This window comes from Kitasatospora sp. Root107, from assembly GCF_001424875.1.
In the GTDB taxonomy this organism is placed as follows: Bacteria; Actinomycetota; Actinomycetes; order Streptomycetales; family Streptomycetaceae; genus Kitasatospora.
In genome coordinates this window covers 1-51,705 of the sequence record NZ_LMCT01000019.1, presented here as the reverse complement: position 1 = coordinate 51,705, position 51,705 = coordinate 1, and the positions used below count along the sequence as shown (strand labels likewise).

Sequence of the window (51,705 nt, the reverse complement as noted above, 5' to 3'; positions counted from 1 at the left end):
AGGGCCCCGCAACACTGCGGGGCCCTTCTACGTACCTGCTGTCAGTCCTCCACCCGGCGCCTGCGGTCCCGCAGCACCACCGAGCCGCCGGCCAGGCCGCCGACCAGCAGGCCGCCGACGCCGAGCGCGTAGGTGGCGGTGCGGGCGTCCCGGTCCTGCTGGGTCTCGGCCAGGCCGAGCGGCTGGGCCTGCAGCCTGACCTGCCCGGCCAGGTTCACCGGCGGGTCGTCGACCGGCGCCTCGGCGTCGACGGGCGGGGCCGGGGCGTTGCTGGTGACCGCCTGCACCGGGTCGACCACACCCCAGCCGATGAAGCGGTTCCGTGTGCGCTCCACCCGCTGCGCGGTCTGCATGATCCGGATCCGGATCTGCTTCGCCGTCCACTTCGGGTACTTCTGCTTGAGCAGTGCGGCCACACCCGCCACGTACGGGGTGGAGAAGCTGGTGCCGTTGTCCACGCAGTGGCCGGCGGTGGGCACGGTGGAGAGCATCTCCACACCGGGCGCGACCACGTCGACGAACTCGCCGTACTGGGAGAACGAGGCCCGCTCGTTGTTCCGGTCCGAGGCGCCGACCGCCAGCACGGTCGGCAACGAGGCCGGGTAGGTTTCGGCCTCCAGGCCGTCATTGCCCGCCGAGGCGACCACCACGACGTTGGCCGCCTCGGCCTCCTTGAGGACGGCCTCCAGGTCGGCCCGGCCCGGGAAGTCGCCGTCCTTGCCGGTGGCCCGGACGTCCTGCGAGATGTTGATGACATTGGCTTTGCGGGCCAGCGCACCCCTGATGGCGGTCACCAGGGTGGTCACGTCGCCGTTGCCCTGGCTGTCGTTCTGCCGGAACGCAATGATGGTCGCGTCGGGCGCGAGCCCGGAGAAGCCGATGCCGGGGAGCTTCCTGGCCGCGATGATGCCGGCCACCTTGGTGCCGTGGCCGACCTGGTCGGTCACGCCGGTGCCGGGGACCGTCTCGTTGTTCTTGGACTTGTCCTGCAGCGAGGAGCCGGCGTCCTCGACCTTGCCGATCAACTGCGGGTTGACCGCGTCCACACCGGTGTCGATCACCGCGACCCTGACGTCCTTGCCGGTGATCGCATCCTGCTTCGGTGCTGGAGCGGCCCAGAGCTGCTCCAGCATCACCTTCTGCAGCGACCAGGGCATGCTGGGCACGGGGTTGGAGGGAAACTTGCACTCCGCCGAGGCGGAGATCCCCACCGGTGGATAGGCCACACCGGCCGAGGGCGACGGTGTCGGCGCGGCCAGCGCGGGTCCGGCGGTCATCCCGCCGATCACCCCCAGCGCGACGGACACGGCGGCGACCCTGCGGTACGTACCGAACGACACCTGACTTCCCCTCATGCTCCCACCCTGCACCGTGCCCCCGTGGAACGGCCTTGCCGGACGGTCGAGTTGGACCGGCCGGTGGTACACACCTGGGGCGGGCGCCCGGTCGGACGCCCGCCCCATGAGATTCCTACCATCCTGCGCCGTACGGGACGGCGGCCGGATCAGTTAGCCCAGATACCCGCGTTCTTGTGCTCGGTCGCCTGGTAGCTCTGGGCCGCGTTGTCCAGCGACTGCGAGATCTGCTGGAGCGCCTGCTGCAGGTCCGCCGCGCTGGCGTCCCACTGCTGCTGACGGGCCTGGTAGCCCTCACGGGCCTGGCCCTGCCAGCTGTTGGCGATCCGGGCGACGCCCGCCTTCAGATCGTCCAGCTGCGTCTGGATGCGCTGGGCACCCTGCTTCACCTCGGAGCTCGCGCTCGAGATGGTAGAGAAATTAACGAGAATCGAGTCGCCCATGGTGTCCCCTTTTCCAATGGAGTCGAATCGGTCCTATTGCCGGACCGGTACTTGCCTGTCTGCTGACGAGCCGAGGGCTCAGAAACCGCCGCCGGTACCCATCGCCGACCGCTGCTCTTCCTCGGTCTGGGCGTACTGCTTCGTGGTCGCCTCGATGGCCTGACGGATCTCGTCGAGAACCTGGTTCAGCTTCGTGGCGTCCTCGTTGAAGCGGGTCTGCAGCTGCTGGTACGCAGCAGCAGCCTGACCCTGCCAGCCCTGCTTGATCTCGTCAACGAGCGTGTTGAGCCGCTGGATCTCGCCCTGCACCGATGAGTTCACCTCACCGATGCGGTTCGCGAAAGCAATCATTTCGTCAGCGGTCGTCGTGAACTGACCAGACATGATCTACCGTCCCCCATGAGACAGACATCCCCACGGACCGTCCCGACACGGACGGCCGTCGAACACCACGGTGTGGTGCACTCCAGAACTGTAGCCGCCGACCGCAAGTCACCCAACACCGGGAGCCAGGTAGTTACCAAGCCATGACACTGGGGCGCGGTCGGCCAACTGACAGCGCGTCAGGCGAGTTGGGGCTGAAGTGCGTCGCTCTTGCTGAGGATCGGCCCGGCCGGCACCAGCTTGGCCCACACCAGCGGCACCGGCACCGGCACCACCTTGTCGAAGCCGAGCCTGGCCTGGTTCTCGTTCACCTGCTCCTGGCCGGGCTGCTGCTCCTGCCCCGGTTCCTTCGGGGCAGCCGAGGCACCGGTCTTGCCGCTGCCGTCGTTGTTGGTCGGCACGGGGTAGCGCAGGCCGGTCTCGGTGATCAGGTAGTTGCGGCCGGAGCTGGCCGGGCCGGAGGCGTCCTCGGCCCGGAACAGCAGACCGTGGCCGGGCGAGACCCGGGCACTGGAGGCCCCGGCGACGATCGGGGCCGGGTAGTCGGCATCGGCCCAGACCGACCGCTTGATCTTGACGCCGTCCATCCCCTCGAAGGTGCTGCACACCTTGGTCCGACCCAGGTGGTTAACCGCCTTCTCGGCCGGCTTCTCGTCGGGGATGTTCGCCGCGTCGTTCATGGCCTTGGGGTCCATCACGCCCTTGAGCGCCGCGTACTCGGCGGCTGAGAGCGTGTAGGTCTTCGCCGGGCCGTTGTCGTAGACCTTGCCCAACTTCGGGTTGCTGAGCGCCAGTTCGGCCTGGAACGGCGAGAGTTCGTAGAGCTTGTCGAAGCCAACCATGAAGTAGCTCTTGTCGTAGTTGAGCAGCCGGCCCACCCGCCGCTCGGCCTGCTTCTCGAGCTGGGTCAGCTTGGACGGGACCACCTGGCCGTCCTTGAACTCGGTCGGCAGCTTGTACTCGATCGCGTCCCCCTTCTCCAGGGTGGCCAGCCACTCCGCGGTCACCCGCTGCGGCTTGTCCGCCAGGTCGCTGCCGAACAGGCTGCTCGCGATCAGCCCGCGCTCGGCCTTGTCGGAGGTCGGGGCACCGATCACGTGCATGGTGCCGGTCCGGTCCACCATGAACTGACCGGCCAGGCCCGCCGAGTCCACCGGGGCCTGGACGTAGAGCGACTCCCCGGCGCCGAGCACCAGCTTGGGGTCGGCCAGCCGCGTGGCGTCCTTGTCGGCGGCCACGAAGACGGCCTGGTTCGGCGGCGTCTTCTCGTCGGCGCCCGGGCTGTTGCAGACCGACCACTTCTTGTTGGTCTGGCCCGCCACGTCCGCCTTCGGCAGCTTGTCCGGGGCGTACGGGATGCCGATGGTGGCGCCGTGGTTCGGGTAGGCGTCCAGCACCTTGTCCTCCACGATCACCACCTTGGCGTTGGCCTGCAGCACCAGCCGGGCCGAGGACATGTTGAGCACCTGGTGCAGGACCTTGGTGTTCTTCTCACCCGGCAGGATCACGTACCGGGTGGTCGACTGCTTGCCCTGGATGATGTTCGAGCCACTGTCCCAACCCTTGGGCGCAGCAGGCTTGATGACGCCCCACATGGCGAAACCCGCCACGATCACGACCCCGATCACCACACTCGGCAGTACGGCCTTCACCGGCCGGGGCGCGTCCTCGTCGTTGCCGCCGCCGGAAGGCAGCAGAAAGGCACCTACCGTGCGCTTTCGCGCCGCGGTGTACGCGTTCAGCTCGTCGCGGCGTGATGCCATGCTCGTCGTCTCCCCTGTTCGACAACTGTGGGTACGTCAGCCCGACCGGCTCGTACGCGAGTCCGGGCGTGAAGGCCGTGCGTGAGTCTGCCACCCGCCGGGTGCACGTCGCAGTCCACCCTCTACGATGCGGCAGCAGACGGTGAGTACGGTACGGGTACGGTTTGCCGACCGGTCAACCGGGCCGTGATATCTGATCAGAGAGGGCCACTCGGGGGATGCCAAGCCAGACCGCTCCAGGGCGACGCAGCACATCGCACGGCGGGGGGAGCCGCGGTCGCCGGGCGCAGCCCGCGCCGACCCGCTCCACCGCACCGGTACCGGTCAAGGTGCACCCACGGCCCGGCCTGCTCGGCACCCGCCTGCGGCTCCAGCAGATCGTGCTGCTGGAGGTCGCGGTAGCGCTGCTGGCCGTCGGATGGACCATCAACAAGATGATGGCCGGGGTGTTCGCCGTACCGGCCGCGCTGCTGGTGGTGCTCGCCCTGGTGCCGTTGAACGGCCGGACCCTGTCCGAGGGCCTGCAGGTCCGCTCCGCGCTGAACGCCCGCCGCCGGCAGGCCCAGCTCAACGTGCCGCCGCCGGGCACCGACCCGGCGCTGGCGCCCGCGCTCGAGCTCGAGCCCGCGCTGCGCACCTGCACCCACGCCACCGAGGCCGACCTCGGCGGCGGCCGCCCGGTCCGCCGGGAGACCGGCATGGTCGGTGACGGCACCTTCCTCACATCGATCCTGCTGGTGCAGGCCAAGGACCAGCCGCTGCGGCCGCACCGCACCGCGCTGCCGCTGCCGCTGGACGTGATCTGCTCGGCCCTCCAGGTGGACGACATCGCCCTGGAGTCCGTCCAGTTGGTGCAGCACACCCAGCCCGCCCCGGCCCCGCACCTGCCGGACCAGTCGCTGGCCGCCCGCGCCTACCACCAGCTCCCGGACGGCCTGGCCACGCCCGGCCTGCGGCTCACCTGGGTCGCGCTCAAGCTCAGCCCCGAGCTGACCAAAAGCGCGGTCGAGGCCCGCGGCGGCGGCGAGGACGGCGCCCGCAAGGCGCTCCAGCGGGTCACCGACCAGCTGGCCGGACGGCTCAACAGCGCCGGGTTCACCGCGAGCGTGCTGGACGAGCGCGAGCTGATCGCGGCGCTGGCCATCTCGATCTGCGCCAACCCGATCGCGGTGGCGGGCCGTCAGGGCACCGGCGGCGGTGGCGGCAACGGCCGCCGGACCCAGGAGAGCCGGAAGTTCTGGCGGATCGACGACCGCTGGCACGCCACCTACTGGATCTCCAAGTGGCCTCAGCTCAGCCGCCCCGGCGGCACCCCGGGCCGGATCGCCGCGCCCGATCTGGTCAACCTGGTCACCAGTACGCCCGCGCTGGCCAGCACCTTCAGCCTGACCGCGAGCCGCGGCACCGGTGACTCGGTGGCGATCAGCGGACACGTCCGGATCACCGGCCGCAGCGAGAGCGAGATCGCCCAGGTCGGGCGCCTGGTGGAGTCCCGCGCGCAGAGCACCGGGATCGGCCTGACCCGGCTCGACCTGGAGCAGGCCCCCGGCCTGCTCGCCACGCTGCCCCTGGGAGGGACTTCCTGATGGCCTATCAGACCTACCCGAACCAGGCACCGGCCGAGCCCGCCGCCCGTCCCACCCGGCTGCGCCCCGGCTACGGCCTGCGCGGCCCGCGCCGCGAGCGCCACGTGCTCTCCCCCGAGGACCTCGGCGCACTGGCCTTCCCGGTCGGCGACGACGGCGTCGTGATCGGCGTCGACCCGCAGCACCAACCCGCCGTGCTCGGCCTCTTCCGGCCCACCTCGTACGAGCTGGTGCTGGTCGGCGGTCTGTGGACCGCACAGGTGATCGCGCTCCGGGCGGCCGCCACCGGGGCCCGGATCGCGGTCGAGACCGGCCGTCCGCAGGCCTGGGCGTCGATGGCCCAGGCGGCCGGCGGCGGTCAGCCGTGTGTGACGGTGCACCAGGTCGGCCGGCTCGGCGCCCAGGGTGCCTCGGTCGCCTCCCCCGTGCTGGTGGTCCGCGACCTCGGCGCCCGGCCGCCGCGCAGCCGGCTCTCCGCCTCGCCCTGGCAGACCACCCTCACCCTGCTCCCGTACCTCGGCCCGAACGCGGCCCGGGTGCTGAACGCGGCTGATCTGGTCGGTATCCAGCGGGTCTCCCCACAGGAGGCCGAGCTGCTGGCCCGGCTGCTCTCGCTCGGCGACCAGGAGGTGGCCGCGCTGCCCACCCTCGGCGACAACATCACGCTGTGGGCGACCCGGATGCGGCGCCAGTTCGTGATGACCAACCCCGGCGAGGCCGAGGGCCAAGTGCTCGGCGGCCCGCGCCGGATGGACTGAGCGATTCGATCCCGGAGGGGTCCGCATACTGGGTGATCCGGTGTGCGGGCCTCTCCTTTCGTCCACGATGGTGTGAGTTCCGGCACCGCCTGTGAGCGGTCGGGAAACACGTCCTAGTCTTGTGCCGACGGCACCGCGAACAGCGGCGGCGAACACGAGGGAGCCCAAGTGAGCAGCGATCGGGACGGCGTCTACGTCGGCGACAACGCGGCGGAGGACGACGACGACTGGTCGGACGTTCCTGACTACTCCCCGCCGTCCTGGTACACCCAGAGCGACGCACCCGCCGCTCCCGTGCCTGCCCCTGCCCCTGCTCCCGTTCAGGCCCAGCCCGCGCCCGCTCCGGGCGCCGGTGCCGGTGCCCCCGCCCGCACCGGCGCCCGCACCGGCGCCCGTGCCCGCGCCGTCACCGTCGCCCGAAATGACCGAGACCGCACTGCTGCCCCCGGTCGCCGACGGCCCCCAACCCGGGCCCGCGCCGGTCGAGTTGCAGTCGGCCCCCACGCCCGGCCCGGTCCCGGTGACCCCGCCCGCACCGGCACCGCCCGCACCGGCACCGCCGGTGGCCGAGGCTCCGCCGGCGCCCGCGCCGCAGCCGTACCCGGATGTCCCCCAGCCGCAGCCCCAACAGCAGCCGCAGCAGCAGCCGCCGTACCCGCAGCAGCCCTACCCCCAGCAGGCCCCGCCGCCGGTGGACCCGCGCCAAGGCGGCTGGCCGCAGCCCCAGCAGCAGCCGTACCCGCAGCAGCAGCAGCAGGTGCCACCCCAGCAGCCGCAGCAGCAGCCGTACCCGCAGCAGGCCATGCCGCAGGCGCCGGTCGCCTTCCAGGGCCAGGGCGGGCAGCAGCAGATGTCGCACGGTGCGGCGCTCGGCTACACCGCCGCGGTCGAGCTCTCCTCGGACCGGCTGCTGCGCGGCCAGCCGAAGCAGCAGAAGGAGTCCCGCTTCAAGTTCGGCGGCAAGGCGGCCGAGGCCGACCGGGCCCGCCGGCTCGAGCTGATCCGGACGCCGGTGCTGAGCTGCTACCGGATCGCGGTGATCAGCCTCAAGGGCGGCGTCGGCAAGACCACGACCACCACCTCGCTCGGTGCCACGCTGGCCACCGAGCGGCAGGACAAGGTGATCGCGATCGACGCCAACCCGGACGCGGGCACGCTCGGCCGCCGGGTGAAGCGGCAGACCGGCGCGACCATCCGTGACCTGGTGACGGCCATCCCGCACCTGCGCAGCTACATGGACGTCCGCCAGTTCACCTCGCAGGACCTGCACTCGGGCCTGGAGATCCTGGCCAACGACGTCGACCCGGCGGTCTCGACCACCTTCAACGACTCGGACTACCGCTCGGTGATCCAGGTGCTCGGGCAGCACTACCCGATCATCCTGACCGACTCCGGCACCGGTCTGCTGTACAGCGCGATGCGCGGGGTGCTCGACCTGGCCGACCAGCTGATCGTCGTCTCCACGCCGAGCGTGGACGGCGCCAGTTCGGCCTCCACCACGCTGGACTGGCTCTCCGCGCACGGCTACGCCGACCTGGTGCAGCGTTCCATCACGGTGGTCTCCGGGGTCCGCGAGACCAGCAAGATGATCAGGGTCGAGGACATCGTCGCGCACTTCCAGACCCGCTGCCGCGGCGTCGTGGTGGTGCCGTTCGACGAGAGCCTGGCGGCCGGCGCCGAGGTCAACCTGGCGATGATGCGGCCCAAGGTCAGGGACGCCTACTTCGAACTCGCCACCATGGTCGGCGAGGACATCATGCGGGCCCAGCACGCGGCCGGCGGCTGGGGCCAGCCCCAGCAGGGCGGCTACCCCGGCCAGCCGCCGCAGCAGCAGGGCTACCCCGGGTACCCCCAGCAGGGCGGCTACCCGCAGCAGCAGCAGCAGCCGGGCTATCCGCCGCAGCAGGGCGGCTACCCCCAGCAGGGCGCGCCGTGGGCCCCGCAGCCCGGGTACGGGCAGCAGCAGCCGCCGCCCCCGCCCGGCGCCCAGCCGCTCCCGCAGGAGTGGTCCCAACAGGGGCAGCAGCAGGGGCAGCAGGGCGGGCAGCAGCCCGGCTACGGGTACCCGCCGCCGCAGCCCGACGGCCGGCAGCAGCCGCCCCCGCAGGGGTACGGCTACCCGCCGCCGCAGCAGCAGTAGCAACGACGGAGGAGGGGCGCGGACCACCGCGCCCCTCCTCCGGTGCTTCTCCCCGGCCCGGTCAGGCCGGTGACGACTCGTCGGTCAGCTCCCTGGCCCGCTTGACGTCGTCGGCCATCCGGTCCAGCAGCGCGTCGATCGAGTCGAACTTCTCCATCCCGCGCAGGTACGCCAGGAAGTCGACCGCCACGTGCAGGCCGTACAGGTCGAGACCGACCCGGTCGATGGCGTACGCCTCGACCGTGCGGCTGGTGCCGTCGAAGGTCGGGTTGGTGCCCACCGAGATCGCTGCGGGCATCCGCTCCCCGGCCGCCGTCAGCCACCCCGCGTAGACCCCGTCGGCCGGGATCGCGCTGTGCGGGACGGTGTCGACGTTGGCGGTCGGGAAGCCCAACTCCCGGCCGCGCTGCGCCCCCTGGACCACCACGCCCTCGACCCGGTGCGGCCGGCCGAGCACCTCGGCGGCCGCCGTGAGGTCACCCTCCGAGACCAGTCGCCGGGCCAGCGTGGAGGAGAACGGCACACCCGCCGCCCCGCGCACCTGGAGGTCGAGCACCTCCACCTCGAAGTCGTCGGCCCGGCCCAGCTCGGCGAGCAACTCCACGTTCCCGGCGGCCCGGTGGCCGAACCGGAAGTTCGGGCCCTCGATCACCAGCCGGGCGTGCAGCGCCTCCACCAGCACCTGCTGGACGAAGAACTCCGGCGACTCCTTCGAGAACTCCGCGGTGAACGGCAGCACCAGCACCGCGTCCACCCCCAGCGCCTCGATCAGCTCGGCCCGGCGCGGCTGCGGCGCCAGCAGCGCCGGGTGGCTGCCGGGGCGGACCACCTCGCTCGGGTGCGGGTCGAAGGTGACCACGACGGCCTTCGCCGCCAGCTCACGGGCCCGCTTCACCGCCCGACTGATGATCAGTTGGTGGCCGCGGTGCACACCGTCGAACGATCCGATGGTGACGACGCTGCGCCCCCAGTCCCCGGGGATCTCCTCCAGGCCACGCCAGCGCTGCACCCTGACCGCTCCTCGTTCCGAACCGGCGTACGTCGTCCGCACGCTCTCGCTTCCTACCGAACCCCTATAGCGTGCCATGCGCCCGAAGCTGTGTCGGCACCAGCGTCACCCAACCCGGCCCGCCGGACGCACCGGACGGACCACGGCGCCCCGCTCGGCCTCCGCCGCGGCGTACTGCGGATCGCGGCCGCCCGCCACCAGCAGCCGCATCCGCGCCAGCAGCGGGCCGCCGCGCGGGCCTGGTTCGCCGCTCGGCCAGTGCGCCAGCAGCCGGGCGAAATCAGCCGACCGGCCCGCGCCGCGGACCAGCGCGGCATCCACCTCAGGCCCGCCCGCCTCCGCCATCAGCCGGATCAACTGCCGTACCCCGGGCGCCTGTTCGTCTCGGCAGCAATCGGCCAGCCGCTCCACCACCGGGACCAGCACCACCGGGTCGCGCTCCACCGCGAGCAGCATCTCCAGCAGCCGGGGCGGCCGCTCGGGATCCGTCAGCAGCACCGCGAGCACCCGGCGCAGCCCCGGCGGCCGGGCGGCCGCCTCGGCGAGCAGCAGGTCGAGCTCCGGCTCCGGACGGCCGTCCAGCAGTACGGCCAGGTACTCCGCCACCTGGCCGGACCGCTCGGGCCGCTGGTGCAGCAGTTCGGCCGCCAGCTCGAGCCCGGGACCGAGCAGCTCCGGGGCATCCTGCCCGGCCAGCACCCGGAGCGCCTCGGCCACCGCCCCGCCCGGAGTGGCCAGCCGCCGCCGGAATGCCGCCAGCACCGGCTCCGGATCGGTGGCCAGCGCCGGGGCCAGCGCCTCGGCGGTGACAAAGGGGTCGTCCCGGCGGTAGGCGGCCAGCGCGGCGGGAAGCTGCTGCCCCCTGGTCACCGGATCACGGATCAGCAGGGCCAGCGCCGCACCGTGCAGCGTCGGTTCCTCCTCCCGGGCCAGCAGGGTGCGGGCGGTGTGACGCAGCAGGTCGGCGCCGGTGCCGGTGGCGTACGGAGCCGCCCGCAGCGCGTGCACGGCCGCCGCCACGTGCCACTCGGGGCGGGGATCGTGACTCCAGCGGTCCACCGCGCGGCAGAGCGCGGACGGCTCCGCCACCGCCAGTTCGGCGAGCAAGGCGTCCGCCCTCGGGTGGGCGGCGATTGCCAGTGACTCCGTCAGGTCGTCCACCGCCAGCCGCCGGTGCGCCCACAGCAGGTCGTGCGCGAGATCGGCGGCGGCACTGCCCCGGGTCTCCCCGAACCACCGGCAGAGCAGCGGTACGACCGCGTGCGGGTCGGCCCTGAGCAGCTCGGCCACCGCCACCCTGGCCTCCTGATCGGTCGTCACCAGCAGCCGCAGCAGCTCCAGCCGGTCCGTGAGCGGGAGCGGCAGCCCGACCCAGAACTCCGCGCCCAGACCGCAGCCCCCACGCTCGGCCACGGCCGCCAACAGCGGCCGGTGCAGGGCGAGTTCCGGGCTCCCGGCCAGCCCGTCCAGCAGCAGCCGCCGGGCCCACCAGGCCGGCTCGGGCCCGGGCGCCGTCTCCACCCCGCGCCACAGCCGCCACAGCCACGGGTCGAGGCCGACCGCCCCGTGCCGCTCCCCGACCCCGCGCAGCGCCCACGCCACCACCCCGGCCCGGTGCCTCGGGACACCCCCGGCGGGCAGGACCGCCTCCGCCGGTACGGCGGTGCCCTCCAGCAGCAGCCGGAGCGCGGCGTCCAGGTCCAGCCGGCTGCCCTGCAGCCAGTCCGCGAGGTCCTCGTGGGCGAACCGGTACCCCTGCCCCGCCGGGACGAACAGCCGCTCGGCCAGCACCGCCCCAGCCCACCCGCCCTCGGCCGGGAACAGGGCGGCGAAGGCGGCCGCGTCCAGCGTGCCGTGGCCGGTGCCGAGCATCCGACGGGCCGCCTCCCTGACCCGCTCGCCAAGGGCCGCGGCGAGCCCCCGCAGCGGCTCCGGGCCCTCCGTTACGGGCGGGGCCACCGCGGTGCCCCGGCGGTGCGCCCCGGCCCGCCTGGGACCGTTCTCGGCCCGCAGCCGCTGCGCGGCCCGGGTGCAGCACAGCTCCAGGTACGCCGCGTACAGCCGCCCGCGCTCCGCCGTCTCCCCGAGCTCCCCGAGCTCCCCGGCCAGCCGTAGGGCCAACGGGTGCTCCCCCGGCTCCGGCGCCCCGTACCGCCGGGCCACCCGCACCCCCGCCTCGGCGGGCAGCGGCCCCAGTCCGTGCACCACCGCCCCGGGCAGTCCGTCGCCCCAGCTCTCCGCCCGACAGGCCGTCAGCAGCCGCACCCCCGCTGCCTCCAGCCACCGGGCGCTCGCCGTCAGCCACTCCCCCGGCACCGCGAACGGTGCCTCCTCCGGCGCGTCCAGCACCACCAGCAGCGGGCGGCCGGCCTCGGTACAGCGCCGCACCAGCTCGTCCAGGTCCGGCGCCGGGACATCCAACAGCGCGGCTGCCCAGCCCAGTTGCCGTTCGGCCGCGGCCGCCAGAGTCTGGTCCTCCGGGGCGAGGTCGGCGCCGCGCAGCCAGACCGTGGGCAGTGGCCTCGGCCCGCCCGCGCGCCGGACCGCGAGGGCGGCCAGCTCGGTGCTGCGCCCGCTGCCCGCCGGGCCGACCAGCACGCTGACGGTGGCCCCCGGCTCCGCACCGGTCAGCCCGTCCGGCCGGTCCACCCGGTCGGCGGCCAGATCCGCGATCCGGCCGGGCCCGGCGCTCGCCGAACCGAGCTGCACCGAACAGAGCGCCAGCACCCCGCCGAGATTCAGCGCCCGGCCGTACGCGGGCACCGCCTCGGCGTTCCGGCCACGCAGCTCCGCCAGTGCCGGACCGGTCGGCGGCAGCGCACGGGGACCGTCAGGACCGGCCACCAGAACGCCGAGCACGGCTCCGGTCTCGGCGTCCAGCACGGGCGCCCCGGGGGTCAGCGGATTACGGAGCTGGGGCAGCTCCAGCAACAGTGCGCCGTCCGGGGCGACCTGACTGATGCCGCCCTGAACCTGAGTCAACTCCCATATTCCGGCGACAAGTTGGGAGACGGATACCAGTCCGCTGCCGATCCCGTCGGCGATCGCCTGCGGGGCCAGCGGCAGGCCGCCGACCGACTCCGTCCGCAGCACCGCGAGGCCGGGGCCCGGCAGCAGCTCCACGCAGTCGGCCCCGAGCACCCGGGTCTGGCCGCACGGCAGGTGCAGCACCAGGTGCTCCAGCCCCTCGACGGCCTGCCGGGCCGTGAGCACGGAGCCCTGCCGGTCGGCCACGAAGCCGAGCCCCCTGACCAGCCCGTCCGGCCCACAGATCCGCAGCAGCCCCTCGGCCATCCCGCGCCCGCCCCTCAGCAGCCCGCCACCGCCCGGAGTCTGCCCGGCCGACCACGTACGCCACCCCTCTGGGACCAGTGCTCACCCCTTCGGGTGACATTTCGGCACAGATCGAGTTGCACTACCGAGGGGCTCGGGGAACTGCGAAAGTGCCTGACCACCCACACAGGTGCAACGCTCCAGAGGCTGGCGTCGCAGTTCCCCGAGCCCCTGACCGTAGATGCCTAAGCGGCTGCGAAAAGTCAGCCGACGAAGACCGCGACCGGCTTGGCGTGGCCGGCTTTCTCCTCGATCAGGGCGAGGAAGCGGCCCTCCGGGTCGAAGACCGCGATCGGCCCGTCGACGCCCAGCCCGGGTGCGGCGAGCTTCATGCCGTGCGCCAGCAGCCGCGCCTGCTCGGCGTCCACGTCCCAGCGCGGGAACGCTGCGGCCGCCGCCTCGGCGATCGGCAGCACCTCCAGCTTCTCCTCCAGCTGCGGGAGCGTCCGCGCCGACTCCAGCCCGTACGGCCCGACCTTGGTCCGCCGAAGCGCCGTCAGGTGCCCGCCGACGCCGAGCCCGGCGCCGAGGTCCCGGGCCAGGGCCCGGATGTAGGTGCCCGAGGAGCACTCCACCGTGACGTCCAGGTCGATCACCGGGGTGCCGTCCTCGGCCACCGCCGCGCGCTGCTCGTGCACGGTGAAGGAGTGGATGGTGGTCGGCCGGGCCGCGATCTCGAACTCCTCGCCCTCGCGGACCCGGGCGTACGAGCGCTTGCCGTCGATCTTGATGGCGCTGACCTTCGACGGCACCTGCATGATCTCGCCGGTCAGCTCCGCGATCCCGGCGTCGATGGCGGCCCGCTCGATCCCCGAGGCGTCCGCCGAGGAGGTGATGTCACCCTCCCGGTCGTCCGTCACGGTGTCCTGCCCGAGCCGGATGGTGGCCTCGTACGTCTTGGCGGTGAGCATCAGGTGCCCGAGCAGCCGGGTGGCCCGCTCGACGCCGATCACCAGGACGCCCGTCGCCATCGGGTCCAGCGTGCCCGCGTGGCCGACCTTCCTGGTCCCGGCCAGCCAGCGGAGTTTGGCCACCACGCCGTGCGAGGTGAGGCCCTCCGGCTTGTCGACAATGACCAGGCCGTCGGGGCCGGTGCCTTTACGCTTCATCAGCTCTTTCTCTGTACGGAGGAAATCAGGACGCCGGCAGCGCGGCCCGGAACCGGGCGATCGTCGCCTCGACACCCTCGCGGGCGGTGAACCCGGCCGCGAACCGGTGCCCGCCGCCGCCGAGGTCTGCGCAGACCGCGGCCACGTCGACCGCGCCCTTGGCCCGGCAGGAGCCGCGCAGGGTGCCGTCCGGGTCCTGCTTGAGCACCAGCGCCACCTCGGCCTCGGCCGGGCGGCGCAGCACGTCGATCAGGCCCTCGATCTCCTCGACCGTGACGCCGAACAGCGCCAGGTCCTGGTACGGCACCCAGGTCCACACCAGGCCAAGGCCGCCCGCCGCGTCGGGCTCGTAGACCGCCCGGTCGAGCGCGCCGGCCAGCACCTTGAGGTAGCCGAAGGAGGAGGTGTCCCAGAGCTGACGGGAGATCAGGTCGTGCCGGATGCCGGTGGCCAGCAGCCGCCCGGCCAGCTCGTGGGTGTCGGGGGTGGTGCCCGCGTACCTGAACGAGCCGGTGTCGGTGGCCACGCCGGTGTAGAGGCAGGTGGCCAGCTCCTGGTCGAGCGGCACGCCGAGCCGCCGGAGCAGCTCGTCCACCAGCACGGCGGTGGCCGGGGCGGTGGGGTCGATCAGGCGGTGGGTGCCGAAGCCGGGGTTGGAGGCGTGGTGGTCGATGACCACCAGCGCGGGTGCGGCGAACGCCTTGGCGTGCAGCAGGCCGAGGCGACTCTCGGCCGCCACGTCGAAGCAGAGCACCAGCTCGGGGACGTCCGGCACCTCGGCGGCCGGGACGAGCAGCTCCTGGCCCGGCAGGAAGCTCAGCGACTCCGGGACGATCTGCGGGTCGTCACCGAACGAGACCCGCACCCCGTAGCCGAGCGAACGCAGCGCCAGACCGGCCGCCAGGGCCGAGCCGAGCGCGTCGCCGTCCGGGTTGATGTGGCAGATCAGGTCGACCGTGCCGGCCCGCCCGACCAGCTCGACCACCCGTTGCCACTCGGCCGCCAGGGCTGACGCCGCGGAGCCGGCCGGCGACTCGCTGCGAGGCCCGGGAAGCACCGCGAGGGCACCATCCACCGTGTCGGTGGACGATGCCCTCTGGCCGGGTTCGACCGGCTCGGCGGCCATGGTTACTCGTCCTCGTCGTCGCGCTCGGCGGCCGGCACCTTGTAGGGGTCGGCCTCTCCGGCGAAGGTGGCACCGGCGGCGGCGGTACGGACCGCCGCGTCGGAGACCCGCGCCTTGTCGAGCAGCTCGTCGATGTTCTTCGCGTTCTCCGGCAGGGCGTCCGCGATGAAGGTCAGCGACGGGGTGAAGCGCACCCCGGTCTGCTTGCCGACCTCGGAGCGGAGCACGCCCTTGGCGCTCTCCAGAGCGGCCGCGCTGGCCTCGCGCTCGGCCTCGTCACCGTAGACGGTGTAGAAGACGGTGGCCTCCCGCAGATCCCCGGTGACCCGGGCCTCGGTGATGGTCACGTAGCCCAGCCGCGGGTCCTTGATCCGGCGTTGCAGGGTCTCGGCCACCACCACCTGAATGCGGTCGGCGAGCTTGCGCGCCCTTGCGGTGTCGGTCACGTTGCCTCCTCGTGCAGTGAGCGCGGTACCCGGGTCACGGACGCACCCGGTGCGGCCCTGGCCCCAAAGTACCTGCCCGCGCCCAGCCTTGTGGGCGCTCTCGGTCCTCGTGGGTGTGACGGTGCTGACGCAGCACCACCGCGCACACCCTCACTCTCAATCATCGTCGTCGTTGTGAAGGCGCCTCCGTGCGGAGAGCAGCATCACCTCGGGGCGGCCGGCGACGAGCCGCTCACAGCTGTCCAGGATCTCGGTGACGTACCCGGCTTCGCCGGACACCACCGCCAGGCCGATCTCGGCCCTCCGGTGCAGATCCTGGTTCCCGACTTCTGCGGCGCACACGCTGTACTTGCGCGCCAGTTCGGCCACGATGGGCCGCACGATCGAACGCTTCTCCTTGAGCGAATGAACATCGCCGAGCAGGAGGTCGAAAGTGAGTGTTCCCACGAACATATGTGACAGGTCTCGCCGACCTGAAGGCCTCGAAGGAGTTGCCCGAACGGGCGTACCAGGAGGCTAACAGCGAGACCGGGGCCGGTCGACGGGATTTGCACCCCGCCGACCGACCCCGGCAGCCACTGCTAGGACCGCGGCTTCTCGCGCATCTCGTAGGTCTCGATGACGTCGTCGACCTTGATGTCGTTGAACGACCCCAGGGTCACACCGGCCTCGAAGCCCTCGCGCACCTCGGTCGCGTCGTCCTTGAAACGACGCAGACCCTCGATGGTGAGGCTCTCCGTGATGAGCTTGCCGTCGCGGATGAGACGGGCCTTGGCGTTGCGGCGCAGCAGACCCTCGCGGACGATGACACCCGCGATGTTGCCGAACTTGGAGGAACGGAACACCTCGCGGATCTCCGCGGAGCCGAGGCGCACCTCCTCGTACTCGGGCTTGAGCAGGCCCTTGAGCGCGTTCTCGATCTCCTCGATGGCCTGGTAGATGACCGAGTAGTACCGGACATCCACGCCTTCCTTCTCGGCAGCCGTACGGGCGCGGCCTTCGGCGCGCACGTTGAAGCCGATGATGATGGCGTCCGAGCCCATCGCGAGGTCGACGTCCGACTCGGTGATCGCACCGACGCCGCGGTGCAGCACCCGGAGCTCCACCTCCTCGCCCACGTCGAGCTTGACGAGGGCGTCCTCGAGGGCTTCGACGGAACCGGAGACGTCACCCTTGATGATGAGGTTGAGCTGCTCGATGGAGCCCGCTGCGATGGCCTTGTCCAGGTCCTCGAGCGAGATCCGGACCCGACGCTGCGCGAACGCGGCGTTGCGGTCACGGGCCGAGCGCTTCTCCGCGATCTGACGGGCGGTGCGGTCCTCGTCGACGACGATGAAGCTGTCGCCGGCGCGGGGCACCGAGGTCAGACCGAGCAGCAGCACCGGACGGGACGGACCCGCCTCGGCGAGGCTGTTGCCGTTCTCGTCCAGCATCGCGCGGACGCGGCCGTAGGCGTCGCCGACCACGATCGAGTCACCGACGCGGAGGGTACCGCGCTGGACCAGGACGGTCGCCATGGCGCCGCGACCCTTGTCGAGGTGGGCTTCGATCGCAATACCCTGCGCGTCCTGCTCCGGGTTGGCCCGCAGGTCGAGCGAGGCGTCCGCGGTCAGGACCACGGCCTCGAGCAGCTGGTCGATGTTCAGACCCTGGCGCGCGGAGATGTCGACGAACATGGTGTCGCCGCCGTACTCCTCGGCCACCAGACCGAACTCGGTCAGCTGACCACGGACCTTGGTCGGGTCCGCACCCTCGACGTCGATCTTGTTGACCGCGACCACGATCGGCACACCGGCGGCCTTGGCGTGGTTGAGCGCCTCGACCGTCTGCGGCATGACACCGTCGTTGGCCGCGACCACCAGGATCGCGATGTCGGTGGACTTGGCACCACGGGCACGCATGGCGGAGAACGCCTCGTGACCCGGGGTGTCGAGGAAGGTGATCGGGCGCTCTTCGCCGTTCACCACGGTGGCGACCTGGTAGGCACCGATGTGCTGGGTGATGCCACCGGCCTCGCCGGCCACCACGTTGGACTTGCGGATCGCGTCCAGCAGGCGGGTCTTACCGTGGTCGACGTGACCCATGACGGTGACGACCGGCGGGCGCGCCGCGAGCATGTCCTCGTCGCCCTCGTTGACACCGAAGTCGATGTCGAACGACTCGAGCAGCTCGCGGTCCTCGTCGTCCCGGCTGACGATCTCGAGCTGGAAGCCCATCTCGTCGGCCAGCATCTGGAGCGTGTCGTCCGAGACCGACTGGGTCGCGGTGACCATCTCACCGAGGTTGAACATCACCGAGACGAGCGCGGCCGGGTTGGCGTTGATCTTCTCGGCGAAGTCCGTCAGGGACGAGCCACGCGAGAGGCGAACGGCCTGGCCGTTGCCACGCGGCAGCATCACACCGCCGACGGACGGGGCCTGCATGGCCTCGTACTCCTGGCGCTTCGCCCGCTTCGACTTACGGCCACGCGCCGGGCGACCGCCCGGACCACGACCGAAGGCACCCTGCGTGCCACCACGGGCACCCGGGCCACCGGGACGGCCACCGAAGCCACCCGGACGGGGACCGAAGCCACCGCCGCCACCCGGGGCACCGCCACCGGGACGGGGGCCGCCGAAGCCGCCACCGGCCGGACGCGAGCCCGGACCGGCCGCACGGCCCGCGAAGCCGGGACGGGCGCCACCGGCACCTGCACCCGGACCACCCGGACGGCCACCGGGGCCACCCGGACCACGGCCACCGGGGCCGGGACGGGCACCCGGGCCCGGAGCCGGACGCTGCGGCATCATGCCGGGGTTCGGACGCGGCATACCGGACGGGCTGGGCCCACCCGGACGCGGACCGGCCGGACGGGGCATCCCGTCGGGACGCGGTGCACCCGCACCACCCGGACGCGGCGCGCCACCGGGACCGGCGGCGGGACGCGGACGGTCGCCACCCGGACGGGCGGCACCACGGTCGGCACCAGGTGCACCGGCCGGACGCGGACGGTCGCCACCCGGACGGGCCGGACGCTCGCCGCCTGCGGCGGGGGCACCGGCACCCGGACGCGCGGCACCGGGAGCAGCCGGACGGCGCTCGCCGGGGCGGCCCATGCCGGTCGCACTGCCGGAGGTGAACGGGTTGTTGCCCGGACGGGGACCGGCCGGACGCGGGCCCGGACGGGCCGACGGGTTGGCCGCGGCCGGACGGGCAGCCGGGGCAGCAGCAGCAGCAGCAGCCGGAGCAGCGGCGGCCGGACGGGCCGGCGCCTCCGCAGCGGCGTCACCGGCGGGCGCCGGCGAGGAGAACTCGGCTGCCGGAGCAGCCGGGGCCGCAGCGGCCGGGGCGGGACGCGCGGGCTTCGGCGCGGCGGGGGCGGCCGGGGCGGCGGGAGCCGCCGGGGCCGGGGTCGGACGGGGGCCGGGGGTCGCGGCGGGCCGCGGTCCCGGAGTGGGGGCACCCGGCTTGGGTGCTGCCGCACCGGTGGGGGCACCACCGGCGGGCTGGGGCGCCGCGGGCTTCCGCGGGCCAGGCTTGGCGGCGCCGCCCGTGGGCGGCACTCCCAAAGCGTCAGTCAACTTGCGCACGACCGGCGCCTCGATGGTCGAGGACGCCGAACGGACGAACTCACCGAGCTCGGTGAGCTTGGCCATCACGGCCTTGCTCTCCAAGCCAAGCTCCTTGGCGAGTTCATATACCCGGACCTTAGCCACTTCGCTCCTGTCTACGTGTCCGGGGTATTCGTCCGCCGGACCATCGCTACTTCATGGGCGTACTCATCGCGTACTCATCGAGTGCTCATCGCAATCTCGACCTACTTCCAACTCGCGAGGTACCTGACGTGTGCGCGCCGCACGGGGCTCTACCAGCTCTGCGCGGTGCTTGTTGCGGTGGTTCTTCAGCCTGCCGGGGTGTCACCGGCCCGCTGCTCGACGTACTCACGCAGTGCCGTGGTGTCGAGTGTTCCCTGGAGTCGGAAGGCCCTGGGGAACGCTCGGCGTCGGACCGCGAGGTCGAGGCAGGTCGGGTCGGGGTGCAGATGTGCGCCCCGGCCCGGCAGTGCGCCGCGGGGATCGGGGACACAGAAGCCCTCGATCGCCACGACACGCAACAGCTGGTGCTTGGCCGCTCGCTTGCGGCAGCCCACGCAGGTGCGTTCCGGGCGTGCTCGGACATGCGTCCGGCCAGACAACCTCAAGTCTACCCCTCCGGAGGGACCTGGCGCCGCCCTGCCGATTCGGGGCAGGACGGCGACAACCTGACTACGCGTCGCGGGAATCCCCGCGGTCGCTTCCGGACGGGGCTTCGGTGTCCGGCCGGATGTCGATCCGCCAGCCGGTCAGGCGGGCTGCGAGGCGGGCGTTCTGGCCCTCCTTGCCGATCGCCAGCGACAGCTGGTAGTCCGGCACGATCACCCGGGCGGAGCGCGCGTAGAGGTCCACGATCTCCACACTCGTCACCCTCGCGGGGGACAGCGCGGCCGCGACCATGTCCGCCGGGTCCTCCGACCAGTCGACGATGTCGATCTTCTCGCCGTGCAGCTCGGCCATCACGTTGCGCACCCGGGCGCCCATCGGGCCGATGCAGGCGCCCTTCGCGTTCAGGCCCTGACGGCGGGACCAGACGGCGATCTTGGTGCGGTGGCCGGCCTCGCGGGCGATCGCGGCGATCTCGACGCTGCCGTCGGCGATCTCCGGGACCTCCAGCGCGAACAGCTTCTTCACCAGGCTGGGGTGGGTCCGCGAGAGCGTCACCGACGGGCCGCGGACGCCCCGGCGGACGGCCACCACGTAGCACTTCAGCCGGGTGCCGTGCCGGTAGTCCTCGCCCGGCACCTGCTCCTGCGGCGGGAGGATGGCCTCCAGCTTGCCGATGTCGACCAGGACGTTCTTCGGGTCGTTGCCCTGCTGGACGACACCGGTGACGATGTCGCCCTCCTTGCCCGCGTACTCGCCGAAGGTCTGGTCGTCCGCGGCGTCCCGAAGGCGCTGCAGGATGACCTGCTTGGCGGTCGAGGCGGCGATCCGGCCGAAGCCGCCGGGGGTGTCGTCGAACTCCTTCGGCTCGACACCCTCGTCCAGCTCGTCCGCGTCCTCCAGCGCCCAGACCGTCACGTGCCCGGACTGGCGGTTCAGCTCGACCCGCGCCCGACGGCGGGAGCCCTCGGTGCGGTGGTACGCGATGAGGAGGGCCGATTCGATCGATCCGACCAGCAATTCGAACGGGATGTTCTTCTCGGTAACCAGCCCACGCAGGGCGCTCATGTCGATGTCCACGGCTACGCCTCCTCTTCCCTCTTTTTTGCGTTCACGTTCATAGGTGGTGCGGTGCTCACTCGTCGTCTTCGGTGCCGTCGTCGTCGGTGTCCTCGGTGTCCTCGACCTCCGACTCGTCGAGCAGCCCCTCGTCTTCCTTGCGGTTGAACTCGACCTGGACCCGGGCACGGGCGATCTCGGCGAACTCCAGGCGGCGCTCCTTGGGGCGGCCGCGGCCCTTCACCGGCTGCACCTCGACCAGGGCGCCGTCCTCGTCGCTCTCCAGCACCCGGGCGACGAGCTCACCGCCGTCCACCAGGTGGATCTTGGCGAGGCGCCCCTCGGCCCGGCGCCAGTGGCGGGGCTCGTCCAGCGGACGCTCGGCTCCGGGGGACCCGACCTCCAGCACGTACGGGGCGCTGCCCATGACGTCCTCGGCGGCGTCCAACTTCTCGCTGACCATCCGGCTGAAGTCGGCGATCGCGTTCATGTCCACGCCGCCGTCGGCGTCCACGTCGATCTGCACCTGCCGGCGATTGCCGGCCTGGGTCACCTTGACCTCTTCGAGGTCGAGACCTGCCTCGGCGGCCAGCGGCTCGAGCAACGCACGCAACCGGTCGGTGGGGGTGGTGCTCATCCGGGTGACTCCTCGGCCGCGTCTGCTGTTGTCGGTAGGTGCTAGCTGAGCCGCAAGCCTATCGGGTCGGACCCCAAACCACCGATTCCGCGAGGCGTGCGGGGCCCCGGTACGCACCGCTTGGGAGCAAGGTCACAACGGGCCGGATGGTGATTCTGTAATGATGCACGGCAGCGGGGGCTGCGCGGGCTCCCCCACGACCTCTCCGGGAGCACCCCCATGCTGTCCCTCACTCGGCGGAGCCTGCTCCTCCTCGGCGTGCTGAGCGGCGCCCCGCTGCTGCTCTGCGGGTGCACGGACGAGGACGGCCCGGCGGAGGCGGAACGGAAGAAGGCCGACGCCGACCTGCCGCTGCGCGCCCGCGCCGTCGCCGACACCGACCGGTTGCTGGCCGGGTACGACGCGGTGCTGGCCGGCCCCGGGGTGGCCCAGGGCGACCGGCTCCGGGTGCTGCGGGCGGAGGTGGCCGAACACCGGGCCGCGCTGGCCACCGGACTGCCCTCGGGCAGCCCGACGGCCGCTACCGCCACCCCGGCCACCCCGTCAGCTGCCCCGACCCCGGTGGCCTCGGTGGCCGAGCTCGCGGCGGCCGAACGGACCACCGCCGGGGCCCGGCTGACCGACCTGACCGCCGCCTCGCCCGAGCTGGCGAAGCTGTTGGCCGCCGTCTCCGCCTCCGGCGCGCTGCACGCGGTGGTCCTCGGCGACAGCGCTCCGGTCACCGGCCCGGCCGCCGCTCCCGCTCCCTCCCCCTCTCCGTCTCCCTCGGCCACCGCCTCCGCCTCCGCCTCCACCTCCCCCTCGGCCACCCCACGGCCCGCCGCCGAGACCGCCGCGCTGCAGACCACGCTGGCCGCCGAGCACGCCGCCGTGTACGGCTACGGCGTGGTCGGCGCCCGGCAGCCCGCAGGACCGCAGCGGGCCGAGGCGCAGACCTGCTACCTAGCCCACCAGGCCGGCCGGGACGCCTGGCAGCGCCTGCTGCACGCCGACGGTGCCACCCCGGCCGCTGCCGCGCCCGGTTACCAACTGCCGTTCCCGGTCGCCGACGCGGCCACCGCCAAGCAGCTCGCGGCCCACATCGAGGTCCAGCTCACCGGCGTGTACGCCGCCCTGGTGGCCGCCGGCTCCGGTGAGCTCAGGCAGAGTGCCGCCACCGCGCTGCGCGAGGCCGCCCTGCACGCCCGGCAGTGGGGCGCCGAGCAGACCGCGCTGCCCGGCCTGCCCGCCGCGGGAAGCGCCACGACGAGCCCGTCCCCGAGCGCCTGACCAGCGGTTTCCTCCCCATGGCCGACAATGGGCAGGCAGCAGGATCGCGACAGCACGATGGGGCGGCACCAACCGAGAGGCCAGCATGTCGGCAGCAGCAGGGCAGCAGATCACCGTTCCGGCCCGCCTCACGACCACCGTCCGGGCCCGCGCGGACGACGCCGAACTGGCCTGGCTGACCGCCCTGCCGGACACCGTCGCCGCCCAACTCGCCCGCTGGGAGCTGACCTTGGAGCGGGTGGTGGAGCCGGGCGGCCGGCTCAGCCTGGTCTGCACGGTGCTCCGCGCCGACGGCACCAAGGCGGTCCTGAAGACCGGCCTGACCACCCCCGAGACCGCGCAGGAGCCCGCCGCACTTGCCCACTGGGCCGGTCGCGGCGCCGTCCTGCTGCTGGCCGAGGACCCGGCCGGAGCCCTGCTGCTGGAGCGCCTGTACGGGGACATCCCGCTGCGTTCGCTCGCCGAGGGCAAGGCGATGCTGGAGGCCACCAGCCTGCTCCAGCGGCTCTGGATCCCGCCCGCCGACGGCCATCCCTTCCGTACCGTCGCCGACCAGGTCACCGAGCTCTCCGCCGGGCTGCGCCGGCACCGTGAACTCTCCCCCGACGCCCAGCCGTTGGTGGACGAGGCGCTCGAGGTGTCCGCCGCCCTGCTCGCCGACGGCACCGAACACCTGCTGCTGCACGGGGACTTCCACCACGGCAACGTCCTGGCCGCCGACCGCTCCCCCTGGCTGGCCGTCTCCCCCAGGCCGCTGGTCGGCGAACGCGCCTACGACCTGGCCTGGTTGGCCCAGGACCGGCTGGACACCCTGGCCGGCTCCCCCGGCGCGCGCGGCGCCGCCCGCCGCCGCCTGCACCAGCTCGCCGACGCCGTCGAGGTCGACCACGCCCGGCTGCGCGGCTGGGCGCTGTTCCGCACCGTCGAGGCGGGCCTGCGAGAGCTGGCCGAGGGCTCCGCCGACAGCGCCGAGCTCTACCTCGAGTTCGCCGACTGGCTCTGACGCAACGGCAGCTGAGCCCCCATCACCGCGTACGGACGGAACGTGTTGGGGAACCGCACCATCCGGGCCAGGTCCCGGTAGCCCAGCGCCCGGTACAGCCGCCGGGCGGGGGTCTCGGCGTCGATCGCGGACAGGATGCTGCGCGGCTGCCCCGACTGCTCGCAGAGGGTGCGGATCAGCGCGCTGCCCACTCCCTGCCCCTGGTACTCCGGCAGCACGTGCAGCTCGGTCACCGCGAACACGTCGTCCAGCCAGTCGCCGTGCCCCTGCGCCTCCAGGTGCGGCTCGATCACCGTGCTCCACCAGTGCTCGCGCCGGTTCGGCATCCCGTACCCGAACCCGACCAGCCGCCGGTCGGCGAAGGCTCCGAACGCCAGCACCCCGGGCTGCTCCGCATGCCGCGCCACGATCTGCAGCCGGACGGCCACCTCCTCGTCGCTCAGCCCGAACGCGACCGCCTGCACCTCCAGTGCATCGGCCGCCCAGGCCGCCAGGTCCACGGCCTCGATCGTCACCTCGGTGAGCTGCTCCATGCCCCGGACGTTACTACTCCGACGGGTGGTGATCAGTCAGAACAGCACGCTCATGAAGGCGCCGACCTCGCGGAAGCCGACCCGGGTGTAGGCCGCCCTGGCCCGCACGTTGTAGTCGTTGACGTAGAGCGAGACGACCGGGGCGACATCACGCAGCGCGTACCCCAGGACGGCGGCCATGCCGGTCTCGGAGCGGCCCTGGCCACGGTGTTCGGGGGCCACCCAGACGCCCTGGATCTGGCAGGCGCCGACGGTGACGGCGCCGATCTCGGCCTTGAAGACGACCGAGCCGTCCTCGGCGAAGTGCGCGAACGAGCGGCCGCCCGCGACCAGTTCGGCCACCCGGGCCTGGTAGAGCAGGCCGCCGTCACCGGCCAGCGGGGAGATGCCGACCTCCTCGGTGAACATCGCCACGCAGGCGGGCATCAGGGCGTCGATCTCGTTGCGCCGGACCCGGCGGACCCGCGGATCAGGGGTGATGCCGACGGCGGGCTCGGCGGTGGCCATCAGCGGCTGGTGGGCCCGGACCTCACGGGCCGGGCCCCAACTGCGTTCGAGGCTGGCCCAGAGCATCGCGGTGGGACCCGCCGGGCCGACGATGGAGGAGCAGCGGCGCCCCTGTCGACGGGCCCGTTCGGCGAAGGCGCGGACGGCCTCCGGGACGGCGTTCACCAGGACCAGGTTCGCCCCGGCGTAGCAGAGCGAGGTGAGCCGGCCGTCCTGGTCGAACCAGCCCCACAGCTCGCCGCCGAGCCGCCACGGGTCAAGACCGACCGCTTCCACCCGGGTGGCGACGAAGGCGTTGGCGACCGGGTCGAGGTGCAGGATCGCCAGCGCGTCGTCGAGATCCTGGGGGTCGAGTACCCGCGTGGTCGCCAGGGCCCTGGCCACCTGGAACGGGCCGGGGAGCATCACACCTCGATCGAGCACAGGCACCTCACACTAGGAACGCTTGTCGCACCCTACTCCGCCACCCCACCGGAGCAGGGCTGCGGGCCGTCCGTAAGCGGACGGCCCGCAGCGACCCCGAAGATCACTCGGCGGCGGTGACCACCGGAGCGCCGGACTCGACGCCGTCGGCCTGCATCTGCTCGGCCAGCTTGAGGGCCTCCTCGATCAGGGTCTCGACGATCTTCGACTCGGGAACGGTCTTGATCACCTCGCCCTTGACGAAGATCTGGCCCTTGCCGTTGCCGGAGGCGACCCCGAGGTCGGCCTCCCGAGCCTCGCCAGGACCGTTCACGACGCAGCCCATGACCGCGACCCGGAGCGGCACCTCCATGCCCTCCAGACCGGCGGTGACCTCCTCGGCGAGCTTGTAGACGTCGACCTGGGCGCGGCCGCAGGACGGGCAGGAGACGATCTCCAGGCCGCGCTGACGGAGGTTCAGCGACTCCAGGATCTGGTTGCCGACCTTGACCTCCTCGGCGGGCGGCGCCGAGAGCGAGACCCGGATGGTGTCACCGATGCCCTCAGACAGCAGCGCGCCGAAGGCGACCGCCGACTTGATGGTGCCCTGGAAGGACGGACCGGCCTCGGTGACGCCCAGGTGCAGCGGGTAGTCGCAGGCGGCCGCGAGCTGCCGGTAGGCGTTGATCATCACGACCGGGTCGTTGTGCTTGACCGAGATCTTGATGTCGCGGAAGTCGTGCTCCTCGAACAGCGAGCACTCCCAGAGCGCGGACTCGACCAGCGCCTCCGGGGTGGCCCGGCCGTACTTCTCCAGCAGGCGCTTGTCGAGCGAACCGGCGTTGACGCCGATCCGGATCGGCACGCCCGCGTCCTTGGCGGCCTTGGCGATCTCGCCGACCTTGTCGTCGAACTGCTTGATGTTGCCCGGGTTGACCCGGACCGCCGCACAGCCGGCCTCGATCGCCGCGAAGACGTACTTGGGCTGGAAGTGGATGTCGGCGATCACCGGGATGTTCGCCTTCTTGGCGATGATCGGCAGCGCGTCCGCGTCGTCCTGGGTGGGCACCGCGACCCGGACGATCTGGCAGCCCGAGGCGGTCAGCTCGGCGATCTGCTGGAGGGTGGCGTTGATGTCGGCCGTGACCGTGGTGGTCATCGACTGGACGGAGACGGGTGCGTCGCCGCCGACCGCGACGTTACCGACCATGATCTGCCGGGAGACGCGGCGGGTCGCCAGCGGCTTGAGCGGCAGGGCAGGAATTCCGAGCGAGATCGCGGTCATGTGCGCAGGGTTCCCCAAGTCGAGGTGGTGAGTTCCGGCCGGGCGCTCCGGTCAACGGGCGCCCGGCGTCCAACGGTACGGCACAGGGGTACGGCCAGGCACACTCACCCGCCCGGATCCAGGTCAGTTCAGGCGGATCGGGTTGACAAGGTCGGCCACGCCCACTAGGGCCGTGAAGCAGATGAAGACCGCCGCCACCACGTACGCCGCGGGCATCAGCCGCGCCACGTCGAACGGGCCCGGGTCGGGGCGGCGGAGCAGTGCGGCGGCCTTGCGGCGCAGCGACTCCCAGAGCGCCCCGGCGATGTGGCCGCCGTCCAGCGGGAGCAGCGGCAGCATGTTGAAGAGGAAGAGGGCGAGGTTGACCATGCCCAGCACCGAGACCAACTTGTACAGCTTCTCGCTCATCGGCTGGTCGCTCTCGAAGATCTCCCCGCCGATCCGGGCGGCACCGATCATGCCCATCGGGGAGTCGGCCGGGCGCGGGTCGTCGGAGACGACGGCGTGCCACAGGCCCGGGATCTTGCCGGGCAGCCTGACCAGCGAGGTCGCGCTGTGCTTCGCGATGTCGCCCATCCGGTCCAGGCTCTCGCCGAAGGAGAGGTGGTCCACCCCGACGGCGGGCTGGATACCGAGGAAGCCGGCCGTGACGGTCTCGCCCTTGACCGGGTAGCCGTCCTTGTCGATCTTGCCGACGGTGTTGCTGATCAGGGTGGCGCTCAGGGTGAGCGTCTGACCGTCCCGCCGCACCACGATCGGCACCGTCCGGCCCGGGGACTCGCGGATGTCGGCCTGCAGCTGCGCGTAGTCGGAGATCGGGTCGCCGTCGAAGGAGAGCACGGTGTCGCCCTGCAGCAGCCCGGCAGCAGCAGCCGGGGCGGCCGGGGCGCCGGCCGGGCAGGTGTCGGTCGGCTGACCGGCCGCCACCACGCACGCGCTGACCACCTTGACCGTGGGCGTCGCAATCTGCACCCCGACGGCCATGAACAGGCCGAAGAAGATGACCAGGGCCAGGATCAGGTTCATGAACGGCCCGGCGAACATCACGATGACGCGCTTCCACGGCTTCCGGGTGTAGAACATCCGGTCCTCGTCGCCGGGCTTGATCTCCTCGTACGAGGCCTCCCTGGCGTCCTCGATCATCGTGCGCCAGGGCGAGGTGGAGCGCTGGGTGACCCGGCCGTCCGCCCCCGGCGGGAACATCCCGATCATCCGGATGTACCCGCCCAGCGGGATGGCCTTGAGGCCGTACTCGGTCTCGCCCTTCTTCCGCGACCAGATGGTCCGCCCGAAGCCGACCATGTACTGCGGGACCCGGATGCCGAACAGCTTGGCCGTCGAGAGGTGGCCGAGCTCGTGCCAGGCGATCGAGAACAGCAACCCGAGCACGAAGAGCAGGATGCCGAGCACCCACATCACCATCGTCACTACTGATCCTCCGTCATGCCGCTCCGACCGTCGCCGCTAGCCCGCTGCCAGCTCACGGGCCCGGGCGCGGGCCCAGGTCTCCGCGAGAAGGACGTCCTCGACCGTGAGGGAAGTTCCCACCGTGTGTTCGGACACCACCTTCGCCACAGTGTCCACGATCCCCGTGAAAGGCAACCGGCCGGCCAGGAACGCCTCGACGCACTCCTCGTTGGCGGCGTTGAAGACGGCCGGGGCCGTCCCGCCGAGCGTACCGACCTCGCGGGCCAGGTCCACGGCGGGGAAGGCCTCGTTGTCGAGCGGGAAGAACTCCCAGGTGGCGGCCTTGGTCCAGTCGCAGCCGGGGGCGGCGTCCGGCACCCGGTCCGGCCAGCCGAGGCCGAGCGCGATCGGCATCCGCATGTCCGGCGGGCTGGCCTGGGCCAGCGTGGAGCCGTCGGTGAACTCCACCATCGAGTGCACGACCGACTGCGGGTGGACCACAACCTCGATCCGGTCGAACGGCACGTCGTACAGCAGGTGGGCCTCGATCACCTCAAGGCCCTTGTTCACCAGGGTGGCGGAGTTGATCGTGACGACCGGGCCCATCGCCCAGGTGGGGTGGGCCAGTGCCTCGTCCCGGGTGACGCCGGCCAGCTGCTCCCTGGTGCGGTTGCGGAACGGGCCGCCGCTGGCGGTGACCACCAGCTTGCGGACCTCGGCCCGGGTGCCGCCCGCCAGCGCCTGGAACAGCGCGGCGTGCTCGGAGTCCACCGGCACGATCTGGCCGGGCTGGGCGACCGCCTTGACCAGCGGGCCGCCGACGATCAGCGACTCCTTGTTGGCCAGCACCAGCACCCGCCCGGCCCGGAGCGCGGCCAGCGTCGGGCGCAGGCCGATCGAGCCGGTGATGCCGTTCAGCACGGAGTGGCACTCGGACCCGGCCAGCTCGGTGGCGGCGTCCGGGCCCGCCAGGATCTCCGGCAGCGGCCGCCCCGCAGCCAGGGCACCGAGCGCCTCACGCAACGCCGGGACGGCGGCCGGATCGGCCACCGCCACGGTGTGCACACCCAGTTGGAGCGCCTGCTCGGCGAGCAGGCCGACCCGGCCACCGGCCGCCGACAGGGCGACCACCTTGAACCGGTCGGGGTTGCGCAGCACCACGTCGATGGCCTGGGTGCCGATCGAACCGGTGGACCCGAGGATCACCAGCTCCCGGGGGCCGGTGGGGTCCTTGACGGTCGGTGAGAAGCGCAGCTGCGGGTGGGCGAGCGAGTTCATGCGCCCCATTGTGTCCTGTCGGGCCGGGCGCTACTTCCAGGCCCAGAACTTTCCTTCGGCCTTCCCGCTCGCGTCGACCTCCCACTCGAAGACGCCGACCGCCCCGCGCAGCGCGGCGAACTCGGGCGAGTCGCTGGTGAAGATCAGCGAGCCGCGCCAGCTGTTGCCGCCGCTCTCGGTGATCGTGCCGACGCCCGCGCCCTGCCAGGTCGCGCTCGCGCCGCTCGGGCTCATCAGGATCCCCTGTCCCTCGCCGTGCAAGGTCCCGTCCGCGCGTAGTCGGGCCGAGTACGTCCCCATGTCGTTCACCTCGACGCCGAGCAGTGTCCCGCTCCCGACGAACGACGTCTCCACCGTGGGTGCCAGGCCGTGCTCCCCCGCCACCACCCGCTGCCCCGTGGTCTGTCCAGATTCCTGTCCGATGAGGTCACCGAGCATGACGATCTCCCTTCCTCCCTTCCGGACTACGCCCGCCCGGTGGAGGTGTCAACTCAGGCAGATGCCCCGTCACCGGTGGTCGGTGACGGGGCATCAGGGAGTGACTCAGAGATCGAGGCCGGTGAGCACCAGCACCTTCTCGTACGTGAAGTCGCCCATCGCGTACTTGACACCCTCGCGGCCGACGCCGGAGTCCTTGACGCCGCCGTACGGCATCTGGTCGGCCCGGTACGACGGGGCGTCACCGATCACCACGCCGCCGACCTCCAGCACCTGGTGTGCCTTGAAGGCGGACTGCAGGTCGTGCGTGAAGACGCCGGCCTGCAGGCCGAACTTGGAGTCGTTGACCGCGGCGAACGCCTCCTCGGTGGAGTCCACCCTGTGCAGCGAGAGCACCGGGCCGAACACCTCGGCGGTGGCCAGGATCGCGTCATCCGGCAGCTCGGCGAGCACGGTCGGCGCGTAGGCCGCCCCGTCGCGGGTACCGCCGGCCAGCAGCTTGGCGCCCTTGGCGACGGCGTCGTCGACCCAGGACTCGACGCGCTTGGCGGCGTTCTCGTCCACCAGCGGGCCGACGTCGGTGGCGTCGGCGCTCGGGTCGCCGGTCACCTGGGCCTGCACCTTGGCGACCACCTTCTCCACCAGCGCGTCGTAGACCGTCGCGTCGGCGATCACCCGCTGCACCGAGATGCAGGACTGGCCGCCCTGGTAGTTGGCGAACATCGCGATCCGGGTGGCGGCCCACTCCAGGTCGGCCTCGGAGGACCAGTCGGCCAGCACCACGGCCGCGGCGTTGCCGCCGAGCTCCAGGGTGACGTGCTTGCGCGGCACCGAGTCCATGATCTGGTAGCCGACCTTGTCCGAACCGGTGAACGAGATCACCGGCAGGCGCGGGTCCTGGACCAGCGCGGGCATCTTCTCGTTCGGCACCGGGAGCACGCTCCAGGAACCGGCCGGCAGCTCGGTCTCGGCCAGGATCTCGCCGAGCACCAGCGCGGAGAGCGGGGTGGCCGGGGCCGGCTTGAGGATGATCGGGGCGCCGACCGCGATCGCCGGGGCGACCTTGTGGGCGACCAGGTTCAGCGGGAAGTTGAACGGCGCGATGCCCAGCACCACACCGCGCGGGAAGCGGCGGACCACCGCGAAGCGGCCGACGCCGCCCGGGTCGGTGTCCAGCCGCATGGTCTCGCCGTTGGTCCGGCGCGCCTCCTCGGCGGCCCAGCGGAACACCGAGGCGGCCCGGCCGACCTCACCGCGGGCCCACTTGATCGGCTTGCCGTTCTCGGCGGTGATCAGCCGGGCGATCTCCTCCGTACGGTCCGTCAGCCGACGGGCGACGTGGTCGAGCGCGGTGGCCCTGACGTGTGCGGGGCTCGCGGCGAAGGCCGGGGCGACGGCGACGGCGGCGTCCAGCGCCTCCTCCACCTGGGCGTCGGTCGGCACACTGACCTTGCCGACCAGGCTGCCGTCGAACGAGTGGTGAACCTCGAACTCGGCGTCACCGGTCGCCCGGCGGCCGGCCAGCCAGAACTCATGGGTGGTGGTCACGGTCGTACCGACCCTTCTGTGGTGGGAGAGCTACGAACCCACGGTAGGGCTGGCGGCCCACGGAGCGGATTGGACACGACGGAGCAGAGCCGCAGGTGCCCACTACAACGTGGAGCGTGCTGGTCGTACCGCTCAGTCCTCGCCGGAGCGCAGCGCGAGCCAGAGCTCCATCCGGGCGTCCGTGTCGTCCAGCGAACGTCCGAGCAGTTCCTCCACCCGCCGCATCCGGTACCGCAGGGTGTGCCGGTGCACGCCGAGGTCGGCGGCGGCCGCGTCCCACTGCCCGTGCCGGGAGAGCCAGGCCCGCAGCGAGGCGACCAGGTCGCCCCGGGCCGTCCGGTCATGGTCGCGCAGCGGCCGGAGCAGGCCCTCGGCGAAGGCGGTGACCGCCTCCTCGCCGAGCAGCGGCAGCAGCGAGCCTGCACCGACCTCCTCGTGGTCGACGGCCCGCTTGCCACCCCGGAGGGCGACCGCCAGAGCCCGTTCGGCCTGCGCGAAGGCCGTACCGGCCTCCTCCACCGACGCGGCCGCTGAGATGCCGAGCGCCAGGCCCTCGTGCTCCTCGACCGCGCCCAGGCAGGCCCGGTGGGCCGCGCCGTTGTCGGGGGCGAGCACGATCAGCCGGGGGCCGTTCGGCCCGTCCTCGCGGGAGATCAGCAGGCGCTCGGCGACCCGGCTGCCGGCCTGTTCGGCGCGGTCGCCGAGCTCGCCGAGCGCCTCCGGGTCGGCGGTCGGCCCGGCCCCGCCGACCAGCACCCGGACGGTGCCCTCGGGCAGCCCGCCGAACAGCCCGGCGGCGACCTGACGGGCCGTCACTATCTCGCCCGCGAGCACCATGCCCAGCAGCGCGGCGCCCATCCGTTCCTCGGCCTGCCGCAGCTCGCGGGAGCGCTCCAGGGTCAGGGTGAGCAGCGCGACGGCGGCGTTCAGCACGTAGCGCTCGGTGGGGGTGATCCGGTCCTCGGTGCCGACCGCGAGGAAGCCGCGCGGGCGGCGGTCCGCACCGAGCGACTGGACCACCACGTAGTCCTCGTCGGCGGTGTCGATGCCCGGGGCCCGGCCCTGCAGCGCGGCCGAGGACGGCGCCGGGCGGCGGCGCAGCCGGTCCACCTCGGCGGCCAGCCGGCCCGCGCGGCGGGCGGCCCAGTCGGGGGCGACGGCGGAGAGCGCGCCGGAGCCGTCGTACAGCGCGGCCCAGCCGCCGAGCCGGGCGGCCAGCTTGCGGACCACCGCGGTGGTGCCGTCCTTGCCGAGCGCGGCCCGGGTCAGCTCCTCCTGGGCCTCGAAGCTGGTGGTGACCGCCTCGTACTGCTCAGCGGCCAGCGCGGCCGAGACGGTCTTGCTGATCGCGATGAACGGAGTCGCCTCGGGCACCCGGATCAGCGGCAGCCCGCGCTGGGCGGCCGCGTCCACCAGCGCCTGCGGCACCTCGGTGTGCGAGAGCCCGACCCCGAGGCCGAGACCGACCACGCCCGCGTCGGCCAGCCGGTGCACGTACGCCTGGAGCTTGGCGGCGGCCTTGCCCAGCTTGATCCCGGTGGTGAGCAGCAGCTCCCCGCCCTCCAGGAAGGGCGTCGGGTCGTCCAGCTCGCTGGTGTGCACCCAGCGGACGGGCCGTTCCAACTGGTCCGCACCGGCCAGCACGGTCAGATGGAGCGAGCTGCTGCGGACTACGGAGGCAAGTGTGGGGGGCATGGCACCTTCGGGTGTTCGACCAGGCTGCGCCGTTGCAACCGGGCGAGGAGGGCTTCTGTCTCCATTATGTACGCCTCGGCCAACCCGCCGGACCGAATCATCCGCTCCGTAGTCAGCCGGTGGCCGACCGCTCAGCCGCGCAGATCCACCAGCACCGGCGGGATCTGCTCCCCCGTCACCGTGGTCAGCGAGATCACCGCGTGCCCGGTCGGCAGCGCGTGCGCCAGGTCGGAGGGCGACCAGCGGTGCCGCTCGACGTCCCGGACGGTGACGCTCTCGGTCTGCGCGGTGGTGCCGGAGAGGGCCTTGCGGGCCAGTCGGCCGGCCCGGCGGACCGCGCCGCCCGAGGTGTCCGGCGCGTGGGTGACGGCGGTCTCCCGGATCAGGTGGGTGCCCCAGGCCTCGGAGAACAGCCGGCCGTCCCAGGGGGCGATGCCGGGGAAGGCCATCCGGCAGCCGACCGCGCCGAACAGCGCGGTGCGCAGGTTCTCCGGCAGGTCGACCAGGGTGCGCAGCAGCAGGACGGCCCCGGCGTTCGCCCCGCGCATCCGCTGCAGCCCGCGCACCACCTGTGCGTCGAGCGCCGCCGAGGCGTCGTCCACCACCAGACCGGCGAACAGCGCACGCTCCCGGCGCGCGATCGCGGCCTGCACGAACTGGCCGGTGACCAGCCGGGACAGCATCCGGGCCGCCTCCGGGTGGCTGAGCTCGGGCAGCTTGACCCGGACTCTGAGCGGGTGGTCAAGCGCCCGCATCGCGAAGGCGGGCTTGCCGGGGGCGTCGCCCGGGAAGCACCCGGCGAAGGCCGGACGGTCCAGCAGCGCCAGCCGGTCGGCGAGCAGCGCGCCCGGGTCGTCGGCCCGGCCGTGCTGGCGCTCGCGGTGCTGCAGGTCGGACTGGTGGGCCGTCAGTTCACCGGCCTCGGTCAGCGCCTGACGCAGCGCCGCCCAGGCCTTGGGCTCGCCGCCGAGCAGCTCGCGCAGCTCCCGGACGCCGGGGTAGCGGCCGTACGCGGCGTGGAACGGTCCGACCGTCTGCTGGAGCGCGGCCCGGGAGCTCTCGGCGCGCAGCGAGAGCTCGTCCGGCAGCAGCGCGTCGGCCAGCCGGGCGGCCGCCTCGTCCACCTCGGCGGCGGCGCCGAACAGGTCGAGGCCGTAGGGCGAGGCGGGGTCGCCGGGGGCAATCACCACGTCGTACCAGTCGTCAGGACCGAGGTCCGCCTCGGCGGCGCCGATCACCACCGCGCAGGCGGTGCCCGCGAGTGCCTGCAGGCAGAGCGCCTCGGCCAGCGGACGGGCCAGCCCGGCGGTCTTGCCGGTGCCGGCCGGGCCGACCGCGAGCAGCGAGGTGCCGAGCAGCGCCGGATCGAGGGCGAAGCCGGTGGCCCGGTGGGTGGTCGGGTTCTTCAGCACGTCCTGGGCGGTGCCCAGCCTGACCTGACGGGTCAGCAGGTCGTGCCGGTGGCTGCGGCCGGCCAGGTCGCGGGCCTCCGAGGGGTGGGCGCAGGCCGCGGCGCCGCGGGCGGTGATCTGTTCGGTGAAGGCGGCCATCAGGTCCGGCTGCCCGAGCACGGTCTCCCAGGCCCGCTGGATCCGGACGTAGTCGACGTCGCTGACCGGCTGCCGGTCCAGCACCTGGGCGGCCAGCGGCGCACCGCCCTGGCGCAGCCGCTCCCAGGGGTCGGCCGGACCGGTGGGCACGGCGACGCCCTCGGCCGGCGGCTCCTGGGTGACGGTACGGGCCAGCAGCGGGCCGACCCAGCGGCGCCAGACCTCGGGCCAGCGGCCCATCCGGCCGAACAGCTTGATCACCCCGGCCGCCACCGCGACGTTCACCGCCAGCAGCGCGATCACGGCGGTGGCCGAGGTGAGGCCGTCGAGCAGACCGAACAGACCGGCCACCCAGAAGATCAGCTGGACGCCGTACAGGTAGGCGAACCAGGCCACCACCAGGTTGAGCGCGGCCCGCAGCAGCAGTGGTGCGGCCGGGACGGCGGCGGCCTCGCGGTCGACCACGGCGTTCTGACGGTGGTTCAGCCGGTAGACACCCGGCTCGAGTTCGGGGCGCGGCTCCCCGGCCCAGGCGGTGAGGTCGAACGGGACCGGCCGCTGCGGCGGTACGCCCGGCACCTTCCCGAGTTCGACCGCACGCTGCCCGTACGTACCGTCCAGTCCCATCGCGGCCCGCTCCCCGCTCCCTGTGCCCACCCGGCCAATGACCTACCCGCGACGCCCCCGGGCGACCCGTCCGGGCTCAATGTAGTGGAGCGAAGGCGGCCGGTAGCCGATCTCACGCGCTGGCCGCGCAGGACAAGTCGGATGGTGGACTGCTACCGAGTGGCGCATGCCCGGGCGAGTTTCGCGGCCGTAGCCTGCGAGGACCGCGCCTTGAGATTTGGAGAACACACCATGAGCGCTGCAACGCAGCTCCCGCAGGAGCGCCGCCTGGTCACCGCGATCCCCGGCCCGAAGTCGCAGGAGCTGCAGGCACGCAAGCTCAGTGCGGTGGCCGCCGGTGTCGGCACCACCCTGCCGGTGTACGTCGCACGGGCCGGTGGCGGCGTGCTGGAGGACGTGGACGGCAACTCGCTGATCGACTTCGGCTCCGGCATCGCCGTGACCAACGTCGGCAACAGCGCCGCCGCCGTGGTCGCCAAGGCCACCGAGCAGCTGGCCGCCTTCACCCACACCTGCTTCATGGTGACCCCGTACGAGGGCTACGTGGCGGTGGCCGAGCAGCTCAACGAGCTGACCCCGGGCGACCACGAGAAGCGCACCGCGCTCTTCAACTCGGGCGCCGAGGCGGTGGAGAACGCGGTGAAGATCGCCCGCGTCTACACCAAGCGCACCGCCGTCGTGGTCTTCGACCACGGCTACCACGGCCGCACCAACCTCACCATGGGCCTGACGGCGAAGAACATGCCGTACAAGCAGGGCTTCGGCCCGTTCGCGCCGGAGATCTACCGCGTCCCGGTGGCGTACCCCTACCGCTGGCTGACCGGTGCCGAGAACTGCGCCGCCGAGGCCGCCGCGCAGGCGATCGACATCATCAACAAGCAGATCGGCGCCGACAACGTCGCGGCGATCATCATCGAGCCGATCCAGGGCGAGGGCGGCTTCATCGAGCCGGCCAAGGGCTTCCTCCCCGCGATCGTCGAGTACGCCAAGGCGAACGGCATCGTCTTCGTCGCGGACGAGATCCAGACCGGCTTCTGCCGCACCGGCCAGTGGTTCGCCTGTGACGACGAGGGCATCGTCCCGGACCTGATCACCACCGCCAAGGGCATCGCCGGCGGTCTGCCGCTGGCCGCCGTGACCGGCCGCGCCGAGATCATGGACGCTGCGCACGGCGGTGGCCTGGGCGGCACCTACGGTGGCAACCCGGTCGCCTGCGCCGCCGCGCTGGGCTCCATCGAGACCATGAAGTCCGAGGACCTGAACGGCAAGGCCAAGCGCATCGAGGAGGTCATGAAGGCCCGGCTGGCCACCATGGCCGAGAAGTTCGACGTGATCGGCGAGATCCGCGGCCGCGGCGCCATGATCGCGGTCGAGCTGGTCAAGCCGGGCTCCAAGGAGCCGAACCCGGAGTTCACCGCCGCGGTCGCCAAGGCCTGCCACGCCGAGGGCCTGGTGGTGCTGACCGCCGGCACCTACGGCAACGTGCTGCGCTTCCTGCCGCCGCTGGTGATGCCGGAGCACCTGCTCACCGAGGGTCTGGACATCATCGAGGGTGCGTTCGCCGCCGTCTGATCCAGTCATGCGCGGAAGGCCCCGGTCCAGGTGGACCGGGGCCTTCCGTTTGCGTCCGCCGGATGCCGACGCTGGCTGCACGCGCACTGGTGAAGATGCTGTGCGAAACCGGCCAGGCCCCTCTGCGGAGTGCGGGTCTGACGTACTGTCATGACAGATGGACAGCGAGCCACACTTCTTACCGACAGCCTCCGCGGCTCCAGCCGGAGCGGCGGCAGCCGAGAACCGATCGACCGACCGTCCGGCCCACACCCCCCGGGGCGCACGGAACGGCGATCTCCCCAGCCGCCCTGGAGCTCTCCCCCCCGCTCCGGGGCGGCTCTCGCATGCCTGGATTCCGCTGGCCCTGCTGGGCGCTCTGGCCCTGATCTCCTGGCAGGTCGCCGTCGACGGCCCCCTGCTGGAGCTCGACGAACTCGCCCGGAACTCCGTCCGCGCCGTCCGCCGGGCACTGGGCAGCACCCTGCTCAACCACCTCGGCGCCGGACTCTCCGACTTCGGCGGGCCCGTCCCGGCGATGCCGGTCCTGCTGCTGACGGCGGCGGTCGCCGCCTGGCGCGAGTACCGGGCCGGGCTGGCCCGCTGGTGGTTTCCGGTGCCGGTGGCGGTGCTGGCCGGGGCGCTGGTGCCGCTGCTGATCGTGCCGAGCAAGACCTGGTTCGCCCGCCCGGGCCCGTTCGGCTTCCCGCTCTCGGCCGATCAGCTCGGCTGGTACCCGTCCGGGCACACCGCCACCTCGGCGATCGCGTACGGGACGGCGGCCCTGCTGCTCGGCCCGACGCTCCGCCGGCCGGTGCGCGAGCGGCTGTACGCGCTGACCGCGCTGCTCTGCCTGGGCGTCGGGGCCGGGCTGGTGTGGAGCGACTACCACTGGCTGCTGGACGTGCTGGCCAGCTGGTGCCTGGCCGGGGTGCTGCTCTGGTGCCTGCTGCGGCTGCTGCCCCGGATCACTCGGCGCTAGCCGGGTCCTCCTCGTTGCGGTGCACCAGACCGGCCTCGCCGCTGTCCCGGTGCCACTCGACCACCAGCTCGTCGCGGGCGCCGAAGCGGACCAGATGGCGGCCGACCACGTCCTCCAGCTGGGGCAGGTTCGCCTCCTCGCCCTCGACCACCAGCAGCAGCGCGCCGGGCTCGGCGGTCAGGGTCGCGGTGCCTGCACTGAAGACCAGCTCACCGCGGCCGGTCTCCTCGGACCAGTCGGTCTGCACCTTGCGGCTCATGTGGGCGGCCAGCTGCTTGGCGTAGCGGGCCGGACGGTCGGTGGTGACGCGCGCCTGAGAACGGGACATCTCTTGCCTCTGTCTGCTCGACTTCGTTAATTTAGGTGAGCCTAATCGCATAGTGAGCCTGACTCAAGGTGTTATCGGAGCGACATCTCCACCGGCCCCGATACCCTGAGCCCACCTACTGCCCGGGGAGCCCGCCCATGTCCACGCCGTCCGAGCCCTCTGCGCCGTCGACGCCGTCCGCCGACACCGCTGCGGAGCTCGCCGACGCGCTGACCCGGGCGATGAAGCGGATCCGCCGGCAGACCATGGCGCGGCTGGAGCCGTACGGGATCACCCCCGGCCAGGCCCGCGCCCTGCGCACCCTGGCGCACGCCCCCGGCTGCGAGGGCCGGGAGACCATGCGGCTGAGCGAACTGGCCGAGCGCCTGCACATCGCCCCGCGCTCCGCGACCACCGTGGTGGATGCGCTGGAGGAGGCCGGACTGGTCGAGCGGGTGCCCGACCCGGCGGACCGACGGGCCGTCAGAGTCGTGCTGACGACGGCCGGCCACGGTGCGCTGGAGCGGCTCGGCCTGGTCCGCCAGGAGGTCGCGCAGGAGTACTTCGGACCGGTCAGCCAACCGGACCAGGCCGCACTGCTGCAAGCGCTGCGGACCGCCGAGCTCGCCTTCGAGCAGAACCGGGCAGCTGGTCAGGGCCCACCGCGGTGAGCCCGATCCCGAGCACCACCAGCACCGTCGCCCCGACCGCGAGCGGGCCGAACCGCTCGCCCAGCAGCAGCCAGGACGAGGACATCCCGAAGACCGGCACCAGCAGCGAGTAGGGCGCCACCGCCGAGGCGTCGTACCGGCCGAGCAGGTAGGTCCAGGCCATGAAGCCGAACAGCGTGGACCCCAGGCCGACGTAGAGCACCGCGCCGCTCCCGGCCGGGGTGAGTCCGGCCAGGGCCTGGCCGATCGCCGACGGCCCCTCGAACAGCAGCGACAGCGCCAGCAGCGGCAGCACCGGGACGGCGCTCATCCAGACCATCCAGCGCAGCGCGTCCGGCGGCGCGGCCTTGCGGGTCAGCACGTTGGACAGCCCCCAGAACGCCGCCGCCACGATCACGATCACGAACGCGCCGACCGGGCCGTGCAGCCCCCGGTCCGCAGCCGCCAGGGCGATCCCGCCGAACGCCACCGCCAGCCCGGCGATCCGCTGCGCGGGCGGGCGTTCGCGCAGCAGCACGGCCGCGAACACCGCCGTGAACACGGCCTGGCTCTGCAGCACCAGCGAGGACAGCCCGGCCGGCATCCCGGCGTGCATCCCGAAGAACAGCAGCCCGAACTTCACCACCCCCAGGGTCACCCCGACCGCGACCACCCAGCGCCAGGCCACCTTCGGACGGCCGACGAAGAACACCGCCGGGACCGCCACCACGGCGAACCGCAGGGCACCGAACAGGAACGGCGGGAAGTGCTCCAGGCCGATGTGGATGACGACGAAGTTGACCCCCCAGACGGCGGCGACCAGCACGGCGAGGGCGATGTGACGGGGAGTCATCTGCATGGGTCGAGCATGGCCCGGGATGACCGTGTAGCACCAGCAAATAGTTCTACACCGGATGCTTTAGCATCACTGCATGATGGATCTGGGCAGGCTCCGCGCACTGCACGCGGTCGCGGTACACGGTTCGGTGGGCGGAGCGGCGGCCGCACTCGGCTTCACCCCCTCGGCGGTCTCGCAGCAGATCGCCAAGCTGGAGCGGGAGACCCGCACCGTCCTGCTGGAGCGTCAGGGCCGCGGCGTGGCCCTGACCGACGCCGCCCGCGCGCTGGCCGACACGGCACAGCAGGTCCTCGCACTGGTCGAACAGGCCGAGGTGACGCTGGAGGAGCAGCGTGGCGAGGCGGTCGGCCGCCTCGTGGTGGCGGCCTTCGCCACCGGCGCGCGGGGCATCCTGCCCGGCGCGCTCGCCGAGCTGCGCGAGCGCTGCCCCGAGCTGGACGTCCGGCTGCTGGAGGTCGATCCGTACCTGGCCGCCGACCTGGTCGCCCGGGGCGAGGTCGACCTGGCACTGGTCCAGGACTGGCCGACCGTACCGCTGCCGATCCAGGACGGCCTGTCCCGGCTCGACCTCGGCATCGACCCGGTGGACCTGCTGCTGCCCGCCGGACACCCGCTGGCCGCACTCGCCGTGGTGCCGGTCGGGCGGCTGCTCGGGCAGCGCTGGATCAGCGTGCCGCCCGGCAACATCTGCCACGACTGGCTGGTCCGCACCCTGCGGGAGGCCGGCGAGGAGCCGGACGTGATCTACCAGGTCGGCGAGTTCGAGACCCAGATCGCGCTGATCGGTGCCGGCCTCGGGATCGGCCTGGTGCCCCGGCTCGGCCGCGCAGTGCTGCCGCCCGAGGTGGTCGCCCGGCCGGTGGTGCCCGAGCCCTCGCGCCGGGTGTTCGTCCTCTGGCGCACCAGGACCAGCCGTCGGCCCGCCATCACGGCGACGCTGCAGGCGCTCCAGCGGCAGTGGAACTGAGTGCGGGTCAGGATCCGGGACCGGGCGGGCGTCAGTCCGCGAAACCGATCACGACCCACATGAAGCCGACCCCGAGCAGCGTGCAGAGCAGCGTCGAACGGGACGGGTGCGGGCTGTGCGCCTCCGGGAGGATGTCGGAGGTCGCCAGGTAGAGCAGGAAGCCGGCGAAGAAGCCCAGATACAGCCCGAGCAGGTGCTCCGGGATGGTGAACAGCAGCGTGATCGCCGCCCCGGTCACCGGCGCCAGCGCGTCCGCGCCGAGCAGGGTGAGCGCGCGACGGCGGTTGTTCCCGTACATCCGGGTGATGGTGTAGGTGTTGAAACCGTCCGCGAAGTCGTGGGCGACCACCGCGATGGCCACCACCGTGCCGACCGTGCTGCCCGCCTGGAAGGCCGCGCCGATCGCGAACCCGTCCATCAGGCTGTGCCCGACCAGTGCGCCGGCGGCCGTCAGGCCGACCCCCTGCTTGCCGCCCGGCGCATGGCTGTGCGCATGGGCGTGCGAGTGGGCGGCGTACTCCCCCTCGTGACTGCGGTGGATGGCCACCGACCGTTCGACGATGTGGATCGCCAGGAAGCCGGCGGCGAACATCAGCAGCGCCTGCGGCACCCCGTGCACGTCGTCCGGTGCCGCGTTGATCGCCTCGGGCAGCAGGTCGAAAGCAACCACCCCGAGCATCAGACCGGCCGCGAACCCCAGCACCAGGTGGCGACGGTCACCGGTGCGCTGGGCGACGAAGCCGCCGAGCAGTGTCATCAGAAAGGCACCGGCGGAGACGAGCACCGCGGTCATCGAGGACCTCCCGCACTCGCTCGTCCGATGTCCGACACCTTGCGGCCTCCACCCCGGGACGTCAACCACCCGATGTCAGCCGCCTGACGTCGGCCGCCTGACCTCCGCCGCCTGGGGCCGGACGGCTGCGCGGTCCGCTGCCCACGGGCGCAGACGCCCGGCCCGGGCCGCGGATCGCGCCACGGCCCTAGCGGCCAGCCTGCTGGGCGACCGGTCGCGCTGCCCGCCGGGCGGGGCCGTCAGGGTGACGGTGGGTCAGCCCGGCGAGCCCGGCCTGTACCTCCTGTGCCGGCGGGCGTGCTGCCGGGGCGGTCAGCTGGCAGGCTGGGGCCATGGGCCACGGATTCCTGAGCAGCCTGCGAGGCGCCCGCTCCAAGGGAGTGCCGGAACCGGCACTGGCGGCGCTGCTGGCCGAATGCGGGCTACTGCGCGAGCTGGCCGAGTCCACCGGTGTCCGGCTGGACGACACCGAACGCTCGCTGACCGCGCTGGACCAGCTGCTGCCCCGTTGGCGGGACGACCCCCAGGTCTCCGACTGGCTCGGCAACGACGCCGGGCTCTACCTGGGCACCGTGCTGCGCCGCACCGTACCCGGCACCAGCTGGCGGCTGGACCGGCATGACCGCCCACAGATCGTGCTCCCCGGCGGCCGCGAACTCGACGTCACCGCGCTCGGCCACTCCTGGGCCGACCAGGGTTCACCCCAGCTCTCCACCGCCTACCTCACCGCCACCGACGGCTGACCCGTCAGCCGCCGGTGCCGAGCCGCAGACCCAGGTGAGTGGCCGTCAGCTCGCGTACGCCGTCACCGTCCACCAGGTGAATCTGCTCCAGCTCCCCGGCCAGGTCGAGCGCCCGCTCGGAGAACCGCCCCGTGGTCAGTCGCAGCCCCCGGTCGGCCCCCTCCTCCCGGACCGCCTCGGCGAGCGTGTGCAACTCCGTGTCCTCCACCTGCCTGCCCAGCACGCCTGCCCCGCCTGCCTCCTCGGGGCGCGAAGCCCAGACCACCCAACGCCCGGGCAGCGCACTCCCCGGCTCCCCCGCCCCGGTGGCGACCAGCCCGGCCGGCCCGCGCAGCCGTACGCTCCACTCCGTCAGCCCGCCCCTGGTCAGCAACTCGCGGACCAGGTAGACGAACTCGTTCGCCGACAGGTCGGCGGCCGACGGCACGGTACGACTCGCCTCCGCGCTCGGCTCGACCGGCACCACGCCGTACGGGTCGGGCGTCACCACGGCCGCCAGCTCGCGCAGCCGCAGCAGCGCCTCGTCCTGCTCGGCATCGGCGTAGACGCCCTTGCCTCGCTCGTGGCCGGCCTCCGGCCCACCGACCTCGGTATCGGTCTCGGTCTCGATCTCGGGCGTGGTCTCGGGCGGCAGCAGCCGGGTGCGGGCCAGCGCGTCGCGGTCCGCGTCCACGCTCAGCAGGCAGACCGGGGCGGCTGACGGGGTGTCGGTGCTGCGCAGCCAGCCGTTGAGCACCACGCCGGTCAGTATCTCCTCGGTGTCCACCGCGTCCGCCGCCTGCAACGCGCGCAGCGCGAGCCGGGCCGCCAGCCGCAGGTAGTCGGCGGCCCGGTCGGCCGTCGGTCGCGGCACCGGCTCCACCGTGCCGTCGGCGCCCAGTCGGTAGCCGGCCAGCGAGGGCACCACCTCCAACGCCGGCAGGTCGAGGTCGAGCACGGCGGTGCGGGTCAGCGGACGGAACACCGCGCGGCAGGGGGCGGGCAGGTCCTGGGTCGCGCCCTCCGCCGCCGCCAATGCGCGCTCCAGCAACGACTCGACCGCCGCCGGCTCGGCCAGCCGGTAGGCACGGCGGCACTCCTCCAGGCTGTCGTTGTACTCCCGGACCGCCCGGGCCCGGGCCTGCTCCGCCTCCTCGTGCGCGCGCCGGGCAGCCAGCACGCCGCTGTCCGCCGCCGCTGCCGCCCGCCTGCCGCGCCACTCCCGCAGGGCGCGCTGGTGGGCCAGCCGGGCTTCCGCCAGCCCGCGCTGGTACCCGGAGTCGAGCAGCAGTCGGCCCTCGACCTGCGGCTCGGCCGGGGCGTAGTCCGCCCAGCGCGGCTCGGGGCCGTCCGCGGCCGCCCCGGCCCCGGTACCGTCCCCTGGCCCCGCTCCCGCCGCTGGGTAGGGACGGGGCTCGTAACTCAGCAGCCGGCTCTCGAAGTCCATCGCGGAGACCGGCAGCGCGGCCCGGCGCAGCAGATCGGCGAGCTGCTCGTGCTCGGCCAGCACGGCCAGCGTCCGCTGGTGGGTCAGGGCGGCCGCCCTGCCGTGTGCGGCGACCTCCTCGTCGGTGGCCGTGACGGTGCTGCCTCCCCGGGAAGCAGGCGCCTCCTCGCCGCCGAGGTCACGGAAGAGCGAAGCCAGGAAGCCGGGTTGGAGGGTGGTCGCGGTACCGTCCGGGTGCCCCTCTGGTGCGTTCTGCATCGGTGGTCGTTCCCCCATGCTCGTCCGGTGTGGCCGCTCGGCTGCTGCTGAGCATTCTCCACCGTCCGGCCCCCGCCGGTGGCCAAGACCCGTGACCCCGACGTCAGTTGGTCCTGGTGTTGGTGAGGTGCAGGCCGATGTACCCGACATAGATCCGGCCGCTGCCGGAGCAGTCGTCCAGGTAGTGCAGCCGGGGTGCCGTCCGCCCGCCGCCGATCCGCAGGTGCGCGCCCATGAACGCGCGCCGGGAGGAGTCCACACACTCCGGCACCGGGAGCATCCGCTCGCGCTTCCACTTGGTGTGGCTCTCCACCGTCCTGGACTCGCCGCGCACCGCCTTGCGCGGCGGGAACCGGTGGCAGCCGGCCGGGGTGTGCTCGCACCACTGCTTGAAGTCGCCGCCCGCCTCGCCGCGGACGGCGGCCGACGCGTACTCCTGAAGCGCCGTCAGACCCTCCCAGGTCAGCCGGGCCCACCCGGTGCCGGCGTACTGGCCGTCGAGTGCCAGCGCCTCCTTCTGGTCGCCGGTGAACTCCAGCAGCGGGAACTCGGCGAACCGGCCCACCAGTTCACCGAAGCTGCCCGGGCTGCCGTCGCACGGCCGGACGGTGCAGAGCCGGCCGGGCAGGCTCAGCCCGGCCGGGTGCCGCAGGCCGGACCGGTCCTCGTTGGCCGCACTCAGGAAGCGCTCACGACGCCGGGAGCGGTGCAGCGAGTGCCGGACCCGCTGAAGCTCGTCGGCCCTGGCCTGCCGCTCGGCGGCGTCCACCTCCTGGTCCGTCCGGTGCTCGGCGGGCGGGCTGCCCGTGTTACGGCTCTCCGCCGGTGCGCGGTAGACCGGGACGGCGGCCAACAGGGCCGGCAGCGGCAGGTCGGTGGCCAGCCTGCGGGGCTCCCGGGCCAGCAGCGCGGCGGCCCGGCGGACGTCCTCCTCGATCCGGTGCCGGGGCAGCACCGGGTGCCGCGCGCCGTCGGCCCGGCAGGCCGGATCGACCTCGGGCAGATAGGTGCGCACCGCGCCGCCGTAGACCTTGTGGTACTCCAGCGCGACGTTGAACAGTGGCAGCGCCTCGTGGTCCAGCAGGTGCAGCGCGGCCAGACCGGTCAGCTGCCGGGTGAGCGGCAGCAGGGTCTCGGCCAGCCAGGCGCCAGGGGCGGTGGACGGCGGGAGACTGGCCACCAGCACTGGCAACCTACGCTCCGGATCACAGAGTTCGTCGATCAGCGCCTCCACGTCCGCCGGGCGGACCAGGCGTGGGGCCGCTCCGATCTGTGCCGGGCCGTCGGTCGCGTCCAGCAGTGGCAGGAGTGCGCGGACCAGGTCGGGGACCGGCACCCGGCCGCCCGCCCTGAGTGCGGACCCGGCGGCCAGGTACTCGGCCTCCAGCCGGACCTCGGTGGGGCCGTCCGGGGTGGCGGAGGCGAGGGTCAGAGTCAGCTGGTCGGTGCCGTGCGGGGTGGGGGTGCGCAGTCTGCGGCGGAAGTAGCCCGCACCGCTCGCGGCCTCGGCCGAGCTGTCGGGGAGATCACCGAAGTCGCGGTCCAGCAGGATCCGTTCGCCGAGGCGCAGGCGCTCGGCCGGGAGGGTCAGGGTGTCCGGCGGGGGCTCGTCATGGCCCTCCCCCTTGAGCCAGGCGGCCAGCAGCTGATCCGCCAGGGCGGCCACCTCGGCCCGGGGCCGCGGCGTACCGACCGTCATCCGATAGGGCGTCGGCTGGCCGAACCGGCCTGCCGTCCCGGCTGGTTGGCCGGCGGCGGGCTCGGGACGCCGGGGCGGGGTCCGATCCGGCACGGTGCGCTGCGACAAGCTGTGCTGCGGAGTCATGCGAGGTACCTCCCGTGGTGCGGCGGTTGGGGTCTGACGTCCTCCATCTACGGGGTGGTCGGTCGGCTCCGCACCGCCCGTTACCGGTGCGGGTCCTTGCTCCAGGAAACGCCGATGCCCGGAGCGGAAGTTCCAACACCGGGCATGGTTAATTCGTTCGAGTGTCACTAGGTTTTCGCTCGACCCTGCTTTCAGCCGTCCTGCCGTCCTTCGGGCGGCCTCGGAACAAGGCCTCGAGACGAGACCTCGGGTCGAGGCTCAGGCGTCCCCCACCGGCACCTCGACGAAGTCCCGGCCGGTCGCCTCCGCGACCGCCGAACCGCCGGTCGCCTCGGCCAGCCAGGCATGAAACTCCGTCACCTCCGGCTCGGGGACGCCGACTTCGATCCGTACCCCGGCCGCCTGGTAGGACAGCTCCCGCACCACGTACCCGGCAGCCCGCAGGTCGTTGTCCAGCCGCCCCGCCCTGGTGTGGTCGACCGCGACGGTGAGCAGCGCGACCGGGCGCCGCTCCAGCAGTCCGACCGCGTCCACCGCCTCGGAGACCGCGCTCCCGTACGCCCGCACCAGGCCGCCCGCACCGAGTTTGATCCCGCCGAAGTACCGGGTCACCACCGCGGCGGTGTCGGTCAGTCCACGCCGCCGCAACACCTCCAGCATCGGCACCCCGGCCGTGCCGCCCGGCTCGCCGTCGTCACTGGAACGCTCGCGCGGCTGCTCACCGCCGACCACGAAGGCGGTGCAGTTGTGCCGGGCGTCCCAGTACTGCTTGCGGATGCCCGCGATGAACGTCTGCGCCTCCGCCTCGTCGGTGACCCTGGCCAGGTGGCAGATGAAGCGGGACTTCTTGATCTCCAGCTCGTGCACGCCGGAACCCCGAACGGTCAGATAGGGCTTGGGGGTCGGCTCCGGCATGGTGCGGGGGTACTCCAGACATACGAAAAGCTGGCAGGGACCGGGCGGTCCCTGCCAGCTTAACGAGCGTTCCGGTGCAGCCCGGTCCGGTCCGGCCCGGCGGTCAGCGACCTGCGAGGGCGTCCAGCTGCTTGCGGTCCAGGCCGGTCAGCTCGGTGACCTCGGCCGGGTCGACGGCGCCACAGTCCAGACCGCGCAGCAGGTAGCCGCTGAGCGCGCGGGCGGTGGCGGGCTCGTCCATCACGTCGCCGCCGGCCTTGGCCACGTACGCGGCCAGCCGGGCCGAGGCGGCCACCAGGCCCTCGCGGTAGAAGGAGTAGACCGCGACGTAACGGGTCGGCAGGTGCGCCGGGTGCATGTCCCAGCCCTGGTAGTAGGCGCGGGCCAGCGAGCGGCGGACCAGGTCGTGGTGCAGCTTCCAGGCCGCGTGCACCTGCTCGGTCGGGCCGGTCGGGATGACGTTGGTCGAACCGTCCGACAGCCGCACCCCGGTACCGGCGGCCGCCACCTGCATGACCGCCTTCGCGTGGTCGGCGACCGGGTGGTCCATGCTCTGGTACGCGGCGCTGACGCCGCAGGAGGCGCTGTAGTCGAAGGTGCCGTAGTGCAGACCGGTGGCCCGGCCCTCGGCGGCCTCGATCATCCGGGCCACGGTGGCCCGGCCGTCGGCACCGAGAATGGCCTGCGTGGTCTCGATCTGGATCTCGAACCCGATCCGCCCGACCGGCAGCCCGGCCCGCTGCTCGAAGTCGGCCAGCAGCCGGACCAGCGCGGTGACCTGCTCGGCGTAGGTCACCTTCGGCAGCGTGAGCACCAGGCCGTCGGGCAGCCCGCCCTCGGCCAGCAGGGTGGACAGGAACAGCTCCAGGGTGCGGATGCCGCGGTCGCGGACCGCCGCCTCCATGCACTTGATCCGGATACCGATGTACGGCGGGGCGGTGCCGTCCGCCACGGCGGCGGCGACCAGGCGGGCGGAGCGGATCGCGGCCGCGTCCTCCTCGGCATCGGGGCGCGGGCCGTAGCCGTCCTCGAAGTCGATCCGCAGGTCCTCGACCGGCTCGCGCTCCAGCTTGGCGCGGACCCGGGCGTGCACGTCGGCCAGCAGGTCGTCGTCGGCCACGCCGAGCGCCAGCGCCAGCTGGGCCGGGGTGGCGGCGTGCGCGTCGAAGGCGGCCAGCGCCTGGGCGCCCCAACTGCGCACGGTGTCGGCCTCGAAGGCGTCGGCCGGTACGTAGACGGTGTGCACCGGCTGGCGGCTGCCGTCGTCGCCCGGGTAACGCCGGGTCAGCTCGGCGTCGACCGGGGCGAGCAGCGCCTCCACCGCGGCCCGGGCGGCCTCGGAGAACGAGGCGCCGCCCTCGGACTTGCTACCGTCCAGCTTGGCCTGCGACATGCCGAATCCTCCACGCCTTCAACAGATTGTTGATGCGAAGGTAACGGCGCCGCACTCAGGCCGTCAATGGCCGATCCTCCGGCGAACCTCAGTCCCGGCCCGCCGCGATGTAACGTTCCTCCAGCTGGGACCAGTACCGCTCGACGTCCTTCGGGCTCACCGAACCATCCGGACGGCTGCCCGCCACTCCGTACTCCCGGGTCAGGAACTCCGCGAGCCGCTGCGGATCCGGCTGGTGCTGGAACCGGTCGATGTACGTGGTCAGCGCCTCGTAGCAGAGCTCGGGATCGAGCGGCTCGGGCAGCGGGCGGCGATCCTGCTCCACCGAACCGGCCGCCTCGACGTCCGCCAGGTCGTCGAAGGTCAGCGGCTCCGCCACCGACGACTGATCGGCCTGCGGGGCCAACTGCTCCAGCCGGACCGGTCGCGCCACCGCCGGGCCTGCCTGCGGCTGCACGGACTCCGCCCGCATCGGCGACTGCTGCTCCGGCGACCGGAACTGACGGGGCGCCGGCTGCTCGGCCGGCTCGTCCCCCGGACGGGTCGGCCGGGGCGCCTTGAACCACGGCGACGGCTGGCCGGGCACCCGCGCCGTGTGCACCGGCTCGGTCGGCTGGGCGTGCGACCGGACCGCGCGCGCCGTCCAGACGTTCAGCTCGGACTGGGTCGGCACCGGAGACTGCTCGGCCACCCCGTGCTCCTGCGCGTCGCGCAGCCGGACGGCGGCCAGCTTGGCCAGCGTCGGGCCGGCCAGCGCGGCCGCCACGGCCACCGGCTTCGGCTCCAGCACCGGCTCCGGCAGCTGTGCCTCGGCCACTTCCGCGCGAGTCTGGGCGGGCATCGGGACACGGCCGTCCACCTGCACCGCCGTCGGCTCGGCGGCGAGCGGCGCAGGCTCCAACCGCGCCACCAGGGCGCTCTCCAGCGGCCCGTCGATCCGATCCAGGATGGACGGATCGAGCGGCACGCCGTACTTGGCGAGCTTCAACGGCAGCAGCGCCTGGAACGGCGCGGACCGGCGCCAGCCCCGCCCGTAGCGGAAGCGCAGCTGCGCGCGGTACACCAGCCGGTTCTGCTCCAGCCGGACGGTCTCGTCATACGAACGCAGCTCCCAGAGCTTCATCCGTCGCCAGAGCCGGAAGGTCGGCACCGGCGACAGCACCCAGCGCATCAACCGGACCGACTCCATGTGCCGGTCGGCGGTGATCGCCGCAATCCGGCCGACCGCGTGCCGGGACGCCTCCACCACCACGACGAACAGCACCGGGATGACCGCGTGCATCGCCATACCGAGCGCATCGCCCCAGGACGCCGCGGCGTTGAACGCGATGGTGGCGGCCGTCAGCAGCCAGGCCGTCTGCCGCAGCAGCGGGAACGGTATCCGCAGCCAGGTCAGCACCAGGTCCAGCGCGAGCAGCACCACGATGCCCGCGTCCACGCCGATCGGGAAGGCGTACGAGAAGGACCCGAAGCCCTTCTCCAGCGCCAGCTCACGCACCGCGTTGTAGGACCCGGCGAAGCCGATGCCCGAGATCAGGCAGGCTCCGGCGGCCACCACACCGAGCAGGATCCGGTGGGCGCGGGTGAGAGTGGGACGTGCCATCAGTTGATCAACCCCTGGGGCTGGGAGTCGGCGGCTGCCGTATGCGACCGTTGCTGCCGGATCGACCCTTGCCGAGGAGCGGAACCACCGCACCAACGACCGTCACGGCCCACCGGATACTACTCGCACGGGCGTTCCACTGCCGAAGCCCCCTGGGCTATGAGACATCCGCCGGGGTGCCGTTGAGGTGCGCCAACACCGCCTGGACCCGGCGATTGGCGTCCTCGGCCGGGGCAAGCTCCAACTTCGTGAAGATATTGGCAATGTGTTTGGCCACCGCACCATCACTGACGACCAGTCGGCTCGCGATCGCCGAGTTGGAGCACCCCTCCGCCATCAGCTCCAGCACGGCCCGCTCTCGTGGTGACAGACACTGCAGTGGCTGCGAACTCGACCGGCTGGCGAGCAACTTGGCGATCACGTCCGGATCCATCGCGGTACCGCCGGCCGCCACCCGGCGGACCGCGTCGATGAACTGATCCGCGTTGAACACCCGGTCCTTGAGCAGGTAACCCACCCCACCCGTACCGTCCGCGAGCAACTCCCGGGCATACAGCTGCTGCACGTGCTGCGAGAGGACGAGCACCGGCAGGCCCGGAATCTCCCGGCGGGCCGCCAACGCCGCCTGGAGTCCCTCGTCCGTCAGTGTCGGCGGCAGCCGGACGTCGACCACCGCGACATCCGGCCGATGCTCCAACAACGCGGCCAGCAGTTCGGGCCCCGTCTCCACCGCTGCGGCGATGGTGAACCCGTGTGCCTCAAGAAGGCGGATCAGCCCTTCTCGAAGGAGGTAGAGGTCCTCGGCGAGGACAACGCGCACGGCAACTCCATGGTGATGGTGGTCGGACCGCCCTGCGGACTGCCGAGCGAGAGGACACCGTCGAAGGTACCCAACCTCCGCTCGATCCCGCGCAGCCCACTGCCCCGCTCCGGCGCGACACCGCCCCTCCCGTCATCCGTCACGGTGACCCGGAGCCGCCCGGCGCGGTACAGGATGTCCACCCATACGTGCTGGGCTCCCGAGTGCTTCGCCGCGTTGGCCATCAACTCGCTGATCGAGAAGTAGACCGCCGCCTCCACGGGAGCCTCCGGGCGCGCGGGCAGACTCACCGTCACCTCGGTGTCCTGCGCGCTGTCCAGCGCGAGCGCACGGACGGCGTCACCGAGACCGCGCTCCGCCAGCACCGGCGGGTGGATGCCCCGCACCAGATCACGGAGTTCCTGGAGCGCCTTCGCCGACGACTGCCGGGCCTCGGCGAGCAGTTGGCGTGCCGCCGCCGGGTCGCTGTCCAGCAGGTGCTCGATCGTGCCGAGGGTCATCCCGATCGCCACCAGCCGAGCCTGGGCCCCGTCGTGCAGATCCCGCTCGATCCGCCGCAACTCGGCCGCCTGGTCACCGACTGCCTCCGCCCGGGTCTCCGTCAACTCGGCTACCCGACGGGTCAGTTGGATGTTCGACGCCCTGCCCTGGGGATCGAGCACCCTCCTCGCCAGGTCGGCATGCACGTTCAGCGCGTACGGCAGGATCGCCACCGCCACCAGCAGGATCCCGGCGCTGATCAGGAGCGACACCAGCAGCGAGCCCATACCTTCCTGGACGCCCGTGTAGGTACGACTGTCGAACGGAGCAGAGAGACCGAACGCCGCACCACCGACGAACAGGCACAGCACCGGGCAGATCAGGGCCAGCACAGCCGCTGGATTGACCACCAGCCAGACCATCTCCGCCCGGGTGGCCGGGTCCCGCAGTGACCAGTGCACCAACTGGGCGAGCCGGGCAACACTCCGGCTCCGATGGTACGAATACCCCGTCCACCAGTAACCACGCGAATCAACCTCCAGCGGCGGTCGGTTGGTGTACGACACCGCCATCCGCACCCGGCACCAGCGCTCCACCTGGGACCGCGTCCACCCGGCGTTGAGCCGCACGGCCGGCGCCGCCAGCCCGATCCCCGCCAGCCCGGCCAACCCCATCGAGATCAGCGCCGCCACATCGCTGGATCCCAGAAAGGCCATCGCTGCTCCACCGACCAGTAGAGCTGCCAGAAACGGCATCAGCACACCCGGTACAGCGCTCACGACCACCGCACCGGCCCAGCCGAGGGACCTGACCCCGGACCGGAACAGCGCCCTGACCGGCTCAGTCCTTGGGGCGAGGCTCTTCGGGGGGTTGGCGGTTGTCACCGTGGACTCCTGTAGGGCTGAGACTGCTGGCCGGTTCGACTGACGCTCCTCAGTGTTGCCCGGGGAGCCCTGCTCTGGCACTGGCCGTCCCTCCCTACTTCGAGGTAGTCCTACCACCACCCCTGGGCGGGTGTTCTCTCACCAGGCTGGGTCCGGTCAGTCTGTTCCGGAAATGCAGAAAGCCCCTACCCGGGACCGGGTAGGGGCTTTCTGACTAAAGATTGTTCGGCGGCGTCCTACTCTCCCACAGGGTCCCCCCTGCAGTACCATCGGCGCTATGAGGCTTAGCTTCCGGGTTCGGAATGTAACCGGGCGTTTCCCTCACGCTATGACCACACCTGGCACCTTCGCTCGGCACCGGCGTCCAGCTCACCGCGCTGG

The 51,705-nt window shown here is 72.6% G+C and carries 42 protein-coding genes, 1 rRNA gene and 1 pseudogene; 10 read left to right on the top strand and 34 right to left on the bottom strand.

Going from position 1 to position 51,705, the window contains the following annotated elements:
• Window positions 1–41 precede the first annotated feature (41 nt).
• The 4 genes from mycP to ASC99_RS18820 form a co-directional block, all read right to left on the bottom strand.
• Window positions 42–1,355 (bottom strand): type VII secretion-associated serine protease mycosin, encoded by a 1,314-nt coding sequence (mycP, locus tag ASC99_RS18835; protein WP_235583065.1) that lies wholly within the window; start codon window positions 1,353–1,355, stop codon window positions 42–44.
• A gap of 149 nt (window positions 1,356–1,504) precedes the next feature.
• Window positions 1,505–1,798 (bottom strand): WXG100 family type VII secretion target, encoded by a 294-nt coding sequence (locus ASC99_RS18830; RefSeq protein ID WP_057233511.1) that lies wholly within the window; start codon window positions 1,796–1,798, stop codon window positions 1,505–1,507.
• A 78-nt stretch (window positions 1,799–1,876) separates the two neighbouring features.
• Window positions 1,877–2,182: a WXG100 family type VII secretion target gene (locus tag ASC99_RS18825; RefSeq protein ID WP_057233509.1), complete on the bottom strand. Its 306-nt coding sequence runs from the start codon at window positions 2,180–2,182 to the stop codon at window positions 1,877–1,879.
• Window positions 2,183–2,361: 179 nt separating this feature from the next.
• Complete coding sequence (locus tag ASC99_RS18820; RefSeq protein WP_057233507.1) at window positions 2,362–3,945, bottom strand: type VII secretion protein EccB; 1,584 nt, start codon at window positions 3,943–3,945, stop codon at window positions 2,362–2,364.
• A gap of 329 nt (window positions 3,946–4,274) precedes the next feature.
• On the opposite strand from ASC99_RS18820, the gene eccE reads away from it, so the two are divergent.
• The 3 genes and pseudogenes from eccE (at window position 4,275) to ASC99_RS37410 (ending at window position 8,429) form a co-directional block, all read left to right on the top strand.
• Window positions 4,275–5,531 carry a type VII secretion protein EccE gene (eccE, locus tag ASC99_RS18815; RefSeq protein WP_063857123.1) on the top strand — a complete coding sequence of 419 codons (1,257 nt, stop codon included), beginning with the start codon at window positions 4,275–4,277 and terminating at the stop codon, window positions 5,529–5,531.
• The gene (locus tag ASC99_RS18810; RefSeq protein WP_057233505.1) at window positions 5,531–6,289 is read left to right on the top strand and encodes a hypothetical protein; all 759 of its coding nucleotides are present in this window, start codon (window positions 5,531–5,533) and stop codon (window positions 6,287–6,289) included. The genes eccE and ASC99_RS18810 overlap by 1 nt, the downstream gene beginning before the upstream one ends.
• Before the next feature lie 168 nt (window positions 6,290–6,457).
• Window positions 6,458–8,429 (top strand): annotated as a pseudogene (locus tag ASC99_RS37410) (MinD/ParA family protein).
• Between the two features lie 61 nt (window positions 8,430–8,490).
• Here the strand turns inward: ASC99_RS37410 and ASC99_RS18800 are convergent.
• From ASC99_RS18800 to rimP, 10 genes are all read right to left on the bottom strand, one after another.
• Window positions 8,491–9,438 carry a bifunctional riboflavin kinase/FAD synthetase gene (locus ASC99_RS18800; protein ID WP_200948357.1) on the bottom strand — a complete coding sequence of 316 codons (948 nt, stop codon included), beginning with the start codon at window positions 9,436–9,438 and terminating at the stop codon, window positions 8,491–8,493.
• Window positions 9,439–9,543: 105 nt separating this feature from the next.
• On the bottom strand, window positions 9,544–12,732 hold the full coding sequence (locus tag ASC99_RS18795; protein WP_057233503.1) for a serine protease: 3,189 nt from the start codon (window positions 12,730–12,732) through the stop codon (window positions 9,544–9,546).
• 242 nt (window positions 12,733–12,974) lie between these two features.
• Window positions 12,975–13,880, bottom strand: coding sequence for a tRNA pseudouridine(55) synthase TruB (truB, locus tag ASC99_RS18790; protein ID WP_057233501.1), 906 nt, complete (start codon window positions 13,878–13,880; stop codon window positions 12,975–12,977).
• Window positions 13,881–13,905: 25 nt separating this feature from the next.
• Window positions 13,906–15,006, bottom strand: coding sequence for a bifunctional oligoribonuclease/PAP phosphatase NrnA (locus ASC99_RS18785; protein WP_082598437.1), 1,101 nt, complete (start codon window positions 15,004–15,006; stop codon window positions 13,906–13,908).
• A 2-nt stretch (window positions 15,007–15,008) separates the two neighbouring features.
• A complete protein-coding gene (gene rbfA / locus ASC99_RS18780; protein WP_057233499.1) occupies window positions 15,009–15,452 on the bottom strand; it encodes a 30S ribosome-binding factor RbfA in 444 nt (147 codons plus the stop codon).
• 156 nt (window positions 15,453–15,608) lie between these two features.
• Window positions 15,609–15,905 carry a DUF503 domain-containing protein gene (locus ASC99_RS18775; RefSeq protein ID WP_057233497.1) on the bottom strand — a complete coding sequence of 99 codons (297 nt, stop codon included), beginning with the start codon at window positions 15,903–15,905 and terminating at the stop codon, window positions 15,609–15,611.
• 128 nt (window positions 15,906–16,033) lie between these two features.
• Window positions 16,034–19,147, bottom strand: coding sequence for a translation initiation factor IF-2 (infB, locus tag ASC99_RS37405; protein ID WP_082598436.1), 3,114 nt, complete (start codon window positions 19,145–19,147; stop codon window positions 16,034–16,036).
• Window positions 19,148–19,332: 185 nt separating this feature from the next.
• Window positions 19,333–19,626 carry a YlxR family protein gene (locus ASC99_RS18760; protein WP_063857122.1) on the bottom strand — a complete coding sequence of 98 codons (294 nt, stop codon included), beginning with the start codon at window positions 19,624–19,626 and terminating at the stop codon, window positions 19,333–19,335.
• 70 nt (window positions 19,627–19,696) lie between these two features.
• Window positions 19,697–20,710, bottom strand: a complete 1,014-nt coding sequence (gene nusA, locus ASC99_RS18755) for a transcription termination factor NusA (RefSeq protein WP_057233489.1) — start codon at window positions 20,708–20,710, stop codon at window positions 19,697–19,699.
• Between the two features lie 55 nt (window positions 20,711–20,765).
• On the bottom strand, window positions 20,766–21,326 hold the full coding sequence (gene rimP, locus ASC99_RS18750; protein ID WP_057233487.1) for a ribosome maturation factor RimP: 561 nt from the start codon (window positions 21,324–21,326) through the stop codon (window positions 20,766–20,768).
• Window positions 21,327–21,545: 219 nt separating this feature from the next.
• On the opposite strand from rimP, the gene ASC99_RS40685 reads away from it, so the two are divergent.
• Window positions 21,546–22,595, top strand: a complete 1,050-nt coding sequence (locus ASC99_RS40685) for a ferritin-like domain-containing protein (protein ID WP_082598435.1) — start codon at window positions 21,546–21,548, stop codon at window positions 22,593–22,595.
• A gap of 85 nt (window positions 22,596–22,680) precedes the next feature.
• Window positions 22,681–23,598, top strand: a complete 918-nt coding sequence (locus ASC99_RS18740) for an aminoglycoside phosphotransferase family protein (protein WP_057233485.1) — start codon at window positions 22,681–22,683, stop codon at window positions 23,596–23,598.
• Here ASC99_RS18740 and ASC99_RS18735 read toward each other — a convergent pair.
• The 9 genes from ASC99_RS18735 to ASC99_RS18695 all read right to left on the bottom strand — a co-directional run bounded on the left by ASC99_RS18735 (window position 23,571) and on the right by ASC99_RS18695 (window position 34,868).
• A complete protein-coding gene (locus ASC99_RS18735; protein WP_057233483.1) occupies window positions 23,571–24,131 on the bottom strand; it encodes a GNAT family N-acetyltransferase in 561 nt (186 codons plus the stop codon). The two genes, ASC99_RS18740 and ASC99_RS18735, sit on opposite strands and share 28 nt — an antisense overlap.
• Before the next feature lie 36 nt (window positions 24,132–24,167).
• Complete coding sequence (locus tag ASC99_RS18730; protein ID WP_057233481.1) at window positions 24,168–25,043, bottom strand: GNAT family N-acetyltransferase; 876 nt, start codon at window positions 25,041–25,043, stop codon at window positions 24,168–24,170.
• 121 nt (window positions 25,044–25,164) lie between these two features.
• Entirely contained in the window at window positions 25,165–26,325 is a 1,161-nt protein-coding gene (gene ispG / locus ASC99_RS18725) for a flavodoxin-dependent (E)-4-hydroxy-3-methylbut-2-enyl-diphosphate synthase (RefSeq protein ID WP_057233478.1), read from the bottom strand.
• A 123-nt stretch (window positions 26,326–26,448) separates the two neighbouring features.
• Window positions 26,449–27,753 carry an RIP metalloprotease gene (locus ASC99_RS18720; RefSeq protein ID WP_057233476.1) on the bottom strand — a complete coding sequence of 435 codons (1,305 nt, stop codon included), beginning with the start codon at window positions 27,751–27,753 and terminating at the stop codon, window positions 26,449–26,451.
• A 36-nt stretch (window positions 27,754–27,789) separates the two neighbouring features.
• Window positions 27,790–29,010: a 1-deoxy-D-xylulose-5-phosphate reductoisomerase gene (gene dxr, locus ASC99_RS18715; protein ID WP_157531613.1), complete on the bottom strand. Its 1,221-nt coding sequence runs from the start codon at window positions 29,008–29,010 to the stop codon at window positions 27,790–27,792.
• A gap of 30 nt (window positions 29,011–29,040) precedes the next feature.
• Window positions 29,041–29,448 (bottom strand): hypothetical protein, encoded by a 408-nt coding sequence (locus ASC99_RS18710; RefSeq protein WP_057233472.1) that lies wholly within the window; start codon window positions 29,446–29,448, stop codon window positions 29,041–29,043.
• Window positions 29,449–29,553: 105 nt separating this feature from the next.
• Entirely contained in the window at window positions 29,554–30,996 is a 1,443-nt protein-coding gene (locus tag ASC99_RS18705) for an aldehyde dehydrogenase family protein (RefSeq protein ID WP_057233470.1), read from the bottom strand.
• A 132-nt stretch (window positions 30,997–31,128) separates the two neighbouring features.
• Window positions 31,129–32,691: a PucR family transcriptional regulator gene (locus ASC99_RS18700; protein WP_057233468.1), complete on the bottom strand. Its 1,563-nt coding sequence runs from the start codon at window positions 32,689–32,691 to the stop codon at window positions 31,129–31,131.
• Between the two features lie 131 nt (window positions 32,692–32,822).
• On the bottom strand, window positions 32,823–34,868 hold the full coding sequence (locus ASC99_RS18695; protein WP_057233467.1) for a hypothetical protein: 2,046 nt from the start codon (window positions 34,866–34,868) through the stop codon (window positions 32,823–32,825).
• 231 nt (window positions 34,869–35,099) lie between these two features.
• On the opposite strand from ASC99_RS18695, the gene gabT reads away from it, so the two are divergent.
• Together gabT and ASC99_RS18685 are read left to right on the top strand one after the other, a co-directional pair.
• Entirely contained in the window at window positions 35,100–36,440 is a 1,341-nt protein-coding gene (gene gabT, locus ASC99_RS18690; protein WP_057233465.1) for a 4-aminobutyrate--2-oxoglutarate transaminase, read from the top strand.
• Between the two features lie 157 nt (window positions 36,441–36,597).
• Window positions 36,598–37,401 (top strand): phosphatase PAP2 family protein, encoded by an 804-nt coding sequence (locus tag ASC99_RS18685; protein ID WP_082598434.1) that lies wholly within the window; start codon window positions 36,598–36,600, stop codon window positions 37,399–37,401.
• Here ASC99_RS18685 and ASC99_RS18680 read toward each other — a convergent pair.
• Entirely contained in the window at window positions 37,388–37,729 is a 342-nt protein-coding gene (locus tag ASC99_RS18680) for a DUF2218 domain-containing protein (RefSeq protein ID WP_057233463.1), read from the bottom strand. The two genes, ASC99_RS18685 and ASC99_RS18680, sit on opposite strands and share 14 nt — an antisense overlap.
• 137 nt (window positions 37,730–37,866) lie before the next feature.
• On the opposite strand from ASC99_RS18680, the gene ASC99_RS18675 reads away from it, so the two are divergent.
• Window positions 37,867–38,379 (top strand): MarR family winged helix-turn-helix transcriptional regulator, encoded by a 513-nt coding sequence (locus ASC99_RS18675; RefSeq protein ID WP_057233461.1) that lies wholly within the window; start codon window positions 37,867–37,869, stop codon window positions 38,377–38,379.
• Here the strand turns inward: ASC99_RS18675 and ASC99_RS18670 are convergent.
• Window positions 38,282–39,211 carry an EamA family transporter gene (locus ASC99_RS18670; protein ID WP_057233535.1) on the bottom strand — a complete coding sequence of 310 codons (930 nt, stop codon included), beginning with the start codon at window positions 39,209–39,211 and terminating at the stop codon, window positions 38,282–38,284. The two genes, ASC99_RS18675 and ASC99_RS18670, sit on opposite strands and share 98 nt — an antisense overlap.
• 79 nt (window positions 39,212–39,290) lie before the next feature.
• Here ASC99_RS18670 and ASC99_RS18665 point away from each other — a divergent pair, with 79 nt between their 5' ends.
• A complete protein-coding gene (locus tag ASC99_RS18665; protein WP_057233459.1) occupies window positions 39,291–40,184 on the top strand; it encodes a LysR family transcriptional regulator in 894 nt (297 codons plus the stop codon).
• Window positions 40,185–40,215: 31 nt separating this feature from the next.
• Here ASC99_RS18665 and ASC99_RS18660 read toward each other — a convergent pair whose 3' ends face one another.
• Window positions 40,216–40,977: a ZIP family metal transporter gene (locus tag ASC99_RS18660; RefSeq protein ID WP_057233457.1), complete on the bottom strand. Its 762-nt coding sequence runs from the start codon at window positions 40,975–40,977 to the stop codon at window positions 40,216–40,218.
• A gap of 332 nt (window positions 40,978–41,309) precedes the next feature.
• On the opposite strand from ASC99_RS18660, the gene ASC99_RS18655 reads away from it, so the two are divergent.
• A complete protein-coding gene (locus tag ASC99_RS18655; protein ID WP_057233455.1) occupies window positions 41,310–41,720 on the top strand; it encodes a DUF6278 family protein in 411 nt (136 codons plus the stop codon).
• 4 nt (window positions 41,721–41,724) lie between these two features.
• Here ASC99_RS18655 and ASC99_RS18650 read toward each other — a convergent pair whose 3' ends face one another.
• The 8 genes from ASC99_RS18650 to rrf all read right to left on the bottom strand — a co-directional run bounded on the left by ASC99_RS18650 (window position 41,725) and on the right by rrf (window position 51,664).
• Window positions 41,725–43,404: a restriction endonuclease gene (locus ASC99_RS18650; RefSeq protein WP_057233453.1), complete on the bottom strand. Its 1,680-nt coding sequence runs from the start codon at window positions 43,402–43,404 to the stop codon at window positions 41,725–41,727.
• Between the two features lie 103 nt (window positions 43,405–43,507).
• Window positions 43,508–45,229: a hypothetical protein gene (locus tag ASC99_RS18645; protein WP_157531612.1), complete on the bottom strand. Its 1,722-nt coding sequence runs from the start codon at window positions 45,227–45,229 to the stop codon at window positions 43,508–43,510.
• A 258-nt stretch (window positions 45,230–45,487) separates the two neighbouring features.
• Window positions 45,488–46,144, bottom strand: coding sequence for a YigZ family protein (locus ASC99_RS18640; RefSeq protein ID WP_057233450.1), 657 nt, complete (start codon window positions 46,142–46,144; stop codon window positions 45,488–45,490).
• A gap of 103 nt (window positions 46,145–46,247) precedes the next feature.
• Complete coding sequence (locus tag ASC99_RS18635) at window positions 46,248–47,537, bottom strand: aldolase/citrate lyase family protein (protein ID WP_057233448.1); 1,290 nt, start codon at window positions 47,535–47,537, stop codon at window positions 46,248–46,250.
• 88 nt (window positions 47,538–47,625) lie between these two features.
• Window positions 47,626–49,140: a DUF2637 domain-containing protein gene (locus tag ASC99_RS40680; protein ID WP_063857121.1), complete on the bottom strand. Its 1,515-nt coding sequence runs from the start codon at window positions 49,138–49,140 to the stop codon at window positions 47,626–47,628.
• 157 nt (window positions 49,141–49,297) lie between these two features.
• The gene (locus ASC99_RS18625) at window positions 49,298–49,960 is read right to left on the bottom strand and encodes a response regulator transcription factor (RefSeq protein ID WP_057233446.1); all 663 of its coding nucleotides are present in this window, start codon (window positions 49,958–49,960) and stop codon (window positions 49,298–49,300) included.
• Window positions 49,912–51,156, bottom strand: a complete 1,245-nt coding sequence (locus ASC99_RS18620) for a sensor histidine kinase (protein WP_235502658.1) — start codon at window positions 51,154–51,156, stop codon at window positions 49,912–49,914. The genes ASC99_RS18625 and ASC99_RS18620 overlap by 49 nt, the downstream gene beginning before the upstream one ends.
• A 391-nt stretch (window positions 51,157–51,547) precedes the next feature.
• Window positions 51,548–51,664, bottom strand: a 5S ribosomal RNA gene (rrf, locus tag ASC99_RS18615).
• Between the last annotated feature and the right edge of the window lie 41 nt (window positions 51,665–51,705).

Excerpts from the sequence above, each read along its gene's own strand:
- ASC99_RS18675 (WP_057233461.1), top strand. The coding sequence starts at position 37,867 with ATGTCCACGCCGTCCGAGCCCTCTGCGCCGTCGACGCCGTCCGCCGAC.
- ASC99_RS18810 (WP_057233505.1), top strand. The coding sequence starts at position 5,531 with ATGGCCTATCAGACCTACCCGAACCAGGCACCGGCCGAGCCCGCCGCC.
- ASC99_RS18700 (WP_057233468.1), bottom strand. The coding sequence starts at position 32,691 with ATGCCCCCCACACTTGCCTCCGTAGTCCGCAGCAGCTCGCTCCATCTG.
- ASC99_RS18795 (WP_057233503.1), bottom strand. The coding sequence starts at position 12,732 with ATGGCCGAGGGGCTGCTGCGGATCTGTGGGCCGGACGGGCTGGTCAGG.
- ASC99_RS40680 (WP_063857121.1), bottom strand. The coding sequence starts at position 49,140 with ATGGCACGTCCCACTCTCACCCGCGCCCACCGGATCCTGCTCGGTGTG.
- gabT (WP_057233465.1), top strand. The coding sequence starts at position 35,100 with ATGAGCGCTGCAACGCAGCTCCCGCAGGAGCGCCGCCTGGTCACCGCG.
- rimP (WP_057233487.1), bottom strand. The coding sequence starts at position 21,326 with ATGAGCACCACCCCCACCGACCGGTTGCGTGCGTTGCTCGAGCCGCTG.
- ASC99_RS18660 (WP_057233457.1), bottom strand. The coding sequence starts at position 40,977 with ATGACCGCGGTGCTCGTCTCCGCCGGTGCCTTTCTGATGACACTGCTC.
- ASC99_RS18635 (WP_057233448.1), bottom strand. The coding sequence starts at position 47,537 with ATGTCGCAGGCCAAGCTGGACGGTAGCAAGTCCGAGGGCGGCGCCTCG.
- ASC99_RS18645 (WP_157531612.1), bottom strand. The coding sequence starts at position 45,229 with ATGACTCCGCAGCACAGCTTGTCGCAGCGCACCGTGCCGGATCGGACC.
- ASC99_RS18695 (WP_057233467.1), bottom strand. The coding sequence starts at position 34,868 with ATGGGACTGGACGGTACGTACGGGCAGCGTGCGGTCGAACTCGGGAAG.
- ASC99_RS18685 (WP_082598434.1), top strand. The coding sequence starts at position 36,598 with ATGGACAGCGAGCCACACTTCTTACCGACAGCCTCCGCGGCTCCAGCC.
- mycP (WP_235583065.1), bottom strand. The coding sequence starts at position 1,355 with ATGAGGGGAAGTCAGGTGTCGTTCGGTACGTACCGCAGGGTCGCCGCC.
- dxr (WP_157531613.1), bottom strand. The coding sequence starts at position 29,010 with ATGAACTCGCTCGCCCACCCGCAGCTGCGCTTCTCACCGACCGTCAAG.
- ASC99_RS18775 (WP_057233497.1), bottom strand. The coding sequence starts at position 15,905 with ATGTTCGTGGGAACACTCACTTTCGACCTCCTGCTCGGCGATGTTCAT.
- ASC99_RS18655 (WP_057233455.1), top strand. The coding sequence starts at position 41,310 with ATGGGCCACGGATTCCTGAGCAGCCTGCGAGGCGCCCGCTCCAAGGGA.
- ASC99_RS18820 (WP_057233507.1), bottom strand. The coding sequence starts at position 3,945 with ATGGCATCACGCCGCGACGAGCTGAACGCGTACACCGCGGCGCGAAAG.
- ASC99_RS18650 (WP_057233453.1), bottom strand. The coding sequence starts at position 43,404 with ATGCAGAACGCACCAGAGGGGCACCCGGACGGTACCGCGACCACCCTC.
- ASC99_RS18640 (WP_057233450.1), bottom strand. The coding sequence starts at position 46,144 with ATGCCGGAGCCGACCCCCAAGCCCTATCTGACCGTTCGGGGTTCCGGC.
- ASC99_RS18785 (WP_082598437.1), bottom strand. The coding sequence starts at position 15,006 with ATGGCCGCCGAGCCGGTCGAACCCGGCCAGAGGGCATCGTCCACCGAC.
- ASC99_RS18680 (WP_057233463.1), bottom strand. The coding sequence starts at position 37,729 with ATGTCCCGTTCTCAGGCGCGCGTCACCACCGACCGTCCGGCCCGCTAC.
- ASC99_RS18710 (WP_057233472.1), bottom strand. The coding sequence starts at position 29,448 with ATGCTCGGTGACCTCATCGGACAGGAATCTGGACAGACCACGGGGCAG.
- ASC99_RS18740 (WP_057233485.1), top strand. The coding sequence starts at position 22,681 with ATGTCGGCAGCAGCAGGGCAGCAGATCACCGTTCCGGCCCGCCTCACG.
- ispG (WP_057233478.1), bottom strand. The coding sequence starts at position 26,325 with ATGACCGCGATCTCGCTCGGAATTCCTGCCCTGCCGCTCAAGCCGCTG.
- ASC99_RS18730 (WP_057233481.1), bottom strand. The coding sequence starts at position 25,043 with ATGCTCCCCGGCCCGTTCCAGGTGGCCAGGGCCCTGGCGACCACGCGG.
- ASC99_RS18665 (WP_057233459.1), top strand. The coding sequence starts at position 39,291 with ATGATGGATCTGGGCAGGCTCCGCGCACTGCACGCGGTCGCGGTACAC.
- truB (WP_057233501.1), bottom strand. The coding sequence starts at position 13,880 with ATGAAGCGTAAAGGCACCGGCCCCGACGGCCTGGTCATTGTCGACAAG.
- ASC99_RS18670 (WP_057233535.1), bottom strand. The coding sequence starts at position 39,211 with ATGACTCCCCGTCACATCGCCCTCGCCGTGCTGGTCGCCGCCGTCTGG.
- ASC99_RS18735 (WP_057233483.1), bottom strand. The coding sequence starts at position 24,131 with ATGGAGCAGCTCACCGAGGTGACGATCGAGGCCGTGGACCTGGCGGCC.
- ASC99_RS18620 (WP_235502658.1), bottom strand. The coding sequence starts at position 51,156 with ATGGCCTTTCTGGGATCCAGCGATGTGGCGGCGCTGATCTCGATGGGG.
- ASC99_RS18825 (WP_057233509.1), bottom strand. The coding sequence starts at position 2,182 with ATGTCTGGTCAGTTCACGACGACCGCTGACGAAATGATTGCTTTCGCG.
- ASC99_RS40685 (WP_082598435.1), top strand. The coding sequence starts at position 21,546 with ATGCTGTCCCTCACTCGGCGGAGCCTGCTCCTCCTCGGCGTGCTGAGC.
- ASC99_RS18830 (WP_057233511.1), bottom strand. The coding sequence starts at position 1,798 with ATGGGCGACTCGATTCTCGTTAATTTCTCTACCATCTCGAGCGCGAGC.